Source organism: Nonomuraea sp. NPDC003214 (genome assembly GCF_053590035.1).
The window spans coordinates 393,408-448,510 of record NZ_JBSFSX010000001.1 but is presented as its reverse complement, the minus strand read 5'-3'; the positions used below and the strand labels follow the sequence as shown (position 1 = coordinate 448,510).

The following is a 55,103-nucleotide window of genomic DNA, read 5'->3' as shown; positions in this document are numbered from 1 at the left end:
TGCCCAGCGTCTCGCCCCTGGCCAGGTCGAAGCTCACCCCGGACACGGCTCTGACGGTACGGCCGCGCCCGGCGGGGAACTCGACCACCAGGCCGACGGCCTGGAGCAGCACCTCGTCACGCGGGCGCAGGTGCGCCGTCCCGCTACCGGCCATGGCTGTCCGCCCCTTCGCTCTCCGTCATGGTCCTGCCCACCGGGTGCCAGCAGGCATGCAGGTGGCCGCCCTCCGCCACCAGCGGGGGAGCCTGCTCGGCGCACCGGTCGCGGGCGTAGGCGCACCGGGGCCGGAACGCGCAGCCCTCCGGCACGGCGGCCAGGTCGGGCGGCCGGCCGGGGATGACGCGCAGCCGGTGGTGCGCGGGGTCGGTCAGCCGGGGCGCGGCCTGGAGCAGCGCCTCGGTGTACGGCATGCGGGTGCGCTCGAACACGTCGGCCGCGGGCCCGCGTTCGACGACCTTGCCCGCGTACATGACGATGACCTCGTCGGCCCACTGCCGCACCACGGACAGGTCGTGGCTGACGAGCACCACGGCCATGTCGCGCTCCTCGCGCAGCCGGTGGACGAGGCGCAGCACCTGGTCCTGGACGGTGACGTCGAGCGCGGTCGTGGGCTCGTCGGCGAACAGCACGTCGGGCCCGCACGACAGCGCCATGGCGATGGTGACGCGCTGCCGCATGCCGCCGGAGAGCTGGTGCGGGTAGCGGTCGAGCGTGCGGGCTGGGTCGGGGATGCCGACGGAGGCGAGCAGCCGGGCCGCCTCCTCGCGCGCCTGCCTGCGGCTCATGCCCAGGTGGACCCGGAGCGGCTCGGCGACCTGGGCGCCGATCGTGCGGACGGGGTTGAGCGCGGTCATCGGGTCCTGGAAGACGGCCCCCAGCCGGCGGCCGAGCACCTGGCGCATCCGCTCGGGGGTGAACGCGGTCAGCTCGTCGCCCTCCAGGTGGACGTGCCCGCCGCGCGCCACGCCCGCGCCGGGCAGCAGGCCGAGGACGGAGCGGATCAGCATCGACTTGCCGGAGCCGGACTCGCCGACGACGGCCAGCGTCCTGCCGCGTTCGAGCGTGAACGACACCCCGTCCACGGCCTTGACGGGGCCGCGCGGGGTGAGGAAGTGCGTGCGCAGGTCGTCCACCTGGAGCAGCGCGCCGGTGAGCGGCCGGGGCCCGGCGGACGGCAGGACCGCCGGAGCCTGCCGCGCCGGTTCCAGGCCGCTCTGCCGCACGTCGCCGGCGGCCCGCAGCCGGTCGCCGACCAGGTTGAACGACAGCACGGTCAGGAACATCACGACCGACGGGGCGAGCACGACGTGTGGCGCGGTCTCCATCAGCGCCCGCCCCTCGTTGATCAGCCCGCCCCACGTGGGCGTCGGCGCCTGCACCGACAGGCCGAGGAAGGCCAGGCTGCCCTCCGCGACGACGACCACGGCCATGCCGACGAAGGCGTACGAGGCCGCGGGGACGGCGACGTTGGGCATGATCTCCCGCCACAGGATGCGCCGGTCGCGCACGCCCAGCACCCGGGCGGCGAGCACGAACTCCCGCTCGGCGAACGACAGCGTCGCCCCGCGGATCAGCCGCGTCCACGCGGGCACCCCGAGGACGCCGAGGACGACGAGCACGTTGCGCAGGCTCGCCCCGGCGAAGGCGACCACGGCCAGCGCGAACACCAGCGCCGGGAAGGCCAGCGCCACGTCGTTGACCGCCATGATCACCGCGTCGGCGGCCCGCCTGCGGTACCCGGCCAGCACGCCGAGCGGGGCGCCGATGGCCAGGCCGAGGACGACCGCGCCGATGCCCACGCCGAGCGAGACGCGCGCCCCGTGCACGACCCTGCTGAGCATGTCGCGGCCGAGGCCGTCAGTGCCGAACGGGTGCGCGGCGCTGGGGCCGGACTGGGGCGGCCCGGCCAGCGTCTCGTCGTAGCGGGCGATGGGCAGCAGGTCGGCCAGCACGGCGGCGGCCAGCACGAGCGCGATCCACGCGACGGCGATCCAGAACCCGGCCCCGAGCCGCCTACGCACGCCGGATCCTCGGGTCCACGGCGGCGTACACGACGTCGACGGCGAAGTTGACCAGCACGTAGCCGACGGAGATCAGCACGACGCCGCCCTGAACGGTCAGGTAGTCGCGGGAGAAGATGGAGTCGACGATGAGCCGCCCGATGCCCGGCAGCCCGAACAGCGTCTCGATGATCACGGTGCCGCCGATGAGCGCGCCCATGTTGAGCCCGACGGCGGTGATCAGCGAGATCGCCGACGGGCGCAGCGCGTGCCGCCACAGGATGCGGCGCGGCGACAGCCCGCGGGCGCGGGCGAGCGTGATGTAGTCCTCCTGGAGGGTGGCGATCAGGTCGGCGCGCAGCAGCCGCGCGTACACGGCGAGCTGCCCGCAGCCGAGCGTGACGGCGGGCAGCAGCACCGAGGTGATGTTCCACCCCAGATCCACCGAGATCGGCGTCCAGCCGGTGGCGGGCACCACCTGCCAGGTGACCGCGAACAGCAGGATGAGCAGCACCCCGAGCACGAACACCGGCGTGGACAGCAGCGCGAAGCTCAGCGCGGTCAGCGCCTGGTCGAGCGCCCGCCCGGCCCGGCGCGCGGCGGCGACGCCCACCGGGACCGCCAGCCCGAGCGCCACGACCTGGGCGGCCACGAGCAGCTCCAGCGTGACCGGCAGCCGCTCGGCCAGCTCGCCCGCGACCGGCGTGCGGGTGATGGGCGAGGTGCCGAAGTCGCCGGTGAGCAGGTCGCCGAGCCAGCCCGCGTAGCGGACGAGCAGCGGCTCGTCCAGGCCCAGCTCCTGCCGGAGCCGCGCGCGGGCCTCCTCGTCCGCGCCGATGCCGAGGATCTGCGTGACCGGGTCGCCGGGCAGCAGCGCGAGCATCACGTAGGACAGGAACGTCACCACGAGCAGCACGATCACGAGCCGGGCCAGCCGGTGCAGGACGATCACCGGGTGCTGACCCAGAGCTGCGTGAACGGGTGGTACGGCACGGGCGAGCCGGTCAGCGGCAGCCCCTTCTCGCCGTCGGGCAGCGCCTGTTCGCCGATGCCGCGCACCTTGGTCCTGGCCACGACCGCGCCGGTGTCGAGGTGGTCGACGAACACGAACGGCACCAGCTCGCGCAGCCGCTCCTGGACGGTGGCGTACGCCTGCTTGCGGGCGCTCTCGTCCGGGTTCGTCCGGCCGAGGTCGAACGCCTTGCTGAGCTTGTCGTCCCGCAGCCGGGTGAAGTTCAGCGAGACCTGGCCGACGGGCTTGGAGTACGCCTGGTGCATCCAGATGTACTCGCCGTCGGGGTCGGGGGAGGAGAACTGCACCCACACGGTGGCGGCGTAGTTGCCGGTGACCGCCCGGTTGATGAGGTCGGCCTGGTCGGCCTGCTTGATCGTCACGTCCACGCCGGCCTTGCGCCACATGTCCTGGGCCAGCTCGATGCCCTGCATGGTGTTCGGGTCGGGGGTGGAGATGATCTCGAACGCGATCGGTCCCTTCTCCGCCTCGACCTCCTTGACCAGCGCGGTGGCCTTGGCCAGGTCGTAGCCGGGGTAGGCGCCGCCGCCGGCGTACCACGGGGAGTCGCGCGACCACGGCCCGTCGGCCGGCTGGGTGAGCCCGCCGCGCAGCGTCTTGATGATCGTCGCCCGGTCCAGCGCGTGCGCGAGCGCCCGGCGCACCCGCAGGTCGTCGAGCGGGGCGACGGCGGTGTTGAGCAGGAACATGTACTCCGGCACCGCCATGCCCCGGGCCCGATGGACGGTGTAGGCGTCCTTCTGGCCGCCGTACTTGGTGATGTCCTCGTCGCGGGTGGTGCCCATGGCGTCGATGCCGCCCGCTTCCAGGGTCTGCGCCCGGGTCTGGCTGTCGGGCAGGATGCGGAACTCGATCTCGTCCAGGTACGGCAGCCCGTCCCGCCAGTAGTCCGGGTTGCGGGTCACGACCATGCGGCTGTCGGGCACGTACTCCTTGAAGACGAACGCGCCGGTGCCGACGGGTTCGACGCTGGCCGTCCCGGGGTCGCGCAGCGACGCGGGCGGCACGATCATGCCGAGCTGGGCGGCCAGGTAGTAGGGGAAGGCCACCCACGGCTGGTTGAGCTTGACCGTGACCGTCATCGGGTCGGTGAGCTCGAAGGACTCGACGGGGACGAGCACCGCGTTGTTGAGCGGGGAGGCCTTCTGCGCCTCCAGGTTGGCCTTGACGACGTCGCCGGTCAGGGCCAGGCCGTCGTGGAAGGAGATGCCGGGCCGGACCTTGATCGCCCACTCGTCGTAGGTCTCGTTCGGGGTGAGCGATTCGGCGAGATAGGGCTTCCAGTCGCCGTTCGCGTCAACGGTGACGAGGGGTTCGATGACGGTGCCGACCATGCTGTAGCTCTGCGAGGCGAACTGGTCGGTGACGGGGTTGAGCCCGTTGGCGTCGGCGCTGAGCCCGTAGACCAGCCGGCCGCCTCTCTGGGGGCCTGTCGACGTCTCCGACGACGGGTTTTCCGGCACGGCGACGGGCCGTTGCCCGCTGCACGCGACGAGCAGCAGCGTCGCCAGCGACAGTGCCGCGGGCCCTCTCCAGCGTTTCATCGACGCCTCCTCCCGGTCAGCCCCCGAGAGCAATTTCACCGATAGTACTATCGGTGAAATTCGACACAAGCCCCTTGGCTAGAGTTGTCGCCGGAGGTGCCCGTGACCCACACACCGCTCACCAGGAGCGAGGCCAAGGACCTGACCAGGCGCCGGCTGATCCGGGCGGCGCTGGCGATCCTCGACAAGGAGGGCGAGGCCGGACTGACCACCCTCAAGGTCGCCAAGGCCGCGGGCATCGCCCAGTCCACCTTCTACGTCCACTTCAAGGACAAGCAGGACCTGCTGCGCTCGCTCGGCGACGAGGGCGGCGAACGGCTGCGCCGGTCCATGCGCGAGGTCCGGCGGCAGGCGCGCGAGACCCACGACGCCGAACGGCACCGCGAGGCCTTCCGCATCCCGATCGAGGCCATCTGCCGCCACCCCGAGCTGCTGCGCATCCTCCAGCGGGCCCGCCACGACCCGGCCTCGCCGCTGCGCGAGTTCGCCATCGAGACGGCGGCCGCCTACCGCGACCACCACGCCGCCGACCTGGCCGCGCTCGGCTACACCGCCGACGACGAGCGCGACCGGCGACGCCTGGAGATGATCGCCGAAGGCGTCAACGCGGCCACCAACGCGCTGGCGCTCGGCCACCTCGAAGGCCGCTACCCCGACGTCGAGGAGGTGCTCGACGTGCTCGTCGCGCTGTCCAACGGGGCGCTGCGGCTGCTCAGGTCGCGAGCCTAGGCCGCCCAGTGGGCGGCCGGGAGCAGCGCCAGCTTGTTCAGGGCGGTCGCGACCAGGTCGGCGAAGACCGAAGCGCCGTGCTCGGAGGTGTGGGTGTCGTCCTGCTTCTCCCGCGACAGGTAGAGCGACTTCGACTCCTCCGGGCCCAGCGACTCGACCAGCTCACGGCTGTCGCGGGTGAGGTCGATGAGCGCCACGCCCTGCGCCGCCGCCACCGTGCGCATCTCCGCCGGCAAATCCACGCCCAGCCCGTTGACGATCAGCCCGTCGAGGTCCAGCCGGGAGCCGGCGAAACGGCGCCGCACGACCGGCGTCACCAGCACCGGCGTCGCGCCCCTGGCCTCGATGCCGTGCACGATCCGCGTCAGGTTGGAGCGGAACTCGACGGCGCTGGTCTGCTTGTCGTTGTGGCCGAACTGCACCAGCGCCACGTCACCGGGGCAGAGCTGGTCGCGCATCTCCGCCCACATCGCCGGATTGGCCAGGAACGACGCCGAGCTCTCACCCGACCCCGAATGGTTGACGACCGACAGGCCGCGCCCGAAATGGCGAGGCAGCCGCTGACCCCACCCGGTGTAGGGGGCGGTCGCCTGGTCGGCGACCGTGGAGTCGCCTGCCAGGAACAGCGCCCGGCCGCGGGTGCGCGCCAGCTCGATCGCGCGCACCTCCGGGGCCGGGCCGGTGAACGTCAGCGTCAGCCCCGGGCAGCCGTCGCCGTCGTAGCCGTTCTGCTGGCTCTCCGGCGTGCGGACGTTGACGGTGAACGCGTGCCGGGCCGGGCCGTCGCCGGGCGAGGCGATCGCCATCAGCCGGCGGGCCTCGGCCAGCACGTGTGTGGTCGCGCCACCGATCACGACGGACACGTCATAGTGTCCCGGGTCGACGTCGAAGATGCGGATGATCGGTGTCACGGGGTCCCTTTTATCGCCCGCCTGTGCTGAGTGGCAGGGCGATGGCGCGCTTGAGGATCTTGCCGGTCGGGGTAACCGGCAGCTCGTCCACGAACGAGACGTGCCGGGGGTATTTGTAGGCCGCCACCCGTTCGCGGACGAACGCGCGCAGCGTCTCGGCATCGACAGGCATCCGCAAGGCCACCACGGCGGCGATCTCCTCTCCGAGCTCGGGGTGGGGGACCCCGATCACCGCGGCCTGCCTGACGGCCGGGTGCTCGTAGAGGACCTCCTCCACCTCGCGAGAGTACACGGTATAGCCCCCGCGGATGATCACATCGCGTCGTCTGTCCACCAGGAAGAAAAAACCATCCCCGTCGACCCTTCCGAGGTCCCCGGTATGAAACCAGCCACCCCGGATGGCCTCCGCCGTGGCCGCCGGGTTGTTCCAGTAGCCCTTCATCACGTTGGGGCCGCGGATGACGATCTCGCCTACCTCGCCGCACGGCACCTCGTGGCCGTCCTCGTCCACGACCCGCATCTCGATGCCGCGCACCGGCCAGCCGACCGAGCCGGGGCGGCGGCCGTCGCCGCTGCGGTTCGTGGCGGCCAGCGCCGAGGTCTCGCTGAGCCCGTACCCCTCGACGATGCGGCAGCCGTAGCGGGTCTCGAAGGCGCGCAGCACGTCCACCGGGAGCGGGGCGCCGCCGGAGACGCAGACCCGCAGCAGCGACAGGTCGGAGACGCCCGGATGGTCGAGCAGCGCGATGTACATGGTCGGCACGCCCTGCAGCACCGTCACCCCGTCGCGGCGGATCACCTCCAGCGCCCGGCCCGCCTCGAAGCGGCGCATCAGCGTCAGCCGCGCGCCCGCGTGCACGGTCGCGTTGAGCGAGCAGGTCTGGCCGAAGGAGTGGTAGAGCGGCAGCGCCCCCAGCACCACGTCGTCGACGCCGAGCGCGTGCATGCGGGCCACGGTGGCGGCGTTGCCGCCCAGGTTGCCGTGGGTGAGCTCGATGCCCTTGGCCCGGCCGGTGGTGCCCGCCGTGTAGTGGATCACCGCGGTCTCGCCGTCGTCGCGCGGGACGACGCCCTCCTGCGGCGGCAGGCCGCGCAGCAGCCGGCGGAACTCGTCGGGGACGACGAAGAACAGGTCGGTGCGGGTGCCGGCGGTGCCCGCCTCGGCGGTCTCGGCGAACGCGTGCCAGGCGATCAGCAGCCGGGCCTGGCAGTCGCCCACGTACGAGGCGATCTCACGCTTTCTCAGCAGCGGGTCGAGCGGGACCACCACGGCCCCGGCCCGCAGCACCCCGTAGTAGACGGCGGCGAACTCCGGCACGTTCGGCAGCATGATCGCCACGCGGTCGCCGGGCCCGACGCCGCGCTGCCGCAGCAGTGTCGCGATCCGCGCGGTCATCAGGTCGAGCGCGGCGTAGCTGAGCCGCGTCTCGTCCAGCGTGACGACCGTCCGTTCGCCGAGTCGCTCGGCGGACCTGTGGAGCCGGTCGGCGAGGTTCATGGCAACGACCGTACGCCGGGTGCCCCTCGGTCCTCATTGGTCGCGGTGGCCAGTCTTTTCCCGTCGGGATTGGTGGGGGGCAGCGCGTCCTGGAGGGCGATGGCGACCAGCAGCTCGACGAGGTCGTCGATGCGGCGCAGGCTGAGCCCGGTGCGCTCCTGGATGCGGCGCAGCCTGTACTGCGCGGTGTTGGGGTGGATCTGCAGCCGTTCGGCGGCGGTGCGCAGGTTGAGGTCGGCGGCGGCGAAGGCGCGGATCGTCGCGGTGAGCACGCCGCCGCGCGCCCGGTCCTCGTCCAGCAGCGCGGTGATGCGCGGATCGACCAGGTGGCGCGCGGTGTCGTCGGCGCGCAGCGCCAGATACTGGAACGCGGTGATCCGGGGGAGCGCGGCCACGCCGCCGCCCTCGGGCAGGAAGTCGAGCACCGCGCGGGCCTCCTGGTAGGCCTGCGGGATCTGGGAGGTGCCCGCGCCGACGGTGCTGATGCCCATCGCCAGCACGATGCCCTCGGCCAGCAGCGTCTCGCGCACGGCCTGGAGCCGGTCGCACAGCTCGCCGGCGTCGCCGCCGGGGCCGAGCACCGGGATGGCCACGATCTCCGACTGCCGCACCACCGACAGCGTCCGCCCGCCGGGGCCGCCGGACCTGGCGATGGCCGCGCAGGCCGCGTGCCGGGCGTCGGCGCCCCGGTCGGGCCCTCTCGGCACGGCCGTGCGCAACCCGAGCACCACGGCCACGACCACGAGCAGCGGCGTGCGCGACTCGGGCGCCAGGCCGTGCGCCTGGGCGGCGGCGAGCTGGGGGCCGCGCGTCGGCATCGCCCCGGCCAGCAGCGTCTCCAGCAGGTCGCGGCTCTCGCGCACCGCCTCGGCGGCGGCGTACTGCTGGAACTCCATGTAGGCGTTGGCGGCGTGCGTGCTGGCGAAGTCGCAGTAACGCATGACCATCGCGGCCAGCGACAGCGCGGCCTCGTGGCCGGCGAACGAGCGGCCGGCCCTGGCCAGCACCGACTCCCAGAAGACCTGCTGGCCGACGCGGAAGGCGTTGATGTAGTCGGCCAGCGGGAGCCCGGCCCTGGCCCGGCGCATGGCGGCCTGCCGGGTGTGGGCGACGTCGTCCGGCGTCACCGTCCGCTCCTCCAGGAGGACGGCGAGCTTGCTGCCGTAGTGGCGCATCACCTGGTCGCGCACGTCGGCCAGGAACTCGGGGGTCCGGGCCGCGTAGGCGGGGATCTCGGCCCGCATGGCGGCCACCGCCGTGTCGGCCAGGTCGTCGAGGTCGGCGAGCAGCTCGGCGAGGATGCGCGCGCGCTCGGCGCGGACAGGCCCGGCGCCGGTGAACGTCTCCATGCCGGAAGCACTGGACATGCCCGGGATGATCCATGCCGGTAGCGGCGCGGTCAACGGGTTGTGACCGGTCCGAGACAGAGCCTGTGCTCCGACGACAACCTTCGCGGCGCAGGTTGGGTCACCGTGCCCAATGCGGTCATAGACGGCCGGATCCTACGCTGACCCCAATTGCAGAACAATCTTCCGCTCGCTGCGCCCCAGGAGGCCGGATGCTGGAAGTACACGATCTCACGGTCCGCTTCGGAGGCATCACCGCGCTGGACGGCGTCGGCTTCTCCGTCGCCGCCGGCGAGATGGTGGGGCTGATCGGACCGAACGGCGCCGGCAAGACCACCCTGTTCAACTGCCTCACCCGGCGCTGCGACGCCGACGGGGGAACGGTCCGCCACGAGGGGAAGGACCTCCTGGCGGTGCCGCCGCACGCCATCGCGGCACTCGGCATCGCCAGGACCTTCCAGAACCTCGGCCTGTTCCCCCGCATCTCCGTACGCGACAACGTCATGGTCGGCGCGCACCACCGGGGCCGCGCCGGCTTCCTGACGGCGGCGCTGCGGCTGCCCGGCGTGCGCGGCGAGGAACGCGGGCTGCGCGCCGAGGCCGACGCCGTGCTGGAACGCCTCTCCCTGTCCCACGTCGCCGACCACCCGGCGGCCGGGCTGCCGTTCGGCACGCTCAAACGGGTCGAGCTGGCCAGGGCGCTCATCGGCCGGCCCCGGCTGCTGCTGCTCGACGAGCCGGTCAACGGGCTCAACTCGGCCGAGGTCGAGGAGTTCGCCGGCACGCTGGGCGCGCTGCGCGACGAGCACGACCTGACCGTGGTCGTCGTCGAGCACCACATGGGCTTCGTCATGGGCACCTGCGAGCGGATCGTCTGCCTCGACTTCGGCAGGAAGATCGCCGAGGGGCCGCCCGAGCAGGTGCAGCGCGACCCCGGCGTCATCGAGGCCTACCTGGGGACGGCGGTATGAGCGAGCTGACGGTCCACGACCTGCACGCCGGGTACGGCGGCGCGCAGGTGCTGCACGGCGTGAGCCTCACCGTGGGCGAGGGCGAGATCTGCGCGATCCTCGGCCCCAACGGCGCCGGCAAGACGACCCTGCTGCGCGCCCTGTCGGGCATGGTCAAGGGGCGCGGCAGCGTCCGGCTCGACGGCGCCGAACTGCTCGGCCGCCCGCCCGACGCGCTCGCCCGCCTGGGCGTCGCCCACGTCCCGGAGGGGCGCGGCACGTTCACCCAGCTCACCGTCGAGGAGAACCTCCGTCTCGGCGCGTACGTCCGGCGCTCCGGCGTGGAGGACGACCTGGAGCGCGTCCACACCTATTTCCCCGCACTGAAACCCCGGCTCAGGCAGGCGGCGGGCAGCCTCAGCGGCGGCGAGCAGCAGATGCTCGCGCTCGGCCGGGCGCTCATGCTGCGCCCCCGGCTGCTCCTGCTGGACGAGCCCTCCCTGGGCCTGGCCCCGCTGGTCACCAGGGAGCTGTTCCACATCGTGCGGGCCGTCAACGAACAGGAGCGGACCACCGTGGTCGTCGTCGAGCAGAACGCCCACCTCGCCCTCGGCGTCGCCCAGCAGGCGCACGTCCTGGAGACCGGCAGGATCGTGCTGTCGGGCACCGCGGCCGACATCCGGGCCGACGAGCAGGTCGCCCAGTCCTACCTCGGATACCGGGTCTAGTCATGGCCGGATTCCTGCAACAGGTCATCGTGGGGCTCGGCACCGGCGCCATCTACGCCAGCCTCGCCCTCGCGCTCGTGCTCATCTACCGGTTCACCGGGATCGTCAACTTCGCCCAGGGCGAGCTGGCCATGTTCTCGGCCTACATCGCCTGGCAGTTCACCGCCGCGGGCGTGCCGTTCTGGCTGTCGCTGGTGCTCGCGCTGGCCGTGTCGTTCGCGGGCGGCATGCTCGTCGAACGGGTGATCATCCGGCCGGTCGAGGGCGCGCCCGAGCTGACCGTGGTCATCGTCACCGTGGGGCTGTTCATCTTCGTCAACGCCGCCGCCGGCTGGATCTGGACGTTCCTCATCAAGGACTTCCCCAACCCGTTCCCGGGCGGCGCGCTGCACGTGGGCGGGATCAGCGTGGCCTTCTCCACGCTCGGCGTCCTGGCCGTCGTGGGGGTCGTCATGGGGCTGCTCTACCTGCTGTTCCAGCACACCAAGATCGGGCTGGGCATGCGGGCGGTGTCGGCCAACCCCGACTCGGCGCGGCTCGTCGGCATCCGCGTCGGCTGGACGCTCGCCCTCGGCTGGGGGCTGGCCGCCACCGTCGGCGCCGTGTCCGGCGTGCTCGTCGCGCCGCTGCTGTTCCTGGAGCCGAACATGATGGGCGGCGTCCTCATCTACGCCTTCGCCGCCGCCACGCTCGGCGGCTTCGACAGCCCGCTCGGCGCCGTCGTCGGCGGGCTCGTCGTGGGCGTGGCCGAGACCCTGGCCGGCGCGTACGTCACCGCCATCGGGCCCGACCTCAAGGTCGGCGTGCCGCTGGCGATCATCCTCGGCGTCCTGCTGCTGCGGCCCCAGGGCCTGTTCGGGCGAGCGGTGGTGGAGCGGGCATGAGCGAGTCGACGCAGGTGAGCGACCGTACGACCGCCCGCGAGCAGGCCCCGGTCCGCCCGGCGGCGACCCGGTGGCGGTGGGCCGCGGCGGCGGCCCTGCTGGCGGCGGCCGTCTACGCGCCCTTCCAGCTCGTGCCGTTCCACGTCTTCCAGCTCACCATGGTGCTGATCTACGCCGTGGCGCTGCTCGGGCTGAACCTGCTCGTCGGGCACGCCGGGCAGATCTCCCTGGGGCACGGCGCGTTCTTCGCCGTCGGCGCCTACACCGTGGCGATCCTGCTCGACCGGTGGGACGCGCCCTACCCGCTGACCCTGCCCGCCGCCGCCCTGGTCGCGTTCGTGCTCGGGCTGGCGTTCGGGGTGCCCGCGATGCGGCTGCGCGGGCTCTACCTGGCCCTGGTCACGCTGGCCATCGCGATCTTCCTGGTGCCGCTGCTCAAGCGGTTCGAGGAGGTCACCGGCGGCTCGATGGGGCTGTCGCTGGCCAAGCCCGCCCCGCCCGCGTGGAGCGGGCTCGCCGAGGACCAGTGGCTGTACTTCCTCGCCCTGGCCGTCACCGTCGCCGCGTTCCTGCTGGCCGCGAGCCTGCTGCGGTCACGGGTCGGGCGGGCCCTGCACGCCGTCCGCGACGACGAGGCCGCGGCCGAGGTCATGGGCGTGCGGCCGACGTACTACAAGACGCTGGCCTTCGCGTGGAGCGCGATGTTCGCCGGGACCGCCGGGTGCCTCTACACGTGGGTGATCGGGTTCGTCTCGCCCGACTCGTTCGTGGTCAACCTGTCGATCACCCTGCTGGCCGGGCTCGTCGTCGGCGGGCTCGGGTCGCTGTCCGGCCCGGTGCTCGGCGCGCTGTTCGTGATGTTCGTGCCGAGCATCTCCCAGGACGTCAACGAGGCCGCGCCCGGCGTCATCTTCGGCCTCCTCATCATCGCGGTCATGTACGTCGCGCCGACCGGGCTGGCCGGGCTGGCCGGACGCGCCGCGAACTCGATCAAGAAGACCCTCCGGAAGGGGTAACGGCATGCGTTTATCTGCGATCGGCCGCACGGCGGTGACGGCCACCCTGCTGATCGCCGCGGCGGCCTGCGGAGGGCGGGACAGCGGCGGCGGAGACGCCCAGGCCACGGGCGCCACGGGCGGCCAGTGCGCCGGCCAGCAGACCACCGGCATCACCGACACCACGCTCAAGCTCGGCGGCATCTACCCGCTGTCGGGTCCCGCGTCCGCCTACGGCGCCATCCCCAAGGGCATCAAGGCCTACTTCGACTACGTCAACGCCGAGAAGGGCGGCATCGGCGGGCGCAAGGTCGAGTTCGTCGTGCGCGACGACGGCTACCAGCCGCCCAAGGCCGTCGAGGAGGCGCGACGGCTGGTCGAGCAGGAGCAGGTGTTCGCCCTCTTCCAGACGCTCGGCACCCCGTCCACCACCGCGACCTGGGACTACACCAACCAGCAGAAGGTCCCGCAGGTCTTCGTCGCCACCGGCGCGTCCGTGTGGGGAACCGACACCGCGCACCCGTGGACCATCGGCTGGCAGCCCAACTACGTCTCCGAGGCCCGCGTCTACGCCCAGTTCCTCAAGCAGGAGCACCCGGACGCCAAGGTCGCCGTCCTCTACCAGAACGACGACTTCGGCAAGGACCTGCTCGGCGGCTTCAAGAACGCCATCGCCGGCACCGGCGTCACGATCGCGGCCGAGCAGAGCTACGAGGTCTCCGACCCGACCGTGGACCCGCAGATGCGCAACCTGGCCGAATCCAAGGCCGACGTGTTCCTCAACGTCACCACGCCCAAGTTCGGCTCCCAGGCGCTCGCCGCCGACGCCAAGAACACCGCCTGGAACCCGCTCCACATCGTCAACAACGTCGCCGCCTCCATCACCGTGCTCAAGCCCGTCGGCTTCGAGAACGTGCAGGGCGTCGTCTCCGCCACCTACTACAAGGACCCCGTCGACCCCACCTGGGCCGACGACGCCGAGATGAAGCTCTACAAGGCCAAGATGCAGCAGTACGCGCCCGACGCCGACCCGCAGGTGCCCTACCACGCCTTCGGCTGGGCCGTGGCCAGCAGCTTCCACAAGGCGATGGAGGCCGCCAAGTGCCCCACGCGCGAGGGGCTGCGCGACTCGGTCCGCAACCTGCAGGGGATCCAGGTGGACATGCTGCTGCCCGGCGTGAAGCTGGAGACCGGGCAGGGTGACGGCTTCCCGATCGAGTCGCTGCAGCTCATGCGGTTCAAGGGCGAGCGGTGGGAGCTGTTCGGCGAGGTGATCGACACCCGCAAGGAGTTCGGCCCGCTCACCGGCTGACGCTTCGAGCCAGGGCCGCCGTCTTCCCTCCGGGGGCGGCGGCCCCGGGCGGGTGACGGCGTCGAGCCGGTCGGCCTGGTCAGCGCAGTCAGGACCAGGCCACGGGGTGACGGCCGCGGGGGCGCTAGCCGTCGCGGGCCGCGCGCTCGCGCTCGTGCGCGGCGTTGATGCGCAGCGCCTCGGCGAGCTGGTCCTCCAGGATGATGATCCGGCAGGCGGCCTCGACCGGAGTGCCCTGGTCGACGAGCTCGCGGGCCCGGGCGGCCAGGCGAAGCTGGTAGCGGGAGTAGCGCCGGTGGCCGCCACCGGAGCGTTTCGGCTCGATCAGCTTGGCGGCGCCCAGAGCCCGGAGGAACGTCGGGGTGACGCCCAGCATCTCGGCTGCCGCGCCCATGCTGTAGGCGGGGTAGTCCTCGTCGTCGAACCGGTCCTCGGCCGTGGGTTCGGCCGGTTCGGTGATCCTGCCGCGGGCGAGCGTGTCACCCTCGGCGTTCGAACGGCGTTGATCCATACATTCCTTTCCGAAACGCGAACAGGGGGCCCCGGCGCAGGTCGCGCCGGGGCCCCGAAGAGTTCAACACCATCTACCGGCCATCAGGCCGGCTCATCTTTTCCGCATCCACCGCGCTGGGCGGCGGTGATGCGCGGATCGCGGATGCGTGACCGTAGACCACCTTCCTAACTGTGGAACTGCGGTACCCGAGCGGCGAGACTCAGCCGGCAACGGGCGATCCCGATGGCGTCAACACTCCCTTCATCTTTCTCTTCCGGACCTTTGTCCACCTTCACTTGCGGCAGCGCGTCCACGGTCGGGGCCCCTAACCACTGCGCTGGCCCGTCACGTCCGACCTTCTGCCATCCAATACTCCGGGCGGTTCGTCGTGGTGCTGGTGCTTACTGCTGCCGCCCGGCGAATCAGTTCCTTGCGATGTCAGAAAGACTAGCTCGCTCGCCGCCGAATGTCTACTACGGCCGTGACAGATTTTCGGTAGCGGCGGAATCGGAAAGTCGGCGGGGCGGTGGGTGTCCCTTCCGGCGCCGCCCGTTCGTCGTGAAGATGGGGAACCCATGCCGCGGAGGATGCGATGCAGTACGCCTTGATGATCTACAGCGAGCCCAGCTACCTGGAGGGGCTGCCGGACGACGAGCGCGAGGCCGCCCACGCCGACTACCGCGCGCTGGCCGAGGACGACCGGTTCGTCTCGGCGGCGCAGTTGCAGCCTGCGGAGACGGCGACCTGCGTGCGCCTGGCGGGCGGCCGGACGCTGATGACCGACGGGCCGTTCGCCGACACCAAGGAGGTGCTCGGCGGGTTCTGCCTGATCGAGGCGGCCGACCTGGACGAGGCGGCGGAGCTGGCGGCGCGCATCCCGGCGGTGCGGCTCGGCGGCACCGTGGAGATCAGGCCGCTGGCCCGGCCCTGACCGGATCGGATCGGAGGAAGCGGTGCTGGAGGAGGCGTTCCGCGACGAGTGGGGCCGGGTCGTGGCCTCGCTGGTCGGGTTCCTCGGCGACTTCGACCGGGCCGAGGACGCCGCCCAGGAGGCGTTCGCCGTGGCGGCGCGGACCTGGCCGAGGACCGGGCCCCCCGACAGGCCGGGCGCGTGGCTGGTGACGACGGCCCGCAACCGGGCGATCGACCGGCTCCGCAGGGAGCGCGCCCTGGCCGGGAAGATGCACCTGCTGGCGGAGCCGGAGGCCACCGTGGACGAGGTCGACGACACGTTGATCAAGGACGAGCGACTTGAGCTGATCTTCACCTGCTGCCATCCGGCGCTGCCCCTGGAGGGCCAGGTGGCGCTCACGCTGCGCGCGCTCGGCGGCCTGAACACCGCCGAGATCGCCCGCGCGTTCCTGGTGTCCGAGGAGACCATGAAACGGCGCCTGACCCGCGCCAAGACCAAGATCAAGGCGGCCGGCATCCCGTTCACGGTGCCGGGCGCGCACCTGCTGCCCGAACGGCTCGACGCCGTGCTGGCCGTCCTCTACCTGATCTACAACGAGGGCTACAGCGGCCGCGTCGACCTCGGCGCCGAAGCCATCCGCCTGGGACGGGTGCTGGCCGCGCTCCTGCCGGACGAGCCGGAGACGTACGGGCTGCTGGCGCTGATGCTCATCCACCACGCCCGGCGGCGGGCCAGGTTCGCCGGCGAGCGGGGCGAGGACCTGGTGCTGCTCGACGACCAGGACCGGTCACTGTGGGACCTGGACCGGATCACCGAGGGCCGGGCGGTGCTCGACCGGGCGATCGCGCTGGGCGGGCGCGGCGCGTACGTCGTCCAGGCCGCCATCGCCTCGCTCCAGGCGCACGAGCGGGTCGACTGGCCGCAGGTCGCCCGGCTGTACCGGCGGCTGGCGGCGCTGACCGGCTCGGCGGTGGTCGAGCTCAACCGGGCCGTGGCGCTCGCCCAGGCCGGCGACCCGGCCGGGGCGCTGCGTGCCGTCGACCGGCTCGACCTGGACGGCTACCTCTACTTCCACTCCACGCGCGGCGAGCTGCTGCGGCGGCTCGGCCGCGACGGCGAGGCCAGGGCCGCCTACCGTCGGGCGCTCGACCTGGCCGTGTCGGCCCCCGAGCGGCGGTTCCTCACCCGGCGGCTCGAACAGCTCTGACCCTGTCCCGGCGGCCGCCGCCCGTTCGTCCCCTGGGTAGGAACGCGCTCCCGCGGACCGTGCTTGCCGCGCTCGTCGTCCGGGGGCGGTTCGGCCCTACCGACAAGGAGAACCACATGTCCGCCATCGCCGAGGCCAACAAGGCCACCCTCCGGCGCTTCCACGACGCCGTCAGCTCCGGGGACGCCGAGTTCATCGCCAGGACGATCGACGAGATCGTCGACCCGGGCGTGCTGATCCGCACGCCGCTGCCGATCCGGACGGAGGGCGTCGAAGCGCTGAAGGAGGTGCTGCTGACCCTGCACAGCGCCTTCCCCGACCTGCGCGTCGAGGTCGAGGACGTGATCGCCGAAGGGGACAAGGTCGTCACCAGGAACACCTGCACCGGCACGCACCTGGGCGAGTACATGGGCCTGGCGCCCACCGGCCGGTCCGTCACGTACAAGGAGATCCTCATCGCCCGGTTCGCCGGTGGGCGGCTCGCCGAGACCTGGGCGGTCGTCGACGTGGCCGGGCAGCTGCGGCAGCTCGGCGTGCTCCCGGGCTGACCGTGCCCCCGCCGGTCCCGGGACCGGCGGGGGCGGGAGATCACTCGCGGGCGTCCGGCGCCGACAGCACCGCCGTGGTGGCGGCCGGGCGGCGCGGGATGTCCCGCAGGCTGAAGGCGTACCTGGCCGTGGAGTCCGCGATCGCGTCGGAGTTCACGTCCAGGGCCGTCGCGTTGACGTTCGACAGCGTGTCGCACGCCTGGTGGTAGCAGGGGTCGAACGCGACGCCCGCCGTGCCGCCGAACAGCGCGGCCTGCTCGGGCGTCTTGATCTGCTCGGCGCCGGTGAAGATGCCGCCCGACGGGATGCCGACCGCGATGAACGGCCCGTAGTCGGAGCGGCCGTCGAAGTCGGTGCCGATCGTGGGCAGGCGGCGGGCCTCGTAGAAGTCCTCGAACCCGGCCTCGATCTCGGCGGACCCGGCAGGCCCCGCGGGCGCGCCGGTGGCGTCGGAGTCGTCGCCGTCATAGAGGAACGTCGCGTGGTTGGGCGAGGCGATCATGTCGAAGTTCAGGTAGAGCCTGATCCGGTCCCGCTCGGCCTGGCTCAGGCTCTCGACGTACTGGTCCGAGCCCAGCAGGCCGATCTCCTCGGCGGCCCAGAACGCGAAGCGCACCTTGTTCCTGACCGGGAAGTGCCGCATCTGCAGCGCGGTCTCCAGGATGGCGGCGCTGCCGGAGGCGTTGTCGTTGATGCCCGGCCCCTCGTGGACGCTGTCGAGGTGGCCGCCGACCATGACGACGTTGCGCGGGTCGCCGCCCCGCGTCTCGGCGATCACGTTCTCGTCGGTGCCGAGCGTCAGCGTCGCGTCCACCTTGAGCCTGACCTGCGTGCCCGGCGTCGCGGCCAGCGCCTGGCCGACGGCGAAGTCGGCGTAGACCATCGGCACCCCGGCCCGCCACTCGCCGATGTCCAGCGGGTTCGCCTCGGTGCGGCCCGGCTGGCCCTCGTTGAACACGATGATCCCGGACGCCCCGGCGAACCCGGCGAGCCGGATCTTCGTCGCGAACGGGCAGGTGCCGCGCTGGATGAGCGCGATGTTGCCCGCCTGGAAGCCGGCGAAGTCCGACGCCTCGCAGCCGCTGGTCGACGACGGCGCCGGCGACGGCGGCAGCGTCAGGTCCACGCCCTGCACGACCGCCGTCACGTCCCCGGCGGGCGACGGCTGGAAGGTGTAGAAGTCCTCGTTCGGCGTGTACGAGCCGAGCAGCGGCGGGGAGTTCTCCGTCCAGCCCTCGACGAAGTTGACCGGCTGGAGCGAGACCTTGTAGCCGGCCTGGCGCAGCTTGCCGGCCACGTAGTCGCGGGAGGCGTCGTAACCGGGCGTGCCGGCCGCCCGGTTGCCGCCGTTGGCCGTGGCCAGCGCCTGGAAGGTTTTCAGATGTTTGTTGACGTTGACGCCCTTGACCTTCTTCACCAGCAGCCTGGCGAAGGCGTCGTCCACGTGCCCCCCGGCGTGGGCCGGTGGCGCGAGGGCGAGGGGCACGGCGATGGCCGTGGCCACGGCCAGGGCACGGATGACGCCTTGACGAAGACGCATGATCATTTCGCACTTCCCATGGGACAGCCTGAAGCACCCGTTTCCCCCGAGGCGTGCTGAAGGGAACGTATTACCGCGGTTCCCTGCTGAGAAGCCCCGGCCGGCCCAGGGAATGTGCGAGATTCCGGACAATCCTGCGGTTGACGGCGTGGCCGCCGCTGTCTATAAGGGCCCTCTCCACCAGGGGCCGCGGATCGCGTACGTCCGGCCCGGCGGGTCCAGCGACCGGGTGCCGCCGAGCTGGTTGACGAACAGCACCGAGCCGTCCGGGCTGAAGCACGCCCCCGCGAACTCGCTGTCGTCGGCGATGTTCACCGCGAACTCGAACGGCTCACCCCCGCGCGGGTCCAGCCCGATCAGCCGGTTGACGTTGGTCAGGCCGGGAGCCAGCGGGTGCGGGTCGTCGTCCTCCGACGCGTCGTCCTCGCACAGCACGATGCCGCCGCGCGGGGTGAACGTCAGGTTGTCCGGCGAGTCCAGCTCCTTGCGCCCGCGCGACTCGTACACCAGCACCAGCGTGCCGCCGGTGCGGCCGGGCACGTACTGCCAGACCTGGCCGTAGCCCTTCAGGTAGCCCTCCTCGTCGGGGCCGTCGCCGGTCTTGGCGTCGCCGCCGCTGGTGGAGTTGAAGAACACCGCCCCGTCACCCCACCAGCAGCCCTCCAGCCGGTTGAACTTGGCCGCGCCCTTGGCCAGCCCCTGCTGCGCGCAGGTCGCCGCGCCGTTCTCCAGGTCGGGGTCCGGGTCGTCGATCCGCACCCACTCGACCGGCAGCCGGGCGCCCATCCGCTGGCCCTCGCGGCAGTCGTAGCCGTCCACGCCGACGATCTTGAGCATTTCCAGCACGCCGCCGGCCGACAGGTCGCGCGGGTTGCGGGGGCGGAACCGGTAGAACCCGTCGGGCTTGCCCGGATCGTCCTCGGTCTCGTACACGTACCCGGTGTACGGGTCGACGGCGACGGCCTCGTGCGAGAAGCGGCCCATCGCGGTGAGCGGCATGGACGCGGCCGGGCTGCCCGGCTCCGGGCCGTGCAGCGGCACCTCGAAGACGTAGCCGTGCTTGCGCTGCCAGCCCTGCTGCGGACCGGCCCACGTCTCCTCGCACGACAGCCAGCCCCGGTTGTGCAGCATGCGGCCGCCCGCGCAGTTGGCGATCGTGCCGTTGAGGCTGACGAAGTGGCGTAACAGCTCGCCGGTGCGCAGGTCCACCTCCAGCGTGGTGGTGCCGGCGACGCCCAGCTCGTCGTAGCGCTGCGAGCCCGGTACGTGCACGCGGCCGTCCGGGTAGCCGGGCGGCGTGCGCACCTCGTGGTTGCGGATCAGCCGGACCGTGTGGGAGCGGGTGCCGGGGAAGGCGGCCATGCCGTCGTGCGCCATCGGCGTCGGCACGCCGTCGGACATCGGCGTGCCCGTCTTGCCGAAGACGACGTAGGAGAATCCGGCGGGCAGGGCGAGCAGTTCCTCCCCGGTGTTGGTGGTGGGGGTGCGCTGCAACTCGCCGTATCCCGCGTAGCCGGAACGGGGTGATCGCCGTCCCGCGTCTGCCCAGGCGGCGTGCGCGCCCAGGGTGTTGATGGCGATGCCGCTCGCGAGCACGCCTCCGGTGGTGGCCAGGAAGGACCTACGCCTCATGCATGAACTCCTTGTGAACAAGAGATTTCCACACACTAAACGGATCTTGTGTCCCGGAGACAGGCCCAAATGATCGCGTAGCCTGGACGGGTGCTCCAGCGGGTCCTGCGGATTGCGGTCGCGCTCACCGTCGTGGTTCTGGCCGTCCTCCCCGACGGCGGAGCCGGTCCCGGCCATGACCCCTGCGCGCCCCGCGACACCCGCGTCGCCGTCGCCTACCCGATCACCGGCTACTGGGTGATCCCGCGCGCCGACCGCTGCGCCACCCGGCGTACGGTCGAGGCCGTGCACGCCGTCGGCGGCGACACGCTCATCACGTTCGGCGCGCGCATCCTGCCCGCCCGGCCCGACGCCCGAGGCCGCATCCCCGCCGTCGCCGGCTGCGTCGAGGACGGCCGCACCTGCTACGAGGCCGCGCGGGCGACCGGCAGGCCCATCCGCCGCGTCTACACGTACGTGACGAGCGAACGGTTCGGCGACGCCGTGCTGCGCTGCCCCGGCCTCGACCGGCGCGTCGAGCACGACGGACGCACCTATTACCGGCTCCTGCTCGCCCCCGCCTGCGACGCCGCCGCCTTCGACCTGCTCCTGATCGCCACCGACGGAGACGGCGTCGGCGACCTGCTCACCGAGGCCGCCGCCTACGGCATGGCCGTCATCCCCGGCCTGCCCGTGCCGCCCAAGGACCCCGCCAAACCCTGGCTGCCCGACCTCACCCACCTGCCGGCGCTCAACGAGCTCACCGCGCGCGTCATGGCCGACTACCGGCGCCGCCACGCCGCCTCACCCGCGCTCGGCGGCGTCTACCAGTCGTTCGAACTCGCCATGCGCGACCGCGCCGACGACGACCCCATCATCGCCCTGTACGCCGCCCAGCACGCCGTCGTCGCCGCCGGACTGCCCGGCGAGACGATCATGGTCAGCCCGTTCTGGGACGCCCGGCGCGGCCGCGGCTTCCCGCCCGCCCAGGTCGGCAAGGGCCTGGCCGACATCGCCGCCACCCGCGCCGGCGCGCCCATGGCCATCGCCGTCCAGGACGGGCGTGGCGTCGGCAAGGTCCCCGTCCACGGCCCCGACCAGGCCGCCGCCCCCGTCGACGCGCGCCTCGAACCCGTCGTCGGCCGCGTCGCCAACCAGGCCGCCTACTACGGCTCCACCCGCGACTACGTGGCCGCCGCCGCCCGCCACCTGACCTCCGGCGTGGAGCTCTGGGTGAACGTCGAGGTCTTCGAACCCACCCAGGTCGCCGGCGAGTGCGGCCGGGCCAACCCGTTCCCGCTGCGCGGCCGCGCCACCAAGAGCCGCGTCGACGCCCAGGTCGCCGCCGTCGGCCGGCACGCCAGCAAGATCATCTCGTACGGGTGGGACCCGTTCCTGACCTGCCGCCACTCCCACGCCACGCCGTCGCTGGCCGACGACCTCACCGCCCACGGGCAGCGGCCCATCATCGCCCACGCCCGCCCCGCCGCGTACGGCGGCCGCACCGGCGTCCTCGTCGAGGGCTACCACCTGGCGGGCGGCACCCTCACCTTCACCTACCGCCAGTCCGGCGGCGCCACCGCCCGGGTCACCGTCCCCCAGACCTGGCACGACCCGCGCACCGGCGCCGACCCCCGCCTCCCGGACGGCCTCCAGTCCGGCTGGGCCCCCTTCACCCCCCACCGCCCCGACCCCGCCCACCCCTGGATCACCATCACCGCCACCACCCCCACCGGCCCCACCACCACCCCGTACGCCTGGCATCCGTGACTTCCGCTGGCTCCCGGAGAACCCCCACAGAGCAACCCCCCAGAGGAACGGACGGTCCGCCTGTGAGACGGTCCGCCTGTGAGACGGTCCGCCTGTGGGACGGTCCGCCTGTGGGACGGTCCGCCTGTGAGATGGCCCGCTTGTGGGGCGGCCCGCTTGTGGGGCGGCCCGCTCTTGAGATGGCCCGCCGTTGAGATGGCCCGCCGTTGAGATGGCCCGCCGTGGGACGGCTCGCTACGGCAAACGGTGGGGCTAGGGGCGGGCGGTCCTCAATGAGCCTGCTGGCACGGCGGGTGGCCAGGGGGTGACGCCCGTCGAAGTGGCTTGCCGGGGCGCGGGGAGGTCAGGCTCGGGTGAGGGTGGTGGTGAGGTGGGTGTGGAGGTCGTCGTCCAGGGGGGTGGCGGCTTGGCGCAGGGTGGTGGCGGTGGCCGGGGTGAGGTGGGTGGCGTGGCGGAGCAGCAGGCGGACGGCTCGTACCTGGACGGAGCGCGTGGGGTGGCCGAAGGTGGGCGTCAGGGCCGGGGTGAGGGCGTCGGCCAGGGCGGGGGTGGCGCGCAGGACGGCGGCGAGCCAGGAGAGCCCGGCGCGGACGAGGCCGGTCTCCCGGCGGAACAGCAGCGCCTCCAGGGCTTCCGCCAGGTCGGCCGGGTCGAGGGCGGGCAGCCGCCGCAGGTGGGTCAGCGCCAGCTCGGCGACGGGGGCCGGCGCGGTCGGGAGGAGGCGCAGGTAGGTGGTCGCGTGGGCGGCGATCTCGGCCTCGGTGGGCGCCAGGGATTCGTGGAGCCGGGTGAAGAAGCGCAGCTCGATCGCGTCGCCGCCGAGCAGGAAGCGGCGGCGGCAGCCGTCGAGCAGCAGGTCGCGGCTGATCACGCCCTCCCGGGCGAGGGTGTGCAGGGCGGTGAGCCAGGACAGCGGCCCGTGCTGCTGGTGGCGCAGTGCCAGGCCGACACCCTGGGCGGTGAACAGGCGCGGCAGCAGGCCGGGCAGCAGCGGGTCGCCGCGCAGGCTGCTCAGCGGGGCGTCGCGTGACACGTACGCCACCACCAGCGGGTCGTGGTCGGGCGGGGGAGCGCCGGTGGCGCGCAGCAGCGCCAGGACGAGGGGGAGGGTGCGGTCGGAGCCGCGCCCGCGCGGGCGGGGCGGCCGGATGCGGAGGGCGAGCCGCACGGCCACGTCGGCCTGCCACTCGGGCGGGCGGGCGGCGATCACGTCCAGGAGGGGGCCGTGGTCGGCGATCAGGGGGAAGCCGTCGGGGTCCCACAGGTCGAAGTCGCGCCGGGTGATCCAGGCGGCCGCGGCGGCGGGGCCGAGCACGCCGGCCCCCGCGATCCGCATCGGCTCGGCCCACTCCGGATGGTCGTCGATCTCGTGTTCATGGTCCCAGGGGCGCGGGAAGGGGGAGGCGAGGCGGCGTTCCTGCTCGCGGTGGGCGCGGCGGGCGGCGGCGACCTCGGCCGCGTGGGCGCGGGCGACCTGGACGTGGCCGGGCAGCTCGCGGGCGACGAGGCGGCGGCCGGCGGAGTCGAGGGCGGTCACCGCGGCGACGGTGCCGGGGACGTCACCGGCGTCGATGAGGCGGCGCAGCCCGTCCCAGGGGGATTCCTGGCGTGTCATGACGCCGGAGCCTGGCAGAGCGCACCGACATTCCTACGGCAGGATCGAGTCCACGTACCCGCCGTCCACGCGGACGGCCGCGCCCGTGGTGGCGGAGGCGTACGGGGAGCTGAGGTAGACGACCAGGTTGGCGATCTCCTCGGGCTCGATGAGGCGTTGCAGCAGCGACTGGGGCCGGTGTTCGCGCATGAACGCCCGCTGCGCCTCCTCCCACGGCAGGTCGCGGTCGACGAGCTGGTAGACGAAGTCCTCGACGCCGCCCGTGTGGGTGGGCCCGGCGATCACCGAGTTGACGGTGACGCCGCTGCCCGCCGCCTCCTTGGCGAAGCCGCGCGACACCGCGAGCAGCGCGGTCTTGGTCATGCCGTAGTGGATCATCTCGGCGGGGATGACGACGGCGGAGTCGCTGGCGATGTACTGGATGCGGCCCCAGGACCGTTCCCGCATGCCGGGCAGGTACGCGCGCGTCAGGCGGACCGCGGCGAGCACGTTCACCTCGAAGTAGCGGCGCCATTCGGCGTCGGTGATGTCGAGTGCCGGCTGGGCGCCGAAGATGCCCAGGTTGTTGACCAGGATGTCCACGGCGGGCAGGTCCTCCAGCACCCGGGCCGCGCCCTCGTCGGTGGCCAGGTCGCCGGGGGCGGCCAGCAGGACGGCGCCGGCGTGCGCGGCGCGGATGCGGTCGAGCGCGGACGCGACGGACGCCTCGCCGCGGCCGTTGACCGCGACCGTGGCCCCGGCGGCGGCCAGGCCGGTGGCGATGGCGGCGCCGATGCCCTGGGTGGAGCCGGTGACCAGCGCGGTCTTGCCGGTGAGGTCGATGCGCATGTGTTCCCCCTGATCGCGTTGCCCTGCCATTGTCGGTGACGGGCGGGCGGTTGCCGGTCAGGCGGGGCCGCGCCGCCAGAGGCGTTCGCCGTCGTCGAAGCGGCCGGTGGGGGTCAGGCCGGCGCGGCGGGCCACGGCGGCGGAGGCGGCGTGGTCGGGGTGGATGTGCGCCTCGACGGTGGTGACGCCGTGCTCGTCGAGCCAGGCGACCAGGGCGCGGGCGGCCTCGGTGGCGTAGCCGTGGCCCTGCTGTCGTTCGCCGACGACCCAGGCGATCTCGGCCCGCCGTCCCTCGTGGGTGATCGTCGCCTGGACGTAGCCGACGGCCTCGCCGGCGACCCTGATGATCCAGTTGTGCCACTGCTGGCCGGGCGGGCCGCCGGCGACCTGGCGGGCGTAGCGGGTGCGCAGCTCGTCCAGGGTGGGGGCGGCGCCGCCGGTGAAGGCGTAGAGGTCGCCGGCGAGCACGCCGACCATCTCGTCGGCGTCGGCGACCGTCAGGGGGACGAGCGTGACTCGGCCCGTAATTTCCGTCATATCCAGCCATTTTGCCGGTACGGGGGTGGCAGCGCGCGGCTCACTGATTGTGCGGCAACGGTGACTTAATGTGCTGGGGGGATTTGATCTCGATGCTCAGGGGGACCGATGTCACGCCGAAGGACCCTGCTCGCGCTCGCCGTCGCCGGCACGGCCTGGACAGTGCCGCTGGGGCCGGCCGCGCCGCCCGCGCACGCGGCGCCGGAGCCCGTGCCGCCGGCCGACGCGTCGCCGGTGATGGACCCGGCACGCGCGGTGGACTACTGGACGGCCAGGAAGCAGTCCAAGGCCGACGCCGCCGAGCTGCCGGAGGCCATGGTGCTGCCGGCCGGCAAACGACGCGGGCGCACCGGCGAACGCCCGGCGGCACGGCCCGGTGAACGACCAGGCGAACGACCGGGCGAACGCTCGGGGGAGCGCTCGGCAGAGCGAGGGGAGCGGCCAGGAGGGCGACCGGGGGAGCGGCCGGTGGAAGGGCCCGGGGAGCAGCCGGGGCCGAGGCCGGCCGTGCTGGGGAGCGAGGGCCGGCCGGTGAGCGTGCCGGTGGCCGAGCGGCTCACCCCGGGCGCCGACGCCAACGGCTACGGCCGCATGCGCAGGCCCTACACCAGGGCCGCCAACAGCCGCGCCACCGGCCGCCTGTTCTTCCTGGACGCCGACGGCACCCGCCGCTCGTGCAGCGGCGCCGTGGTCAACTCGGGGAGCAGGCTCCTGCTGGCCACCGCCGCGCACTGCGTGTACGGGGTGTCCAAGCGCGACAACCGCGGCCGGTGGTCGTCGAACCTGGCGTTCGTGCCCGCGTACGACGGCCATGCCAAGGCGTCGGCCGATCGCGCGCCCTACGGGGTGTGGGGCGCGCGGCGGGTGTGGAAGCCGCGCGCCTTCACCGGCGAGGGCCACTGGGACTGGGACTCGATCTACGACCTGGCGCTGGTCGAGGTCGGGCGGCGGGGTGACCGGACGCTGCAGGGCACGGTCGGCGCGTACACGCCGCTGCGCAACGAGGGCGGCCGGTTCACCGTCACCACGCTCGGCTACCCGAGCGACGAGCCGTACGACGGCACCCGGCAGCTGTGGTGCCTGGGCCGGACGCAGCCCTGGTCCGGTTACGCGCGTCCGGACCGGAGGGTGACGGGCCGCCTCTACACGGACAACTGTCACCTGTTCGGCGGCAACAGCGGCGGCCCGTGGCTCGACCGGGACACCGGCCTGCTGCTGGGCGTGCTGTCGTCGGGCGCGGCGGACGAGTCCACGGCCGGTTACGCGGTCGCCAACCCGTTCGGCCGGGCCAGCTACGGCGCGCTGGTGCGTGACGCGGACCCGCACGGCGTCTACGACGCGCTGTCGGTCAAGGGGTCGGTCTCGGGCGCCCGGGTGAGCGCGGTCGTGACGATGCGCGGGCTGGTGGCGGCGAGCGTGCCGGTGACCTTCGAGCTGCCGCACGGCGTGAGCCTGGCGCCGGGGTCGCGCTGCCGGGCGAGCGGGCGGCAGGTGACGTGCCCGGCGGGCGTGGTGCGGCCCGGCGATCCGGTCACGGTGTCGTTCCCGGTCCGCGGCGTCGCCGGGGCGCGGGCCTCGTACCGGGTGCGGGTGCCGATCTCCCACCTGGACCCGGAGCGGGGCGACAACACGCACGTGTTCGGGCCGAGCGCGCGCAGGTAAAGGCGCACGGCGGCGATGGCAAAGGATGGCGTGTCGGCCGGGCGGGCGCTCCGCCCGTGCTGGCAGGGTCGACGGCGCCGCGACGAGCTGGGAGGGCCAGATGCGACGTGCCGGGGATGGGGAGCAGTTCGACCGGCTGCTCTCCGCTGCGAGGGCCTACTGGGGCAGGCGCCCCGCCGGGCCGGGAACGTGCGTGGTCGCGGAGGCCATGCACCAGGACATCCGCGTGATCGTCCGCAACCTGCTGCTGGCGAACGCGCTGTGCGATCTGACCGCCGCCCGGCTGGTCGTGCTGGTGGGCACCGACCGTGACTGGAGCCGGGCGCTGTGGGACGACTACGACGTCGAGTGGGTGCGGCGGCTGGCCGAGGCGTTCGGCGCGGCCGAGGTCGTCGACGTGCACGAGCTGGCCGACCGGCGGCTCGCCGACGAGGGGGACGCGCCCGCCGAGGGCGTCGACGCGGCGGCGCTGGACGTCGTGGAGAAGGCGACGCTGATCCGGCTGAACCTGGTGCCCCGGCTGCCGCACGCGGAGGACGAGCAGCACCGCGCCCGCCGGGCCCGCGCCCGGGCCTTCTCCGCCGTGTACGACCGGCTGTTCGCCGAGCTCGCGCCCGCCGCGCTGGTCACCAGCCACGTGGACTACGACCAGTGGGGGCTCGCGGTCGAGACCGCGATGCGCCGCGACGTCCCGGTGGTGCACGCCCAGAGCACCGGGTCGCTGAAGGCGTACGCGCTCTTCCCGGGTGAGGCGCGCGGCCCGGGCGGCTTCCGCGAGGAGCTGACCCGCAGGATCGCCGCCTACTTCGACGAGCACGTGTGGGCCAACCGGGAGCTGATCAGGCCGGGCGCGGAGCTGGTGGCCTGGCGGGCGAAGGGCAACCTGGGCAGGCCGAGCTGGTGGCGGGCGGGCAACGTGAGCTCGTTCGAGGTCCGTACGGAGACCGAGCGCCGCCAGCTCCGGCGGCACGCCTGCGACCGGCTCGGCATCGAGCCGGACCGGCCGATCTTCACCGTGTTCAATCACGCCGTGTCCGACGCGGTGGGGGCGAACCGGGAGGTGTTCGGCGACCTGGCCGAGTGGTTCGAGGAGACCGCCGAGTTCGCGGCGGCGGAGGAGTCGGTGAGCTGGCTGTTCCTGGACCATCCGAGCCAGGAGCGTTACGACGTCACGGGGCACTTCGGGTCCGTCGCGGCCCGTTACGCGGGGCGGTCGCACCTGGCGTTCGCGCCCAGCCTCGACCTGTCGAAGAACATGCTGTGGAGCCTGACGGACGCCGGGGTCACCGTGCGCGGCAGCGTCTCCAGCGAGTTGCCCGCGTTCGGCATCCCCGTCATCCAGGCCGGCTGGTCGGAGTGGAGCGGCTGCGGCCTGTCGAACGTGGCCGAGACGCGGGCCGACTACTGGCGGCTGCTGGCCGACGCCGTCGCCCGGCACGCCAAGGGCGAGTCGACGCTCGGCCCGGAGCAGCGCGAGCGGGCCCGGCTGTGGCTGTGGCTCTACCGGTGCGGCGCCGACGTGTCCTCGCCGCTGCTGCCGCACTGGGAGCTGGGCGACGGCGAGGAGTATCTGCGGGCGCTGTCCGTCAGCATGCGGCACGTGGAGCGCGACGGCGATCCGCTGCACTGCGCGGTGCGCCGCATGTGGGAGCGGCGCGAGCCGCTGCTGAGCCGGTTCGACTTCCGGGACCAAGCGGGGCTGGCCGCGGCCCTGACCGCATCGAGGAGCGCATGATGAGCACGACAACGCTGGCCGGGGCCGCCACGACGCTCGACGAGGAGATCGTCCCGCTGTCGCCGCCGGTCGAGGTGTTCAGCGGGCGGGCGGCGGCGTTGCAGGTGACCGACCAGCTGCATCGCGGCGAGCAGATCGTGGGCCGGTTCGAGCGGTCCGGGCTGGCCGGGTTCAAGGTGGCGGCGCGGGGCAGGCGGCTGCGGGTCAAGGTGTCGCTGGCGGTGGACGCCACGTCGATGCCGGGCTGGCATCTGCCGGACGCGCAGGGCAGGGCGGCGACGCGGCCCCGGCTCATCCAGGTGCGCTCGCAGGGGCGGCTGCGCCAGTGCGTGCTGCTCAAGGGCGGCAACGGCATCCGCAGCGCGCAGGCGGCCTTCGACCTGCTGCCCGAGGAGGTGCCCGACGACGGGCTGGTGTGCGTGGAGGCGCTCGACATCGCCGAGGGCGGCGGCGTGGACGCCGGGGTGCGCGCGGCCGTGGCGGACGCGATCATGGAGTGCGGCACCGCCGGGCTGCGCATCGACGGCGTCGCGTTCGAGGAGGGCCGCGACGACGGCGAGCCCGGCGGCGGCGAGACGCTCGACGGCGCCCGCTGCGAGATCCTGTCGCTGATCAGCTCGGGCGGGCTGGCCAACCCGAACCGGCGCGGCCCCCGTACGGTGCGTACCGGGATGTTCGTCGTGAACCCGGTCCCGCCCGGCATGTTCGGCTCGGGCGGGCGGCTGACGATCCGGCTCGGCAGCCGGGCCGACACCACCCTGCGCCCCGCCACCGCCCGCGACCGCGCTTTGATGCGCCGGGCGGTGCGGCGGGCGGGCGGCGAGGCCAGGCGGCTGCGTCACGCCGCCCGCGAGGTGCTGTGCTCGGCGGCGCCTTCCGTGACCGGCGTCATGAGCGTCCAGGACGGCGCCCTGCCGATGCCGACCAGGACCACGACCGGCAACACGCTGGAGCTCGACCTGCCGGCCCCGGCCACCTCGCCCGTGCTCGTCTTCGTCGACCCGGGCGAGTGCGCGCTGCCGACCCTGGTCTCAGCGACCTGGACTCCCTGACAGGCTCTGGGCCAGCAGGTCGAGCAGCGGCTGCCGGCGCACGCAGCGCTCCAGCGCGAACGAGTCGGCCAGCGCCGCCAGCTCGTCGTCGCCGAGGCCCCTGAACAACTCGGCGTACTCGGGCAGCATCGCCTGGGCGATGAGGATGTGCCTGACGAGGTCGTCGGTCTGGTAGCGGGCGCCCCACGGGTAGGGCGCCCAGCCGGGGAACTCGGCGTCCACCAGGGCGTGCAGCGGCCCGACGGCGTCCGCCGACTCCTCCATGGTCGAGCCCCACCGGTCCGCGCCCAGCCGCGCCTTCTTGGCGATGAACGGCCCGAACCTCTCCAGGTACGGACCGGACGCGCTGACCAGCCCCTGCAACCCCACGTCCTTGTACGTCCACAGCGCCCAGCCGGCCTCGTGCCGGTCGTAGATCTCCAGCTGGTCGCGCAGGATCTGGTAGCGCTCGTGGTCACGCTCCGGATCGCCCGTGTAGACGGGCCCGAACTCGCCCACCCACAGCGGCGTCCCCGTCTCCCGCTGGAAGCGCGAGCGCCGCTCGAACGTCCGCTCCAGCTCGCGCCGGTCACACCACTCCCCTCGCGTGTAGCCCGGGTAGCCGCCGCCGTGCGCGAACCCGGCCAGCGCGTAGTCGTGGCAGACGAACACCGTGTTCTCGTACACCTCCCGGAAGATCGAGAAGTCCGTCGAGTACGTGTTGCCGTCCAGGAAGAGCACGTGCCCGGGGTCGGCCGCGCGCACGGCCTTGACCAGCCGGTCGTAGAACGGGCCGACGACCTTGCCGGTCGGGTCGCCCGGCTCGTTGACCGGGTTGTACCCGGCCACCCACGGATGGTCGCGGTAGTGGTCGGCGATGGCCTCCCACAGGTTGACCGCCCGGTCCTGGAAGTGCCGGTGCCGCCAGAACGCGGCGACGTGGGTGGCGTTGTCGGAGTGCCAGTGCTGGTTCTGTGAGCCCGGCAGCGCGTGCAGGTCGATCACGCTGTAGACGCCGCGCTCGCCGAGCAGGTCGATGACCCGGTCGAGGTGGCGGAACCCGTCCTCGATGATCTCGAACGGCCGCTCGTCCGACTCGAAGTGGTGGTAGTTGACCGGGATGCGCACGCAGTTCATGCCGAGCCCGGCCAGCAGGTCGGCGTCCTGTTCGGTGAAGAACGAGGTGAGCAGCCGGTCGAAGAAGAACGCGGCCCGGTCCTCGCCCAGCACCTGCGTGACCGAGGCGCGCATCGACGACTCGTCGGCCGGGTAGCCGGTGATGAAGTTCTCCATGTTCATCCAGCCGCCCAGCCCGACGCCGCGCAGCCGTACGGGCTGGTTCTCGGCCGTGAGGAGCCGCGTTCCGGAGACGTGCAGCATGGTCAGCCTTTCGTAGCTCCTGCGGTGAGACCGCCGATGAGGTGGCGCTCGGCGACGGCGTAGAAGCCGAGCGCGGGCACCATGGCGAGCACCAGGTAGGCGAGGATGCGTGAGGTGTCGGAGCTGTACTGGCCCTGGAACTGCTGGATGCCGAGGGGCAGCGTCCAGCTCGCCTCGTCGCTGAAGACGACCAGCGGCAGCATGAAGTTGTTCCAGCTCCCGACGATGGCCAGCACCGACACGGTGGCGAGCGCGGGCCGGGCCATCGGCAGCAGGATGCGCCAGAAGAAGGCGAACGGGCCGCAGCCGTCGAGCGTGGCCGCCTCCTCGATCTCGCCCGGGATGCTCCGGAAGAAGCCGCGCAGGATGATGATCGTCAGCGGCAGCCCGAACGCCGCCTGTACGAGGATCACGCCCCACGCGTTGTCGACCAGGCCGAGCGTGCGCAGCATGACGAAGATCGGCAGGATGGCGACCGCGAACGGGAACATCAGCCCGGCCGTGAAGACCGTGAACAGCAGCTCCCTGCCCCGGAAGGCGAAGCGGGCGAACACGTACGCGGCCATGGCCGACAGCGACACCGTGACGATCGTGGTGAGCACCGCGATGAACGTGCTGTTCCACATCTGGCGCCAGAACGAGCCCGCGGCCAGCACCTCGGTGTAGTTGCCGGTCTCCCACGGGCTGGGCAGGCCGAACGGGTTGGTCGAGAGCTGGCTGGTGTCCTTGAAGCCGCCGAGGACCGCGTACACGATCGGGATGAGGATGAACGCGCCGACGATCCAGGCGATCGCGTGCAGGGGCAGGGTGGGTCGCTTCAACGGGTGTCTCCCATGGCGGTGGTCGCGCCCTCCAGGTCGCGGCGCATCACGAACCGCTGATAACCCAGGGCGAAGACGAGGCTGAGCACGAACATCACCACGCTGATCGCGCTGGCGTAACCCACCTGGGAGCGGCCGAAGCCGATGTCGAACATGGTGACGGCGAGCGTCTCGGTCGAGTGCGCCGGGCCGCCCTCGGTGAGGATCCAGACCAGGTCGAACAGCTGGATGGTGTAGATGACCGACAGGAACACGCTGATCCGGATCGTCGGCCCGAGCAGCGGCAGCGTGACGTGCCGGAAGACCTCCCAGCCGGTCGCGCCGTCGATCCTGGCGGCCTCCAGCAGCTCGTTCGGGATGTTCTGCCGGCCCGCCAGGTAGATCATCATGTGGAAGCCGAAGTACTTCCAGGTCATCACGACGAACAGCGACATGAGCGCGGTGTCCTGGTCCGCCAGGAACTCCGACTCCAGTCCGACCAGTCCGAGAATCCCGTTGGCCAGCCCGGAGGTGGGCGACAGGATCAGCGAGAACAGCACGCCGGTGATGACCTCGGACAGCACGTACGGCGAGAAGAACACCAGCCGGTAGATCGCCCGGCCGCGGATGCGCTGGTTGAGCAGCATGGCGATGCCCAGCGCCATCGGGAGCTGGACCACCAGGCAGAGCAGCACCAGGACCAGCAGGTGCCACATGTCGGTGAAGAAGATCTCGGACTCGAGCAGCCGGGTGAAGTTGTCGAAGCCGATGAAGTCGGTGGGAAGCCCGCCGAACCCGTTCCACTTGAAGCCGCTGGCGTAGACGGCCACCACGATCGGGGCCACCACCAGCAGCAGGAAGAGGGCGAGGGCCGGCAGGACGAACAGGGTGATCGTCACCCAGCTCCGCCGTCTTCCCCGGTTCGGGCGGGCGTGGGCCGGAAGCCGCCTGGCCTCCGGCCTACGGGTGATCGTCGTCATTCGCTCTTGGCCACTTCGGTGATGTCCTGGGCCACCTGCTCCGGGGTCTTGGCGCCGGCCAGCAGCTCGGCGACGCTGTCGTTGACCTCGGCGCCGACGGCGGGCGGGTAGGCCTGGTCGAGGTAGAGCTGGAAGCCCGTCGCGGTCGCCAGGGAGTCGGCCACGATCTTGAGGTTGGCGTCCTTGACCGCGCTCTCCTCGCCCTTGAGCACGGGGAGCACCGCGTTCTCCGCGACGGCCTTGGTGTGGTTCTCCTCGCTGGTGAGGAACTTCAGCAGCTCGATCGCCTCCGGCGGCGCGTCGGCGCCCACGGCCATGCCGCCACCGCCGCCGAACGCCTCGGTGATGGCGCCCTGGCCGCCCTCGACCGCCGGGAACGGGAAGAAGCCCAGGTCCTCGCCGAGGCCCTTGCCGGCGTCGATCTGCACGTTCGGGGCCCACTGGCCCATCAGCTCCATCGCGGCCTTGCCGTTGGAGACGGTGGCCGCCTGGCCGTCGGGGGTGGAGTAGGCGGCGCCGAGGAAGCCCTTCTGGAACGGCTGCAGGTCGGCCAGCGCCTTGAGCTGCTGCCCGGCCTGGACGAACGCGGGCTTGGTGAAGTCGTGGTCCACCGCCGCCTGCTGGAGCGCGGGCAGCCCGCCGATGCGCATGGCCAGGTAGGCCCAGTAGTAGTGGCCCGGCCACTTCTCCTTGCCGGCCAGGGCGATCGGCGTGATGCCGGCGGCCTTGAGCTTGCTGACCGCGTCGAGGTAGCCGGACCAGGTGGTCGGCGGCTCGGCGATGCCGGCCTTCTCGAAGAGCTTCTTGTTGTACCAGAAGCCGACCATGCCGATGTCGGTCGGCAGCGCGTACGTCTTGCCGTCGAACTGGTAGGCGGCCAGGGCGGCGGTGGTGAACGTGTCGATGACCGGGGCCACGTCGGCGGAGATGTCCTTGACCAGGCCGGCGTCGACCTGCTGCTTGAGCACGCCGCCGCCCCAGGTGGCGAACAGGTCGGGCGCCTTGCCCGACTGGGTGAGCGTGGTGACCTTGGACTTGTACGCCTCGTTCTCCAGCACCGTCATCTTGATGGTGACATGGGGATTGGCGGCCTGGAACTCCTTGGCGCGCTTCTCGTACACGGTTTTGAGCGGGTCGGACGTGGACAGGTGCCACCATTCCAGCGTGACCTTCTGCGGCGCGCCGGATTCGGACCCGGGCTGCGGCGCCTCGCCGCCTCCGCAACCCGCGACGAGCACGGCTGCCGCGATCAAGGTGACCGTTCGTTTCATTTCAGGGGCGCCCTTCATTGCGAACGAAAATTTCGTGAATCCCCCGATAATTTCGATGTCCGGAGCATAGGTAAACGCTGCGTTACGCGTCAATAGGTGTCATGGGAGCGATCCCACTACCCTCGTCACCCCGGATTCCGAAAGTTTCGGCTAAACTTCTGATCTATGTCTGCGAAGAGGCGGGTGACGATCGCCCTGATAGCCGAGGAGGCCGGGGTGTCGATCCCCACGGTGTCCAAGGTCATCAACGGTCGTCCCGAGGTCGCGCCGGCGACCCGGCACCGCGTCGAACGGCTTCTCCACAAGCACGGCTACCAGCGGCGCATCAGCCAGGACGACACCCCGGCCGGGCTGGTCGACCTGGTCTTCGCCGAGGTGGAGTCGCCCTGGGCGATGGAGATCGTGCGCGGCGCCGAGTCCGCCGCCCACGAGGCCGGGGCCAGCGTCGTCATCTCGGTCCTGCACACCCACGCCGGGCCCGGCCGCGACTGGCTCGACCGGCTCGCCGGGCGGCGCACCGACGGCGTGGTGATCGTCGCCTCCCGCCTGTCGGCCGGCGTCCAGGACCAGCTCGCCGCCCGCTCGCTGCCGTTCGTCGTGGTCGACCCCGACGGCGAGCCCGCGCCCGGCGTCGTGTCCGTCGGCGCCACCAACTGGAACGGCGGCCTGGCCGCCACCCGCCACCTGCTGGAGCTCGGCCACCGCCGCATCGGCATGATCAGCGGGCCCGCCGACATGCTGTGCAGCCAGGCCAGGATCGACGGCTACCGCGCCGCCCTGGAGACCGCCGGGGTACCGCTCGCGCCCGAGCTCATCCGCCGTGGCACCTTCCTCGTCGACTCCGGCCACGACCAGGGCCACGCGCTGCTCGCGCTCGACGAGCCGCCCACGGCCATCTTCGCCGGCTCCGACCTGATGGCGTTCGGCGTCTTCGAGGCCGCCCGCCAGCGCGGCCTGCGCGTCCCGCAGGACCTCAGCGTCGTCGGCTTCGACGACCTCCCGCTGTCGGAGTCCGCCTGGCCGCCGCTGACCACCGTGCGCCAGCCGCTGCAGGAGATGGCCGCGCTGGCCACCCGCACCGTCCTGGCCATGCGGCGCGGCGAGTCGCCCGAGGCCCGGCGCGTCGAGCTCGCCACCGAGCTGATCGTCCGCGAGAGCACCGCCGCCGTCTAGCGTTTCGGCGCCGGGGCGCGGGGCAGCCGCAGGGCATGATGCGTGACCTCGTCAACGGCGCCGTGAGCGGCACGCTGGCCACCGTCGCGATGAGCGGTGTCATGGTGGCCGGCGAGAAGGCCGGGCTGATGCGCGGCCAGCCGCCCAAGCACATCGCCCGCGGCCTGCTGCCCGGCAGCAAGCACCGCCGCAAGCCCGGCGAGGGAGTTCTCGGCGCGCTGGCCCACCTCGGCTTCGGCGCGGGCGCGGGCGCCGCCTTCGCGCTGCTGACCCGCGGCCGGACCCGCCGCGCCCCGCTCGCCGTCGGCTACGCGCTGACGATCTGGGTCGTCAGCTACTCCGGCTGGGCGCCGCGCCTGAGCCAGCTCCCGCCCATCGGGCGCGACGCCCCCGGGCGTCCCGCCGTGATGGCCGCCGGGCACGTCGTGTACGGGACCACGCTCGCCTTCCTGCTGAACCGCCTGGCCGTCCGTGACCCCGACCCGGCCGGCGTCCCCCAGGCTGCGGCCCCGCCCGTGCCCGTCGCCGGGCTGCTGGGCCTCTGATCTCAGCGGGCGGTGGCCGGGCTCAGCAGTTCGCGGGCCAGCGCCTCGCCCCACCACTGCTCGATCCGGCCGGGTGACCAGGAGCGCTCGACGTGGAGCGTCGTGTAGACGTCGATGTTGCACAGGGCGGCGTAGATGTCGACGGCGGTGGCGACGTCCAGGCCGGGCCGGAGCGTGCCGTCCGGCCACGAGGCGAACACCTGCGTGCGCAGCTCGCCGACCTGCCGCCGGCCCTGGAGGTAGAAGTCCGCGATCTCGGGCTCGGTGCGGCCCGCCTCACGTATCAGCGTGATGAGGTCGCCCGCCCGCTCGAACAGCCGCCGGTCGTAGCCGGCCATCGCCGCCAGGTGCCGCCGGGGGTCGCCGGTGGCCTCCAGCTCCTCGATCGCCTGGGGCAGGTCCGCGGCCAGGTCCGCGGCGTCGGCCAGCGCCCGGACCAGCCCCGCCTTGTTCTGGTACGCCGCGTAGACGGTCGGGACGGAGACCCCCGCCTCCCGGGCGACGTCGCGCACGGTGGTCGCGGCCCATCCCTGGGACAGGAACAGCCTGCGTGCGGCCTCGGCGATCTCGGCCCGCGTCTGATGGGCCTGCGCCACGCGGCGCAGCGAGGTGTAGCGGCGCCGCCCGGTCTCGTTCTCCATGATTGCGTCCAGACTTTCCGTGACTTACATTCAATATAAGTACCGTAAAACCAATTGGTGGTCACCGTGACCGTCACCAGTCTGGCGGGTGCGGCAGGCATGGGATTCGTCCTGCTCGCCATCGTCGTCAACGTCCTCTACGTCCGCGCCGGGCTCCCGCTGCCCACCTCCGGCCTGTCCCTGGACGCCACCACCGACGCGCTGGCCGGGATCGGCAAGCGCATCAACGCGCCCTCCGTGGTCGTGCCGGCCACCTGGCTGTTCACCACGCTGTTCGCCGCCGGGCTGCTCGCCGTGCTCTGGCGCGACGGGCAGACCGGCAGCAACATCTGGGCCCTGACCGGGTTCGCCGGGGTCCTCATGCAGAACGCCACCTTCATGGTGGTCGAGTCGCTCCGGTTCGGGACGGCCGCGGCCGCCCGGCACCACCGCGGCTCGGTCGCCGGGCTGTGGGCGTTCGGCAACGTGCTGTTCGGGTTCAACCAGGTCTTCCTGGCCATCGCGGTGCTCGGCTTCACCGCCGCCGGGGCGGGTCTCGCGTTCATCCCCGCCTGGCACGCCTGGCTGGGCTGGATCAGCGCCGCCCTGCTCTTCGTCTCCTCCGCGGCCGCCCCGTACAACGCCGAGGGCGCCGGCCGCGCCGGGGTGATCGGCCTGCTCGGCTGGGTCGGCTGGGCTGCCTGGATCGTCGTCTACAGCATCGCCCTGCTGGGCGTCTGAGCAAGGAGCACGCACGTGATACTCGTGACCGGAGCCACCGGCCGCATCGGCGGCCGGGTCGTCCACGAACTCACCGAGGCGGGCGCGCCCGTGCGGGCGCTCACCAGACGCCCCGGCGAGGCCCGGCTGCCCGGCGGCGCCGTCGCCGTGCCCGGCGACCTGCGGGAGGCGGCGTCCGTCGAGCCGGCGTTCGACGGCGTGGAGGTGGCCTACCTGTGCCCCGTGCCCGGATGGGCCCTCGCCGGCCTGCTGGCGCTCGCGCGGAAGTCCGGCGTGCGCCGGATCGTCCTGCTGTCCTCGGCGTCGCTGCCCGGCGGGCCCGGCCTCATCGAGCGGCAGCACCGCGCCAACGAGGACGCCGTACGCGCCTCCGGCCTGCCCTGGACGTTCGTCCGGCCGACCGCCTTCATGGCCAACGACCTGCCGTGGGCGCCCGCGATCCGGGCCGGGGACACCGTGCCCGCCGCCTTCCCCGCCGCCTCGCTGGCCCAGGTCGACGAGCACGACGTCGCCGCCGTGGTCGCCGCCGCCGTGCTGGACGACGGCCACGCCGGACGCACGTACGAGCTGTCCGGGCCGCAGGCGCTGACCACCGTCGAACGGGTCGCGATCCTCGGCGAGGTGCTCGGACGGACCCTCCGCTTCGCGGAGCTGACCCCGCAGGAGCTCCGCGCGGAACTCCTCGCCGGTCACCCGCCCGCGGTCGCGGACGCCATGATCGACGTCCTGGCCGCCGCCACCGGCACGACCGCCCCCATCCTCCCCGGCGTGCGCCAGGCCACCGGTCGCCCGCCGCACACCTACGCCGAGTGGGCCACCAGGAACGCCGGCCGCTTCCGCTGAGCGCCGGGACGCAAGTGCGGCCGCCTGCCCCCGGCGGTGCAGCCGTTCGTCGGTCACGTATGTAGACGAACGTCGGATCCGCCCACCCGGGCGGCCACCGTACGCTGGCGAACGTGCAGGTAAGCAAACGGATCGAGGCCGCCGTGCCGGCGCTGGTCGGCGCGCTGGTGCTCGTCGCCTCGGCGGTGGCCGTCACCGGCGGCGCCGCGTCCGCCTCGCCCGCGCTGCGGGGCGTCGCCGCCCTCGTGGCGGGCGGCGCGGCGGTGGTCGCCGTCCGCCGGTCCTGGTGGCCGCTCGCGATCATCGGCGCCGTGCTCTACCCCTGGCTGGTCATGTGGCCGCCCGTCGTCGTCGCGTCCTACTACGCGGGCACCACCTGGCGCACCCGGCGCGAGCTCGGCGCCTACCTGGGTTTGGCCGTCGTCATGATGGCCGCCTCGGTGCTGGCCGGCCGGGCGAGCGGCGGCACCCGCGAGATGGTCACCGCCACCCCCGCCAACGCCGCCCTCATGGCCGCCGCCATGGTCGGGCTGCCGCTGCTGCTCGGCCTGTGGGTGCGCGCCAAGCGCGAGGTGCTCGCCGCCGCCCGCGAGCGCGCCGACCGGCTCGAACGCGAGCAGGTCATGCGCGCCGAGCAGGCCCGCGCCCAGGAGCGCGCCCGCATCGCCCGCGAGATGCACGACGTCGTCGCGCACCGCGTCTCGCTCATGGTTCTCCACGCCGGCGCGCTCGAAGTGGGCGCCGCCGACGAGCGCACCACCGGCGCCGCCGCCATGATCGGCGACATCGGGCGGGAGGCGCTGACCAACCTGCGCGAGATCCTCGGCGTCCTGCGCGGCCCCGCCCAGCCGCCCGCCCTCGCCCCGCAGCCCACGCTCGACGACCTCGACCGCCTGCTCGACCAGTCGAGGGCCCTCGGCATCACGATCGGCAGGCACGCCCACGGCGAGGCCCGGCAGCTCGCCGCCACCGTTGAGCGCACCGCCTACCGCGTCGTCCAGGAGGCCCTGACCAACGTGCACAAACACGCCGCCGACGCCCGTACCGACGTCCACATCCGCTACCTGCCTGCCGAGCTCCGGGTCGAGGTGCGCAACGAGCCGCCCCCCGGCCCCGGCCGGACCCTGCCGGGCGCCGGCTGGGGGCTCGTCGGCCTGCGCGAACGGGTCGAGCTGCTCGGCGGCACGCTCCACGCCGGCCGGCGCGACGACGGCGGCTTCGACGTGATCGCCGCCATCCCGGCGGAGGCGGCAGGCGGGGTGAGCGCGTGATCCGGGTGCTCGTGACCGACGACGAGGCCCTGGTCAGGTCCGGCCTCCGGATGATCCTGGAGGCGGCCGGCGACATCGTGGTCGTCGGCGAGGCCCGCGACGGGGACGAGGCCGTCACGGCCGTGACCCGCCTCAGACCGCACGTCGTCCTCATGGACGTACGCATGCCGGGCGCCGACGGGCTGACCGCCGCCGCGCGGCTCCTGGCCGCCCCCGAGCCGCCCAAGCTGATCATGCTGACCACGTTCGACCTCGACGAGTACGTGCACGAGGCGCTGCGGCTCGGCGCGGTCGGGTTCCTGCTGAAGGACACCCCGCCCCGCGACCTCATCGCCGCCGTGCGCGCCGTCGCCGCCGGGCAGGCCATGCTGTCGCCGTCGGTCACCAAGCGGATCATCCACGCCTTCGTCGACAAGGCCCCCACCCGCGCCGAGGCGGCCCGCAGGCAGCTCGCCTCGCTGACCGGCCGCGAGGAGGAGGTGGTCAGGGCGCTGGCCCGCGGCCTGTCCAACGCCGAGATCGGCCGCGAGCTGCACCTGTCGGAGGCCACGGTCAAGGCCCACGTGAGCCGGGTGCTGGCCAAGCTCGACCTGACCAACCGCGTCCAGGCCGCCATCCTCGTCCACGACGCCGACCTCTGACGCCGTAAGGTCGTGTCCTGTGACGGAGTTGGAGCGGCATGCCGCACGATTGCGCGCGTTCGCCGCGGCACGCGACTGGGAGCAGTTCCACACGCCCAAGAACCTCGCCATGGCCCTGGCCGGTGAGGTCGGCGAGCTGGTCGCCGAGCTCCAGTGGCTCACGCCCGACGAGTCCCGCGCCCCCGACCCGGAGACGCTCGCCCGCGTCACCGCCGAGCTGGGCGACGTGACCAACTACCTGGTCCGGCTCGCCGACGTGCTCGGCGTCGACCTCGTCGCCGCGGCCTCGGCCAAGCTCGACACGGTCGAGCACCGCTACCCGAGCGACGCCTACCGGGGCTCCGCCCGCAAGGCCCCGCCCGCCTCCCCGTGACAACCCCGGGGGGAAGCGGCACCGCATAAGGTGACGGGCATGCGTTTTGGGGTGCTTGGCCCGCTGGCCGTGTGGACCGACGAGGGGGAGCCGGTCACGATTCCCGGGCTGAAGGTGCGCGCCCTGCTGGCCGACCTGCTCGCGCACGAGGGCCGTACGGTGTCGGCCGACCGGCTCGTGGACGACCTGTGGGGCGACGAGCCGCCCGGCAACCCGTCGGCCGCCCTCCAGGTCCGCGTCTCCCAGCTCCGCAAGGCGCTGGAGGACGCCGAGCCCGGCGGCCGGGAGCTGATCGTCTCCAAGGCCCCCGGTTACCTGCTGCGCGCCGCCGACGTGGACGCCGTGCGGTTCGCGGAGCTGCTGGCCCGGGCCGAGGCCGCGGGCAGCCCGGGAGCCAGGGCGGCGCTGCTCGGCGACGCGCTCGCGCTGTGGCGCGGGGCTGCGTACGCGGACTTCGCCGACGAGGAGCACCTGCGCACGGCGGTCACCCGGCTGGAGGAGCAGCGGCTGACGGCGCTGGAGCTGCACGCGGAGGCCCGCCTGGAGCTGGGCGAGCACGGCCTGCTGGTGGGCGAGCTGGGCGACCTGGTGGCCCGCCACCCGCTGCGCGAGCGGCTGCGCGCGGCGCAGATGCGGGCGCTGTACCGGGCCGGCAGGCAGAGCGACGCGCTGGCCGCCTACGCCGAGCTGCGCGAGCGGCTGGCCGACGAGCTCGGCCTCGACCCCGGGCCCGACCTGGTGGCGCTGCACCAGGCGATCCTCGGCCAGGACCCCGCCCTGAACGCGCCGGCCGAACGCCCGGCGACGAACCTGCCCGCCGCGCTGAGCAAGCTGATCGGCCGCGAGGACGCGCTGGCGGAGGTGCACTCGCTGCTCGGCACCGAACGGCTGGTGACGCTCACCGGCAGCGGCGGCGTCGGCAAGACGCGGCTGGCGCTGGAGACGGCCTCCCGGATGGTGGGGGAGTTCTCCGGCGGGGCGTGGCTGGTGGAGCTGGCGCCGCTCGACCGGCGCACGCCGTCGCTGGCTGAGCCGGTGCTGGCGGCGCTCGACATCCGGCAGGACGCCGGCTCGGGCACCCCGGCCGAGCGGCTGGCGGACGCGCTGCGCGACCGCCACCTGCTGCTCGTGCTGGACAACTGCGAGCACGTCGTCGAGCAGGTCGCCGAGCTGGCCGAGCTGCTGCTGCGGGCCGCGCCCGAGCTGCGCATCCTGGCCACGAGCAGGGAGCCGCTGGCCGTCGACGGCGAGGTGCTGTGGGCGGTGCCGCCGCTCGGCGTCCCCGACAGCACCGACCTGACGGTCATGGCGGGCTCGGACGCGGTGCGGCTGTTCGTGACCAGGGCCGCCGCGTCGGCGCGCGGGTTCGCGCTCGACGCGGGCAACGCGCAGGCGGTCGCGCAGCTCTGCCGCCGCCTCGACGGCATCCCGCTGGCGCTGGAGCTGGCCGCGACCCGGGTGCGGCTGCTCGGCGTGCACGGCGTGGTGGCGCGGCTGGACGACCGGTTCCGGCTGCTGGCCTCCGGGCAGCGGGGCGCGCCGCCGCGCCAGCAGACGCTCATGGCCGTGATCGACTGGAGCTGGGACCTGCTGTCCGACCCGGAGCGGGCGGTGCTGCGCCGCCTGGCGGTGCACGCCGACGGCTGCACGCTGGAGGCCGCCGAGGCCGTGTGCGCCTCCGCCGATGCGGCGTCTTCGGACGTGCTCGACCTGCTGGGCCGGCTGGTGGACCGCTCGCTCGTCGTCGTGGCCGACGGCCCGTCGGGCGTCCGCTACCGCATGCTGGAGTCGGTGACCGAATACTGCCTGGCCAGGCTCGCCGACGCGGGCGAGCTCGACGCCGTACGCCGTGCGCACGCCGGCTACTACGCGGAGCTCGCTGAGGCGGCCGAGCCGCACCTGTACGGGCGCGAGCAGCGTGTTTGGCTGCAACGGCTCGACGCCGAGTCCGCCAACCTGCGCGCCGCCCTGGCCACCGCCGCCGACCAGGGCACGCCCGCGACCGCGCTGCGCCTGGTGAACGCGCTCGGCTGGTACTGGTACCTGCGGGGCAGGCCCGCCGAGGCTCGCCGCGCGTTCGACGTGGCGCTGGCCGGGGCCCCGGCGGGCGACCAGGCGGCGGCGCGGGCCGCCGCCTGGCGGGCCGGGTTCGCGCTGGTGCTGGGCGAGGAGACCGACAGGGAGGGGCCGCTGCGCGACATCGCCGACCCCGGGGTACGGGCGCGGGCCGAGCTGTTCCTCGGCATGAACGCGCCCGACCTGCCGACGTGCGACGAGCTGATCGGCCGGGCGCTGACCGTGTTCCGCCGCAACGGCGACACCTGGGGCGTGGCGGCGGCGCTGAGCAAGCAGGCGATGTCCGCGTTCACCCGCCGCGACCACGACGCGCTGGCGCGTGACGGCGAGGAGAGCGCCCGGCTGTTCCGGGAGCTGGGCGACCGGTGGGGCCTGTTGCAGGCCACCGAGTGGCTGGCCGGGCACGCCGAGATGGCGGGCGACGTCGAGCGGGCCGTCGAGCTGTTCACCGAGAACCTGCGCATGGCCGAGGAGCTGGAGCTGTGGTCGGAGGCGGCCCGCCACACCGCCTGGCTCGGCTGGATCGCCCTGCAGAGCGCCGAGTACGGCAGGGCGCTGGAGCTGTGTGGCAAGGCGCTGCGCCAGGCCGCCTCCCAGGGCCACCGGGACATCGGGCTGATGGCCGAGATGGGCCTGGCGCTCGCCGCACGCCGCACGGGTGAGCTGGACCTGGCCGGCCGGCACCTGCACCGGCTGCTCGACGGGGTGCCGCGCGGGCCGGGCGTCGAGCCCGCGCTGCACCTGCCAGTCACGCTCACGGAGCTGGGCTTCCTCACCGAGCTGCGCGGCGACCCGGCGGGCGCGGCGCGCCTGCACCTGGAGGCGCTGGAGGCCGCGCAGCGGATCGGCGACCCGCGCTCGTCGTCCGGAGCGGCGGAGGGCCTGGCCGCGGCGCTCGCGGCGGCGGGCTCGCACCGCGCCGCCGCCCGCCTGCTCGGGCTGGCCGCCGCCGTCCGCGACCACCACAACACCCCGGCCGGGCCGTCCGAGCAGGAGGAGATCGCCCGCGTCACCGCCGCCGCCCGCGCCGGTCTCGGCGAGCCGGGGTTCGCCGAGGCGTACGAGGACGGGGCCCGCCTCAAGCTGGAGGACGCCGCCGACCTGGCCACGACGCCGTCCGGCGGCTGACCGGGCGCCGTCCGGCGGCTGACCAGGCGCCGTCCGGTGGCTGGCCGGGCGCCGTCCGGCGGCTATGCGAGGGTCTCCCCGAGGCGGTCGAGGAAGCCCGCCCAGCCCGAGCCGCCGCCGGTGTTGACGCCGCGCTGGCGGAAGCGCATGCGCGTGCCGCCGGCCGCCTCGGTCAGCTCGACCGTCACCACCGACGCGGGCCCGTCGCCCGGATCGTCCGGATCGCCGGTGGTGAACACCAGCCGCCCCGGCGCCGCCACCTCCCGGTAGACGCCGTCCAGCAGCACCTCGAACCCGTCGCCGTCACGGAACCTCGCCCGCCACGCCCCGCCGGGACGCACGTCCAGCACCGCCTCCGTGCTCATGTCCGGCGGCCCGAACCACCGGGCGAACCGCCCCTCCTCGGTCCACGCCCGGAAGACCCGCTCCCGGGGCGCGTCGAAGACGCGGATGATCTCGTACTGGCTCAACGTGCCGCCTTTCCCAGGGGTTGACGCTCCCACGCTCCTACGGTGCCGGGCGGCGCTTACGATCGCCTTCAGCCGCCCTTACGGCCCCCCGAACCGCGGCACGGCGGTCGCACGCGCTCCACGGCCGGGCCGCTAGGCTGCGCGAGTGGACAGCGCAGAACTGAAGGACCGCGTACGCGAGCTGCGAGCCGAGGGCCGCTCGCCCAAGGAGATCGCCCGCGCCCTGGGCGTGTCGCCGTCGGTCGTCGCGCCGCTGGTGCGCGAGATCGCGGCCGAGGGCGCCGGCTCCGGCGGCGAGGCCGAGCTCATCGGCTGCTGGACCAACGCCGGCTGGAGCGACGGCCTCGGCGTCGACCCGGCGCGCGGCTGGACCGACGACGAGCCCGGCACGGGCGGCGGCATGGTGTCGGTGCTCGTCGCCCGCCGCCACGGCTGGGACAAGATGACGGTCGGCGGCTTCCTCGCCGACGTCTACTGCCTGGGCATCAAGTACGTGGCCGGTCCCGACGTGCTCAGCGAGCGCGACCTGCGCCGCTTCCGAGACTACTTCTTCAGCGACTACAAGAGCTGGCAGGAGGTGCCGCTGGAGCTGGCGCAGACGCTGGTGTTCGGCTCGGAGCAGTACGCGCGCACGCTCGGCTTCGAGCCGCACGAGGACTTCGCGTCCGTGTCGCCGCTGCTCGGCACGTGGGAGGGGCCGTCGGCGATCACGTTCGGGCGTGACGGCAGGCCGTTCTACCAGCCGGGTCCCGTCGACGACCCGGGCAAGGTCGTCCGCGTGCTGCGGCGCACCCTGTCCGACGACGAGTTCGACTACGTGACCGACAAGTCACCCGCGCTCTGACTCCCGCTCCGGCCCGCGGATGATCAGGTTGCGGCCCAGCCGCCAGGTGCCGCCGCCCCGGCAGGCTCCGCGCATGCCCTCCAGCGTGCCGGGCGGCGCCAGCGCCACGGCCCCGGCCGTCGAGGCGAAGCCGAACGTGCGCGCAGGGTCCCAGCCGGTGCTCTGCCGCAGCCGGGCGGCCATCCGCGCCCAGCCGAGGGGCGGCCCGGCCACCACCCAGGCGTCCGGCGGCCCGGCGGCGAACCGCCTGGCCTGACGCAGCCACGACGCCGCCTCCTCCGGCCAGTCGACCACCGCGAGCACGGTGCCCGGCCAGATCGCGAGGAAGGCGTCCACCGAGGCGCCCCGGCCGTGCCCCACGACGACCGTCTCCGCCCGGGCCTGCGCCAGCAGCCGCAGCACGGCGTCCAGCTCCGCCGCCGTCGGCGTGCTCACGCGGCGTCGTGGAAGACGAGGCCCAGCGTGTGCCGCAGCCCGGACCGTACGACGCTGACGCCGTGCCGCACCGGCGCGGCCGACCAGCCGCGCGAGGAGCGCACCGGCCGGTCGCGGGTGGTGAACACCAGCCCGCGACCCTGCGGCAGCAGCGTCGCCGTGCCGCGCGACTGGGCCCGGGGCCGCTGCTCGACCATCATGAACTCGCCGCCCGTGTAGTCCTCGCCCGGCCGGTCCAGGCCGATCACCACCTGGAGCGGGAACACCAGGTCCCCGTACAGGTCGCGGTGCAACGCGTTCCAGTCGCCTTCGCGGTAGCGCAGCAGGATGGGCGTCGGCCGGGTCTGCCCGGCCTCGTGGCACAGCTCCAGCCAGGCGCCCAGGTCGTCGGGCCAGGGCGCGGGGCGGCCCAGGCGCGCCGCCCAGTCGCGGGCGATCGGCAGCAGCCTCGGGTAGAGGGCTTCGCGCAGCTCGGCGACCGCGGGCGGGAACGGGTGCCGGAAATATCGGTACTGTCCGCGGCCGAACCGGTGACGTTCCATGTCCACCGTCGACCGGAACCGCCCGGCCTCGTCGTACAGTCCGGCGATCTCCGCGCACTGCGCGGGCGTGAGCAGCGGCTCCGTCAGCGTGAAGCCGTAGGCGTCGAGTTCGTCCAGGTTCATAACCAGATAAACACCGCCGCCGCCCGGGAAGTCGGCAGTTTTCGGACCTCTGAACACCTGCGTACGATCGGCGTACGGCCGAACGAGGAGTGTAGTCATGGCGGAATCCCGGGAGCACCAGTTCAACGGCACGCGCGGCGTCAACGTCGTCCGCGAGTGGCCACACCCCGACCCCCGCTACGTCGCGCTCCTCGTCCACGGCTACGGCGAGCACATCGGCCGCTACGAGCACGTCGCCGACACCCTCGTCCGCCACGGCGCCGCCGTCTACGGCCCCGACCACATGGGCCACGGCAGGTCCGCCGGCGAACGGGTGCTCATCGAGGACTTCGAGGACGTCGTCACCGACGTGCACACCGTGGAGCGGCAGGCCCGCGCCGACCACCCCGGCGTGCCCGTCGTGCTCATCGGCCACTCGATGGGCGGCCTCATCGCCGCCCGCTACGCCCAGCGCTACGGCGCCGGCCTGGCCGCGCTCGTCCTGTCGGGGCCGGTGATCGGCGTCTGGGAGGTCGTCGACACGCTGCTCCCGCTCGACGAACTCCCCGACACGCCGCTCGACCCGGCCACGCTCTCCCGCGACCCGGCCGTCGGCGCCGCCTACGCCGCCGACCCGCTCGTCTGGCACGGCCCGTTCAAACGCCCCACGCTCCGCGCCCTCGCGACCACCCTGGAGACGATCACCAAGACCGGCAGCCTGGGCCCGCTCCCCACCCTGTGGATCCACGGCGCCGACGACCAGCTCGTCCCCCTCGCCGGCAGCCGCACCGGCATCGACGCCGTCCGGGGCGACGACCTCACCGAGCGCATCTACCCGGAAGCCCGGCACGAGGTGTTCAACGAGACGAACCACGACGAAGTGCTCGCCGACGTCACCGCCTTCATCGACCGCGTCCTCACCTCACCGGACGTCTAACCACACGTACCCGGAGCCCCGGGTCCTGGACAGCTCCACCTTCCAGCACCCGGGCTCCGGGAACACCCACCCCGTGCCCCACTCATGACCGGGCCGCCGCCAGCTCGACCCGCCGTGCTCCTCCAGCCACACCAGCCTGGCCCGCCGCCCATCCAGCGACGCCGCCGCCCGCAACGGGCCCTCCCCGGTCATCCGCCACACGATCTTCACCTCCGCCCCCGCCTCGAACGGCACCTCGGCGAACAGCAACCCCCACAGCTCCGCGCCCCGCCCCGCGCCCTTCACCTCGGGAAACCCCGCCTCCGACGCGCTCATGACCGTCCCCCCGCAGGTCCTGCGCGCATCCCCGGGAGACGCCACGGGAGAGGTGGCGGGCGTGGCCACAGGAGAGGTCGCGGGCGTGGCCACGGGCGTGGACGCCCCCGCCTCTTCGGCCCTGCCCGCCCCCGCGGACTCCGCCGCACACCCAGCCACCAGTACGACGAACACCGCACCCACCACCATCAGCCGCATACCACCCCTACAGCCCGAACCCCTGGCAGGTTCCCGGACAACCGCCTCATCGACCGATGACTTTCACCCGCCCCCGGCGTCAACCCTTCCGAGTACGCGTTCCGTACAGGAGGAGGCGCAACCATGGCCCAACCGCAGACGCCCACGGTCCCGACGCCGTCCACCGCGGCCCTCCTGGACCGGGCCATCGCCTACACCACCGGCTCCCTGCACCTCGTCACCCCCGCCGCCCTCCACCGCCCCACCCCGTGCGCCGCCTGGACCCTGGCCGACCTCCTCGCCCACATGAACGACTCCTTCCAGACCCTGTACGAAGCCGCCACCCACGGCCACATCCCACCCCCGGCCCGCGACGCCCCCACCCCGGAAACCGTCGCACCCCGCCCCGCCGTCCCCCTCGCACGTGACGCCCCCACAGCCGTCCCGTACGGCATCCCGGCCCCGGTGCCTCCCCCCAGCGCCCCGGAGTGCCCCTTCCCTCAGAACGTGAACGTGCAGACGGAGGCCGGCGAGTTGCGCGGAGCGGCCTGCGCGACGCTCGGCGCGTGGTCCGGGGCGGTCAGAAGCGCCGTGGTCTCCGTCGGCGGGCTCCCGCTGGCGGCGGAGCTGGTCGCCGGGGTCGGCGCCGTCGAGATCACCGTGCACGGCTGGGACGTCGCCCAGGCCTGCGGACACCCCCGGCCGATCCCGGCCACGCTGGCCGGTGAACTGCTGGAACTGGCCGCCCTCTTCGTCACCCCCGCCGACCGCCCCACCCGCTTCGCCCCACCCCGCAGCGTCCCCTCGAACGCCCCGGCCGAAGCCCGCCTCCTCGCCTGCCTCGGCCGCGACCCGAATGCCTCATGACCACCCACTCCGGCCCGTTCGACTGGACTTACCGGACCTGAAGAATGATCAGCCCGTTGTAACAGGGCACATGGAGGAGGCGGCGTTCCTCGGTGACGCGGTGGGACCATGCCCCTTGAGTCGATGAGTCGGCGCATGTCGGTCGGGGGCGCACCTCAACTGATCACCTGGCTCGGCATGTCGAGCCAGTAGCACTGCCCCTGCGGGCCGACCGTCATGCCGAACCGGTCGCGGCGGGGCTCGCCCCACCGCACCCACTGGAAGTAGGCGGCCACGACCTCGTCCCACACCGGCCGGTCGCTCAGCTCGTACAGCTTGTACTCAGCCTTCCCTTCCTCCCAGATGACCAAGGCCTTCTCCCGCGCCTCGGTGGTGCTCGACACCCAGACCAGGAAGCGCCCGGGTTCGGTGCGTGTGTCCAGCCGCAGCCCCGTCAGCGCGGCGATGGCCAGCCTCGCGCCGGGCGGCGCCCGGACGACCATGCGAGGGTCGACGCGTGTGGTGCTCTCCCGCGGCTGAACCCCTGCCGGGTCCGGCAAATAGACGGGGCGCTGCGACCGCATGGCCATGTAGTCGGCGTACTCGCGAAAGCGGCCCTGCGCGGTGCCATCATCCAGCACGACCAGGCGCAGCACATGCCCGTCCCCGACCCCCGTGTGGATGGGGGTGACGATCACCGCCCCGGGCCGGCACTGATCGATCCAGACGTACGGCACCGTCCGCACCGCACAGGTGGCGTGCACGCGGTCGAACGGCCCGCGATCGGGGGCCCCTTCCGCGCCGTCACCGACGACCAGGTGCGGTCGCAGGCCCGCCTCGGCGAGGTTCTTCGCCGCTGCCTCCGCGAGAACCGGGTCGACCTCCAACGAGGTGATGTTCTGCTCTCCGGCCAGGTGGCAGAGCAGCGCGGCCGTCCAGCCCGTGCCGGTGCCGATCTCCAGGACACGATCGCCGGGCTGAGGATCGAGGAGTTCGAGCAGGTCGGCGACCGTCGCCGGCGCGGATGACGACGAGCTGTAGTTGCCGTCCAAGGTGGCGAGGTCGGTCGCGCCGTCATCGAGCTGGGTGACGATCGCCGTCTCGGTGTAGACGCTGGTCATCCACAGCTCGGGGTCCTTGTCCCGGTCGATCAGGAACGGCGGCCGGTCGCCGTCGGCGATGAGCGCTATGGGTGGGACGTACCTGTGGCGGGGCACTGACCGCAGCGCGCGTTCGATCCGGCTGTCGACCGGTGCCCGCACCTCTTCGATGCGGGCGATCATGGCGTCCAGCAGGAGGCCGAGTTCGGTCACTTCTTGCCGCCGTCGGCTGGCTTCTCCCGGGATCCGCCTCCCTGTCCCGCCCCGTCTTTCGATTGGTCCTTACCGGGCTTGAACTCCTCGTAGCCGTGCTTCTTGTCGCCCTCGTGCTTACCACCCATAGCGACCTCCATGTGTTGCCTAACGTGACTGTAAAGTCGCTCAGCGATACGGGACAAGCGAATTCACCGGGCCGCACGCACCCGGACCACGCGCACCGAGCGACCGGGCTCATCGAGGGCCGCTCGTGATCGTCCCGTAGAGGCCCGTGTGGAGGCCGTGACAGGTCCCCTGTCATTGCTGGTCAGCCCGTACGGGGGAGCGCGAACCAGGTCGCCTTGCCTGCCATTCCGGGGCACGTGGCGAACGCCTGCTGGATGCACCCGTACACCCGACTGCGGCGGCCCGGCCCGCGGTGTGACGGGCCGCGGGTCCCGCTTGCCGACCCGTCAAGGGAGGAGGGTGCCCTGGGGGTCGTCGGTGGGGTCGGCGCCGAGGGTTTCCAAGACCTGTTGCCCGTATTTGGCCAGTTTGTTCTCGCCGACTCCCGTGACCGTGCCGAGCTGGGACAGGGAGGTCGGGCAGAGGGTGGCGATCTCGCGCAGGGTGGCGTCGTGGAAGATGACGTACGCCGGGACGCCCTGCTCCTTGGCCGTGGCGGCGCGCCAGGCGCGCAGGAGCTCGAAGCGGGCGGCGGCGTCGGGGTCGAGGTCGGCGGCGGCGGGGCGGGGGGAGCCGCCGGACGAGGAGGAGCGGGCCGGGCGCGGCGGGCGTTTGGCGTCGCGGCGCAGCGGGACCTCGCGCTGCCCGCGCAGGACGTCGGCGCTGGCGTCGGTGAGGACGAGGGTGCCGTGGGCGGGTTCGACGGCGAGCAGGCCGTGGGCGAGGAGCTGGCGGACGACGCCGTGCCATTCGGCGTTGCCCAGCTCGGAGCCGACGCCGAAGACGGTGAGCGAGTCGTGGCCGTGTTGCAGCACCTTGGCGGTGGTCTTGCCGAGGAGGATGTCGACGATCTGGCCGACGCCGAACTTCTGGCCGCGCTCGCGCTTGAGGCGCAGGACGGTGGAGAGCACCTTCTGGGCGGCGACCGTGCCGTCCCAGGACTCGGGCGGGGCCTGGCAGGTGTCGCAGTTGCCGCACGGGGGGCTGCCGGGCTGGCCGAAGTAGTCGAGCAGCATCGCGCGGCGGCAGCTCACGGTCTCGCAGAGGGCGAGCATGGCGTCGAGGTGGAGCGCCTGGCGGCGGCGGTGCTGCTCGTCGCCCTCCAGGGCGAGGCGCCGGTGCTGGACGACGTCCTGCAGCCCGTAGGCCATCCAGGCGGTCGCGGGCAGGCCGTCGCGGCCGGCCCGGCCGGTCTCCTGGTAGTAGCCCTCGACGGACTTGGGCAGGTCGAGGTGGGCGACGAAGCGCACGTCGGGCTTGTCGATGCCCATGCCGAACGCGATGGTCGCGACCACGACGAGGCCGTCCTCGCGCAGGAAGCGGGCCTGGTGGGCGGCGCGGGTGCGGGCGTCGAGCCCGGCGTGGTAGGGGACGGCGGCGATGCCGTGCTCCACCAGGAACGCGGCGATCTTCTCCACGGAGGAGCGGGACAGGCAGTAGACGATGCCGGCGTCGCCGGGGTGCTCCTCGCGCAGGAAGTCGAGGAGCTGCCGCTTGGGCTCGCTCTTGGCGGTGATCCGGTAGTGGATGTTGGGGCGGTCGAAGCCGGCCACGAAGTGGCGGGCCTGCTGCAGGCCGAGCCGTTCGGCGATCTCGGCGTGGGTGGCGGGCGTGGCGGTCGCGGTGAGCGCGATGCGCGGCACGTCCGGCCAGAGCGCGGGCAGCTCCGACAGCGCGAGGTAGTCGGGCCGGAAGTCGTGGCCCCACTGGGAGACGCAGTGCGCCTCGTCGATGGCGAACAGCGAGATCCGCCCCTTGGACAGCAGCCGCACCGTGGACTCGACCCGCAGCCGCTCGGGCGCGAGATAGAGGAGGTCGAGCTCGCCGGCCAGGAACTCGGCCTCGACGAGCTGTCTCTCGTCGTGGTCCTGGGTCGAGTTGAGGAACCCCGCCCGCACGCCGAGCGCTCTCAGCGCGTCGACCTGGTCCTGCATGAGCGCGATCAGCGGCGAGACGACCACGCCGGTGCCGGGCCGCACCAGCGCGGGGATCTGGTAGCACAGCGACTTGCCGCCGCCGGTCGGCATGAGCACGAGCGCGTCGCCGCCGCCCACCACCTGATCGATGATCTCCTGCTGGCCCGCCCGGAACGAGTCGTAGCCGAACACGCGGTGCAGAACCTCGATGGGGGTATCCATGCGGCTACCTTACGTGTTCGGGGTCGGTCGCAGGCCCAGTTCGCCCACGGCGATCGTAGGCCATCAGGGCGAGCGCCCCGAGCACGCAGCAGGCCGCGACGGCCGCCATCACGGCCGGGTAGCCGGCGACCTGGGCCACTCCGGCGGCGAGCAGCGGGGCGAGGGCCTTGGCCACGGTGATGGGCAGCGCCAGGGCCCCGCTGATGCTCCCGTACGCGTCCGTGCCGTAGCGGTCGGCCAGCAGGGCGGGCCGGGCGATGGTGCCGACGCCGAACCCCAGCCCGAACAGGACGACCGCGGCCACCGCCCCCGCCGGGTCGCGCCCGATCGCGGGCAGCAGCAGCGCGGCCGCCCCCTGGAGGGCGAACATCGCCGCGGTGATCAGCGACACGCGCCAGCGCGCCTGGAGCCCGGTGGTCACGATCCGCCCGGTCACCGACAGCACCCCGAGCAGCCCGGCCGCCGTCGCGGCGAACAGCGGCGAGTGCCCCAGCGTGATCAGGTACGTGACCAGCAGCACGCCCATGACGGCCACCGCCCCGGTCTGCGTCAGGAACGCCGCCGCCAGCAGCCAGAACGCCCGGTCGCGCAGCGCCGCCCCCACCGGCCGGCCGGGCGCCCGGGCCCGTGGACGGCTCCGTACGGCGAGCGCGTGCAGCGGGACGGCGGCCAGCCCGTACCCGACCGCCAGCACGACCAGGGCCTGCCGCCAGCCGTAGCGGTCGACGAGGAACCCGGTCAGCGGCAGGAAGACGCTGGAGGCGAACCCGGCGACCACCGTGACGGCCAGCAGCGCCCGCGCCCGCCGCGCGGCGTCGAACCAGGCCACGAGCACCGCGAACGCGGCCTCGTACAGGACCATCGCGGAGGCGACGCCGAGTGCCGCGCACGCGAGGTAGAGCTGCGCGACCGTGCGGACCTGCGACCAGGCCAGCACGGCGGCGGCGCCCAGCGCCGAGCCGGCCGTCATGATGCCGCGCCCGCCGTAGCGGTCCAGGCCGCGCCCGACGACGGGCGCGACGAGCGCCGACACGAGCACCGAGACCGTGATCGCCCCGGTGAGCTCCGCCACTCCGGCGCCCAGTTCGCGGGACATCGGCGTGATAAAAACCGAAAAAGCGTAATAAAGGACGCCGTACCCGGCGGTTTGCGTGATCGCCAGCGCCCCCACCATCCGCGCCGCCCGCATGGTCACGCCCGGAGCCCTTCCCGCTTCCCCGGCCCGGCATACGGCCTCCAGCCCCGGCATACAGTGATAATCCTCACGCGCCGGGCATGAGCCCCCGTTATGAATCACAGCTATGTCGTCACCGGAGCCGGACGTGGGATCGGCAGGGCCGTCGTGGAGCGGCTCGGCCCCGCCACCGTGGTGGCCGTGGAGCGCGATCCCGCCGCCCTCGGCTGGGCGGGCCCCGGCGTCATCCCGGTGATCGGTGACGCGGCCGACGAGGCCGTCCTCGTGCGTGCCGCCGGTCTCGCCGAGGAGGCCGGCACGCTGGCCGGATGGGTGAACAACGCGGCGGTCTTCCGCGACGCCGCGCTCCACACGTCCCCGGCCGGCGAGATCCGCGCGCTGATCGCCGCCAACCTGGACCTGGCGGTCACGGGCTGCGCCGTCGCCGTGCGCCGCTTCCTGGCCGCCGGGACCGGGGGCGCGATCGTCAACGTCACCTCCCACCAGGCCCGCCGCCCGGTCCCCGGCAGCCTCCCGTACGCGACGGCCAAGGCCGCCGTCGAGGGCCTGACCAGGGCGGTCGCGGTCGAGTACGGCAGGCACGGCATCCGGGCGAACGCGGTGGCGCCCGGTTCGGTGGCGACCGAGCGGTACGAGCGGCTGCTGGCCGAGCGGCCGGGAACGGAGGAGGAGATGGCGGTGTTGCACCCGCTGGGCCGGGTCGCCACCCCGGCCGAGGTGGCCGACGCGGTGGCGTACCTGCTGTCGGCCTCCTTCGTCACCGGCGTGACGCTGCCCGTGGACGGCGGCCGGACGGTGCTAGGGCTCGACCCGGAGGCGCGGGAATGAAAACCATTGCCGCATGGTTGCACGGGCCATGAAGAAGAACCTGCACCCCGAATACCGCCCCGTCGTCTTCCGTGACCCCAGCGCCGGGTTCGCCTTCCTCACCCGCTCCACGGTGACCGGCCGCGAGCGCGTCGAGTGGGAGGACGGCCGCACCTACCCGGTCGTCGACGTCGACGTGTCGTCCGCGAGCCACCCCTTCTACACCGGACGCGGCCGCATCGTCGACAGCGCGGGCCGGGTCGAGCGCTTCCGTCAGCGCTACGGGAAGGCGTGACCCGTCGTCAAGCATGCCCCGGTCAACGACGGGTAAATGCTTCTCACCGGCGTGAGAACGATGGTGAGCGCACGATGGGTCTGTCTGGAAGGGAGCGCCGCATCCTCGCGGACATCGAGCTGGCTCTGGAGAGGGACGATCCGGAGCTGGCCAGGCGGGTGGCGGCCATCAACAGGATCGAGTCCGGCGGCGACGCGGCGATGACGCGCGCCGCCGATCCGCCCGCGCTGCGGGTCACCCGGGCGCGCGGCAGGCCGGTGGTGCGCCGCTGGATGGTCGTCCTGGCCGTGACGCTGATGGTGTTCCTACTGGCGGTGGCGGTCGCGACCGCCTGACCGCGCCCGCCGGTGCCTGAGCACCAGCAGGTCGAGGGCGGCGATGAGCGCCACGGCGGCCGCGATCGCCGCCTCCCATGCCCACACCGCCTCTCCGGTGCTCATGGCCCGCACGACGAAGAACACGGCCGCCGCCGCGCCCAGCACCAGCGCGACCACCGACAGCACCCGGCGCGCGCCCAGCGGGCTGCGCGCGGTCACCGGCTCGGTGCCTTCACGGTTCCGCAGCCACATGACGGCTCTCCTCTCAGGCCAGGCAGCGCAGCGCCGAGACGAGCCGCTGGTCGAGCGGGTGCGTCTCGGGCAGCCGCCCCACGGTGGCCGCGACGAACTCCGGATAGGACAGGCTGGCGCTCGCCCCGCCGGCGTGCGCCCAGATCTGCTCGGCCGTCGGCTCGACCTGGACGTCCGCGCCCCGCTCGGCCAGCGCGAAGCGGCCGACGGCGGCCCGCCAGAGCGTCCGGCCCTCCGCCTCCTCGTCGGAGACGGGCGCGCCGACGTCGTCGGCGTGGGTGGCGTACTCGGAGTCGTAGTGGAAGGTCTGCTTGCCCACCGGGTACGGCCCGGCCATGGTCTCCAGCGTCGCGTACGGGCCGAGCTCGCGCATGCGGGCCCGGGTGTCGCCGTTCTTGGTGCGCCACTCCTCCAGCACCTCGGCGACCGGCACGCCGCGCCGCTCCCGCACGCACCACTCGTTGAACTCGTCATAGCCGGAGATGCCCTGCGACTCCATCAGCTCACGCAGCTCGGGCAGGGTCCCGTCGAGGCACGCCTGGTTGTAGAGCTCCTCGCCGGCCAGGTGGCCGAGCACGTCGCGGACCGTCCACCCGGCCGCCCGTGAGGGACGCCGCCAGCCTTCCTCGTCCAGCCCCGAGAAGAACCGGTCCAGCCGGGCCGCCTCGGTGTCGAAGATGTCGAACGG

General features: G+C 73.2%; 55 protein-coding genes (2 of these 55 cut by a window edge). 27 read left to right on the top strand and 28 right to left on the bottom strand.

Going from position 1 to position 55,103, the window contains the following annotated elements; translation table 11 throughout:
- The 4 genes in view from ACWDXC_RS02125 to ACWDXC_RS02110 are tightly spaced (each overlapping or abutting the next) and all read right to left on the bottom strand, a layout consistent with a single transcriptional unit that may run on beyond the window.
- Positions 1–154 carry the start of an ABC transporter ATP-binding protein gene (locus ACWDXC_RS02125; RefSeq protein ID WP_449977069.1) on the bottom strand. It extends 824 nt beyond the left edge of the window, so 154 of the gene's 978 nt are visible here — the first part of the coding sequence; the start codon lies at positions 152–154; the stop codon falls past the left edge of the window.
- Positions 144–2,021, bottom strand: coding sequence for a dipeptide/oligopeptide/nickel ABC transporter permease/ATP-binding protein (locus ACWDXC_RS02120; RefSeq protein ID WP_449977066.1), 1,878 nt, complete (start codon positions 2,019–2,021; stop codon positions 144–146). The genes ACWDXC_RS02125 and ACWDXC_RS02120 overlap by 11 nt, the downstream gene beginning before the upstream one ends.
- On the bottom strand, positions 2,014–2,952 hold the full coding sequence (locus ACWDXC_RS02115; RefSeq protein ID WP_364182396.1) for an ABC transporter permease: 939 nt from the start codon (positions 2,950–2,952) through the stop codon (positions 2,014–2,016). Before ACWDXC_RS02115 ends, ACWDXC_RS02120 begins: the two co-directional genes overlap by 8 nt.
- Positions 2,949–4,577: an ABC transporter substrate-binding protein gene (locus ACWDXC_RS02110; RefSeq protein WP_449977062.1), complete on the bottom strand. Its 1,629-nt coding sequence runs from the start codon at positions 4,575–4,577 to the stop codon at positions 2,949–2,951. The genes ACWDXC_RS02115 and ACWDXC_RS02110 overlap by 4 nt, the downstream gene beginning before the upstream one ends.
- Positions 4,578–4,679: 102 nt before the next feature.
- Here ACWDXC_RS02110 and ACWDXC_RS02105 point away from each other — a divergent pair, with 102 nt between their 5' ends.
- A complete protein-coding gene (locus tag ACWDXC_RS02105; RefSeq protein WP_449977059.1) occupies positions 4,680–5,306 on the top strand; it encodes a TetR family transcriptional regulator in 627 nt (208 codons plus the stop codon).
- Here the strand turns inward: ACWDXC_RS02105 and ACWDXC_RS02100 are convergent.
- From ACWDXC_RS02100 to ACWDXC_RS02090, 3 genes are read right to left on the bottom strand one after another with little or no spacing between them, the layout of a single operon-like run.
- A complete protein-coding gene (locus ACWDXC_RS02100) occupies positions 5,303–6,217 on the bottom strand; it encodes a rhamnogalacturonan acetylesterase (RefSeq protein ID WP_449977057.1) in 915 nt (304 codons plus the stop codon). The genes ACWDXC_RS02105 and ACWDXC_RS02100 overlap by 4 nt on opposite strands.
- Positions 6,218–6,227: 10 nt before the next feature.
- Positions 6,228–7,715 (bottom strand): long-chain-fatty-acid--CoA ligase, encoded by a 1,488-nt coding sequence (locus tag ACWDXC_RS02095; protein WP_449977054.1) that lies wholly within the window; start codon positions 7,713–7,715, stop codon positions 6,228–6,230.
- On the bottom strand, positions 7,712–9,082 hold the full coding sequence (locus tag ACWDXC_RS02090) for a PucR family transcriptional regulator (RefSeq protein WP_449977051.1): 1,371 nt from the start codon (positions 9,080–9,082) through the stop codon (positions 7,712–7,714). Before ACWDXC_RS02090 ends, ACWDXC_RS02095 begins: the two co-directional genes overlap by 4 nt.
- A gap of 191 nt (positions 9,083–9,273) precedes the next feature.
- On the opposite strand from ACWDXC_RS02090, the gene ACWDXC_RS02085 reads away from it, so the two are divergent.
- The 5 genes from ACWDXC_RS02085 to ACWDXC_RS02065 are packed head-to-tail and all read left to right on the top strand — an operon-like array spanning position 9,274 to position 13,930.
- A complete protein-coding gene (locus tag ACWDXC_RS02085; RefSeq protein WP_449977048.1) occupies positions 9,274–10,032 on the top strand; it encodes an ABC transporter ATP-binding protein in 759 nt (252 codons plus the stop codon).
- A complete protein-coding gene (locus ACWDXC_RS02080) occupies positions 10,029–10,739 on the top strand; it encodes an ABC transporter ATP-binding protein (protein ID WP_449977045.1) in 711 nt (236 codons plus the stop codon). The genes ACWDXC_RS02085 and ACWDXC_RS02080 overlap by 4 nt, the downstream gene beginning before the upstream one ends.
- Positions 10,740–10,741: 2 nt before the next feature.
- Positions 10,742–11,623 (top strand): branched-chain amino acid ABC transporter permease, encoded by an 882-nt coding sequence (locus ACWDXC_RS02075; RefSeq protein ID WP_449977042.1) that lies wholly within the window; start codon positions 10,742–10,744, stop codon positions 11,621–11,623.
- A complete protein-coding gene (locus ACWDXC_RS02070) occupies positions 11,620–12,639 on the top strand; it encodes a branched-chain amino acid ABC transporter permease (RefSeq protein ID WP_449977039.1) in 1,020 nt (339 codons plus the stop codon). The genes ACWDXC_RS02075 and ACWDXC_RS02070 overlap by 4 nt, the downstream gene beginning before the upstream one ends.
- A 4-nt stretch (positions 12,640–12,643) precedes the next feature.
- Positions 12,644–13,930, top strand: a complete 1,287-nt coding sequence (locus ACWDXC_RS02065; protein ID WP_375075065.1) for an ABC transporter substrate-binding protein — start codon at positions 12,644–12,646, stop codon at positions 13,928–13,930.
- A 124-nt stretch (positions 13,931–14,054) separates the two neighbouring features.
- On the opposite strand, the gene ACWDXC_RS02060 is transcribed toward ACWDXC_RS02065, so the two are convergent.
- Positions 14,055–14,324, bottom strand: a complete 270-nt coding sequence (locus tag ACWDXC_RS02060) for a helix-turn-helix domain-containing protein (RefSeq protein ID WP_449978148.1) — start codon at positions 14,322–14,324, stop codon at positions 14,055–14,057.
- 691 nt (positions 14,325–15,015) lie between these two features.
- On the opposite strand from ACWDXC_RS02060, the gene ACWDXC_RS02055 reads away from it, so the two are divergent.
- From ACWDXC_RS02055 to ACWDXC_RS02045, 3 genes are all read left to right on the top strand, one after another.
- On the top strand, positions 15,016–15,354 hold the full coding sequence (locus tag ACWDXC_RS02055) for a YciI family protein (RefSeq protein ID WP_449977036.1): 339 nt from the start codon (positions 15,016–15,018) through the stop codon (positions 15,352–15,354).
- 22 nt (positions 15,355–15,376) lie between these two features.
- A complete protein-coding gene (locus ACWDXC_RS02050; protein WP_449977033.1) occupies positions 15,377–16,543 on the top strand; it encodes an RNA polymerase sigma factor in 1,167 nt (388 codons plus the stop codon).
- Positions 16,544–16,659: 116 nt separating this feature from the next.
- Positions 16,660–17,091, top strand: a complete 432-nt coding sequence (locus tag ACWDXC_RS02045) for an ester cyclase (protein ID WP_449977030.1) — start codon at positions 16,660–16,662, stop codon at positions 17,089–17,091.
- Between the two features lie 40 nt (positions 17,092–17,131).
- On the opposite strand, the gene ACWDXC_RS02040 is transcribed toward ACWDXC_RS02045, so the two are convergent.
- Both ACWDXC_RS02040 and ACWDXC_RS02035 read right to left on the bottom strand, forming a co-directional pair.
- The gene (locus ACWDXC_RS02040) at positions 17,132–18,631 is read right to left on the bottom strand and encodes a M28 family metallopeptidase (RefSeq protein ID WP_449977028.1); all 1,500 of its coding nucleotides are present in this window, start codon (positions 18,629–18,631) and stop codon (positions 17,132–17,134) included.
- Between the two features lie 162 nt (positions 18,632–18,793).
- Positions 18,794–20,263, bottom strand: coding sequence for a PhoX family protein (locus tag ACWDXC_RS02035; RefSeq protein WP_219508410.1), 1,470 nt, complete (start codon positions 20,261–20,263; stop codon positions 18,794–18,796).
- A 90-nt stretch (positions 20,264–20,353) separates the two neighbouring features.
- On the opposite strand from ACWDXC_RS02035, the gene ACWDXC_RS02030 reads away from it, so the two are divergent.
- Positions 20,354–22,012 carry a DUF4434 domain-containing protein gene (locus tag ACWDXC_RS02030; RefSeq protein ID WP_449977023.1) on the top strand — a complete coding sequence of 553 codons (1,659 nt, stop codon included), beginning with the start codon at positions 20,354–20,356 and terminating at the stop codon, positions 22,010–22,012.
- A 343-nt stretch (positions 22,013–22,355) separates the two neighbouring features.
- Here the strand turns inward: ACWDXC_RS02030 and ACWDXC_RS02025 are convergent, their stop codons facing one another.
- Genes ACWDXC_RS02025 through ACWDXC_RS02015 form a run of 3 tightly spaced genes read right to left on the bottom strand, consistent with a single transcriptional unit; the run spans position 22,356 to position 24,992 of the window.
- Positions 22,356–23,627 carry a hypothetical protein gene (locus ACWDXC_RS02025; protein ID WP_449977020.1) on the bottom strand — a complete coding sequence of 424 codons (1,272 nt, stop codon included), beginning with the start codon at positions 23,625–23,627 and terminating at the stop codon, positions 22,356–22,358.
- Positions 23,628–23,660: 33 nt separating this feature from the next.
- Positions 23,661–24,455 (bottom strand): SDR family NAD(P)-dependent oxidoreductase, encoded by a 795-nt coding sequence (locus ACWDXC_RS02020; RefSeq protein WP_449977018.1) that lies wholly within the window; start codon positions 24,453–24,455, stop codon positions 23,661–23,663.
- Between the two features lie 57 nt (positions 24,456–24,512).
- Complete coding sequence (locus ACWDXC_RS02015; protein ID WP_449977015.1) at positions 24,513–24,992, bottom strand: GNAT family N-acetyltransferase; 480 nt, start codon at positions 24,990–24,992, stop codon at positions 24,513–24,515.
- A 108-nt stretch (positions 24,993–25,100) separates the two neighbouring features.
- Between ACWDXC_RS02015 and ACWDXC_RS02010 the strand changes: the two genes are divergently transcribed.
- The 3 genes from ACWDXC_RS02010 (at position 25,101) to ACWDXC_RS02000 (ending at position 29,441) form a co-directional block, all read left to right on the top strand.
- Positions 25,101–26,654 (top strand): trypsin-like serine peptidase, encoded by a 1,554-nt coding sequence (locus ACWDXC_RS02010; protein ID WP_449977013.1) that lies wholly within the window; start codon positions 25,101–25,103, stop codon positions 26,652–26,654.
- A 100-nt stretch (positions 26,655–26,754) separates the two neighbouring features.
- Positions 26,755–28,389, top strand: coding sequence for a hypothetical protein (locus ACWDXC_RS02005; RefSeq protein ID WP_449977011.1), 1,635 nt, complete (start codon positions 26,755–26,757; stop codon positions 28,387–28,389).
- A complete protein-coding gene (locus ACWDXC_RS02000) occupies positions 28,389–29,441 on the top strand; it encodes a hypothetical protein (RefSeq protein ID WP_449977008.1) in 1,053 nt (350 codons plus the stop codon). Before ACWDXC_RS02005 ends, ACWDXC_RS02000 begins: the two co-directional genes overlap by 1 nt.
- Here ACWDXC_RS02000 and ACWDXC_RS01995 read toward each other — a convergent pair.
- From ACWDXC_RS01995 to ACWDXC_RS01980, 4 genes are all read right to left on the bottom strand, one after another.
- Positions 29,421–30,800 (bottom strand): glycoside hydrolase family 5 protein, encoded by a 1,380-nt coding sequence (locus ACWDXC_RS01995; protein ID WP_449977005.1) that lies wholly within the window; start codon positions 30,798–30,800, stop codon positions 29,421–29,423. The two genes, ACWDXC_RS02000 and ACWDXC_RS01995, sit on opposite strands and share 21 nt — an antisense overlap.
- Before the next feature lie 2 nt (positions 30,801–30,802).
- On the bottom strand, positions 30,803–31,621 hold the full coding sequence (locus ACWDXC_RS01990; RefSeq protein ID WP_219505373.1) for a carbohydrate ABC transporter permease: 819 nt from the start codon (positions 31,619–31,621) through the stop codon (positions 30,803–30,805).
- On the bottom strand, positions 31,618–32,499 hold the full coding sequence (locus ACWDXC_RS01985; protein WP_364179508.1) for a carbohydrate ABC transporter permease: 882 nt from the start codon (positions 32,497–32,499) through the stop codon (positions 31,618–31,620). The genes ACWDXC_RS01990 and ACWDXC_RS01985 overlap by 4 nt, the downstream gene beginning before the upstream one ends.
- Positions 32,500–32,576: 77 nt before the next feature.
- Positions 32,577–33,851, bottom strand: coding sequence for an extracellular solute-binding protein (locus ACWDXC_RS01980; RefSeq protein ID WP_219505376.1), 1,275 nt, complete (start codon positions 33,849–33,851; stop codon positions 32,577–32,579).
- A 165-nt stretch (positions 33,852–34,016) separates the two neighbouring features.
- On the opposite strand from ACWDXC_RS01980, the gene ACWDXC_RS01975 reads away from it, so the two are divergent.
- The gene (locus ACWDXC_RS01975; protein ID WP_219505378.1) at positions 34,017–35,024 is read left to right on the top strand and encodes a LacI family DNA-binding transcriptional regulator; all 1,008 of its coding nucleotides are present in this window, start codon (positions 34,017–34,019) and stop codon (positions 35,022–35,024) included.
- A 35-nt stretch (positions 35,025–35,059) separates the two neighbouring features.
- Positions 35,060–35,569, top strand: coding sequence for a DUF6789 family protein (locus ACWDXC_RS01970; protein WP_449977000.1), 510 nt, complete (start codon positions 35,060–35,062; stop codon positions 35,567–35,569).
- 2 nt (positions 35,570–35,571) lie between these two features.
- Here ACWDXC_RS01970 and ACWDXC_RS01965 read toward each other — a convergent pair whose 3' ends face one another.
- A complete protein-coding gene (locus ACWDXC_RS01965) occupies positions 35,572–36,210 on the bottom strand; it encodes a TetR/AcrR family transcriptional regulator (RefSeq protein ID WP_219505380.1) in 639 nt (212 codons plus the stop codon).
- A gap of 66 nt (positions 36,211–36,276) precedes the next feature.
- Between ACWDXC_RS01965 and ACWDXC_RS01960 the strand changes: the two genes are divergently transcribed.
- The 6 genes from ACWDXC_RS01960 to ACWDXC_RS01935 all read left to right on the top strand — a co-directional run bounded on the left by ACWDXC_RS01960 (position 36,277) and on the right by ACWDXC_RS01935 (position 43,262).
- Positions 36,277–36,930 carry a hypothetical protein gene (locus ACWDXC_RS01960; RefSeq protein WP_449976997.1) on the top strand — a complete coding sequence of 218 codons (654 nt, stop codon included), beginning with the start codon at positions 36,277–36,279 and terminating at the stop codon, positions 36,928–36,930.
- Positions 36,931–36,945: 15 nt separating this feature from the next.
- The gene (locus tag ACWDXC_RS01955) at positions 36,946–37,773 is read left to right on the top strand and encodes an NAD(P)H-binding protein (RefSeq protein WP_449976994.1); all 828 of its coding nucleotides are present in this window, start codon (positions 36,946–36,948) and stop codon (positions 37,771–37,773) included.
- 113 nt (positions 37,774–37,886) lie between these two features.
- Positions 37,887–39,044, top strand: coding sequence for a sensor histidine kinase (locus tag ACWDXC_RS01950; RefSeq protein ID WP_449976992.1), 1,158 nt, complete (start codon positions 37,887–37,889; stop codon positions 39,042–39,044).
- The gene (locus tag ACWDXC_RS01945; protein WP_219505389.1) at positions 39,041–39,685 is read left to right on the top strand and encodes a response regulator; all 645 of its coding nucleotides are present in this window, start codon (positions 39,041–39,043) and stop codon (positions 39,683–39,685) included. The genes ACWDXC_RS01950 and ACWDXC_RS01945 overlap by 4 nt, the downstream gene beginning before the upstream one ends.
- Before the next feature lie 19 nt (positions 39,686–39,704).
- Positions 39,705–40,058 (top strand): nucleotide pyrophosphohydrolase, encoded by a 354-nt coding sequence (locus ACWDXC_RS01940; RefSeq protein WP_364179496.1) that lies wholly within the window; start codon positions 39,705–39,707, stop codon positions 40,056–40,058.
- 39 nt (positions 40,059–40,097) lie between these two features.
- Positions 40,098–43,262, top strand: coding sequence for an AfsR/SARP family transcriptional regulator (locus ACWDXC_RS01935; protein WP_449976988.1), 3,165 nt, complete (start codon positions 40,098–40,100; stop codon positions 43,260–43,262).
- A 62-nt stretch (positions 43,263–43,324) separates the two neighbouring features.
- Here ACWDXC_RS01935 and ACWDXC_RS01930 read toward each other — a convergent pair whose 3' ends face one another.
- Positions 43,325–43,732, bottom strand: a complete 408-nt coding sequence (locus tag ACWDXC_RS01930; RefSeq protein ID WP_449976985.1) for an SRPBCC family protein — start codon at positions 43,730–43,732, stop codon at positions 43,325–43,327.
- A gap of 145 nt (positions 43,733–43,877) precedes the next feature.
- Between ACWDXC_RS01930 and ACWDXC_RS01925 the strand changes: the two genes are divergently transcribed.
- On the top strand, positions 43,878–44,576 hold the full coding sequence (locus ACWDXC_RS01925; protein ID WP_308125762.1) for a helix-turn-helix domain-containing protein: 699 nt from the start codon (positions 43,878–43,880) through the stop codon (positions 44,574–44,576).
- Here ACWDXC_RS01925 and ACWDXC_RS01920 read toward each other — a convergent pair.
- Both ACWDXC_RS01920 and ACWDXC_RS01915 read right to left on the bottom strand, forming a co-directional pair.
- Positions 44,562–45,011: a hypothetical protein gene (locus ACWDXC_RS01920; RefSeq protein WP_449976983.1), complete on the bottom strand. Its 450-nt coding sequence runs from the start codon at positions 45,009–45,011 to the stop codon at positions 44,562–44,564. The two genes, ACWDXC_RS01925 and ACWDXC_RS01920, sit on opposite strands and share 15 nt — an antisense overlap.
- The gene (locus ACWDXC_RS01915) at positions 45,008–45,676 is read right to left on the bottom strand and encodes a 2OG-Fe(II) oxygenase (protein WP_449976980.1); all 669 of its coding nucleotides are present in this window, start codon (positions 45,674–45,676) and stop codon (positions 45,008–45,010) included. Before ACWDXC_RS01915 ends, ACWDXC_RS01920 begins: the two co-directional genes overlap by 4 nt.
- Positions 45,677–45,773: 97 nt before the next feature.
- Here ACWDXC_RS01915 and ACWDXC_RS01910 point away from each other — a divergent pair, with 97 nt between their 5' ends.
- Complete coding sequence (locus ACWDXC_RS01910; protein WP_449976977.1) at positions 45,774–46,592, top strand: alpha/beta hydrolase; 819 nt, start codon at positions 45,774–45,776, stop codon at positions 46,590–46,592.
- Here ACWDXC_RS01910 and ACWDXC_RS01905 read toward each other — a convergent pair.
- Positions 46,578–46,907, bottom strand: a complete 330-nt coding sequence (locus ACWDXC_RS01905; protein WP_449976975.1) for a hypothetical protein — start codon at positions 46,905–46,907, stop codon at positions 46,578–46,580. The two genes, ACWDXC_RS01910 and ACWDXC_RS01905, sit on opposite strands and share 15 nt — an antisense overlap.
- A gap of 321 nt (positions 46,908–47,228) precedes the next feature.
- On the opposite strand from ACWDXC_RS01905, the gene ACWDXC_RS01900 reads away from it, so the two are divergent.
- Entirely contained in the window at positions 47,229–47,951 is a 723-nt protein-coding gene (locus ACWDXC_RS01900; RefSeq protein ID WP_449976973.1) for a maleylpyruvate isomerase N-terminal domain-containing protein, read from the top strand.
- 155 nt (positions 47,952–48,106) lie between these two features.
- Here ACWDXC_RS01900 and ACWDXC_RS01895 read toward each other — a convergent pair whose 3' ends face one another.
- The 4 genes from ACWDXC_RS01895 to ACWDXC_RS01880 all read right to left on the bottom strand — a co-directional run bounded on the left by ACWDXC_RS01895 (position 48,107) and on the right by ACWDXC_RS01880 (position 52,723).
- Complete coding sequence (locus ACWDXC_RS01895) at positions 48,107–49,243, bottom strand: methyltransferase domain-containing protein (protein WP_375075001.1); 1,137 nt, start codon at positions 49,241–49,243, stop codon at positions 48,107–48,109.
- Complete coding sequence (locus ACWDXC_RS01890; protein WP_281427003.1) at positions 49,240–49,371, bottom strand: hypothetical protein; 132 nt, start codon at positions 49,369–49,371, stop codon at positions 49,240–49,242. Before ACWDXC_RS01890 ends, ACWDXC_RS01895 begins: the two co-directional genes overlap by 4 nt.
- Positions 49,372–49,698: 327 nt before the next feature.
- Positions 49,699–51,549, bottom strand: coding sequence for a DNA helicase RecQ (gene recQ, locus ACWDXC_RS01885; RefSeq protein ID WP_449976968.1), 1,851 nt, complete (start codon positions 51,547–51,549; stop codon positions 49,699–49,701).
- A 4-nt stretch (positions 51,550–51,553) separates the two neighbouring features.
- On the bottom strand, positions 51,554–52,723 hold the full coding sequence (locus tag ACWDXC_RS01880; RefSeq protein WP_449978146.1) for an MFS transporter: 1,170 nt from the start codon (positions 52,721–52,723) through the stop codon (positions 51,554–51,556).
- A 114-nt stretch (positions 52,724–52,837) separates the two neighbouring features.
- Between ACWDXC_RS01880 and ACWDXC_RS01875 the strand changes: the two genes are divergently transcribed.
- The 3 genes from ACWDXC_RS01875 to ACWDXC_RS01865 all read left to right on the top strand — a co-directional run bounded on the left by ACWDXC_RS01875 (position 52,838) and on the right by ACWDXC_RS01865 (position 54,181).
- Positions 52,838–53,572, top strand: a complete 735-nt coding sequence (locus tag ACWDXC_RS01875) for an SDR family NAD(P)-dependent oxidoreductase (protein ID WP_449976966.1) — start codon at positions 52,838–52,840, stop codon at positions 53,570–53,572.
- Positions 53,573–53,600: 28 nt separating this feature from the next.
- The gene (locus ACWDXC_RS01870) at positions 53,601–53,846 is read left to right on the top strand and encodes a type B 50S ribosomal protein L31 (protein ID WP_449978144.1); all 246 of its coding nucleotides are present in this window, start codon (positions 53,601–53,603) and stop codon (positions 53,844–53,846) included.
- Between the two features lie 74 nt (positions 53,847–53,920).
- The gene (locus ACWDXC_RS01865) at positions 53,921–54,181 is read left to right on the top strand and encodes a DUF3040 domain-containing protein (protein ID WP_219505412.1); all 261 of its coding nucleotides are present in this window, start codon (positions 53,921–53,923) and stop codon (positions 54,179–54,181) included.
- Here the strand turns inward: ACWDXC_RS01865 and ACWDXC_RS01860 are convergent.
- Together ACWDXC_RS01860 and ACWDXC_RS01855 are read right to left on the bottom strand one after the other, a co-directional pair.
- Positions 54,152–54,415: a DUF6343 family protein gene (locus ACWDXC_RS01860; protein ID WP_219505414.1), complete on the bottom strand. Its 264-nt coding sequence runs from the start codon at positions 54,413–54,415 to the stop codon at positions 54,152–54,154. The two genes, ACWDXC_RS01865 and ACWDXC_RS01860, sit on opposite strands and share 30 nt — an antisense overlap.
- A 13-nt stretch (positions 54,416–54,428) precedes the next feature.
- On the bottom strand, positions 54,429–55,103 hold the 3' portion of the coding sequence (locus ACWDXC_RS01855) for a maleylpyruvate isomerase family mycothiol-dependent enzyme (protein WP_364179472.1). It continues 30 nt past the right edge of the window; only the last 675 of its 705 coding nucleotides appear in the window; its start codon lies beyond the right edge, outside the window; it ends in the stop codon at positions 54,429–54,431.

Coding starts and splice junctions, on each gene's coding strand:
- ACWDXC_RS01910 (WP_449976977.1), top strand. CDS start 45,774: ATGGCGGAATCCCGGGAGCACCAGTTCAACGGCACGCGCGGCGTCAAC.
- ACWDXC_RS01890 (WP_281427003.1), bottom strand. CDS start 49,371: ATGGGTGGTAAGCACGAGGGCGACAAGAAGCACGGCTACGAGGAGTTC.
- ACWDXC_RS02065 (WP_375075065.1), top strand. CDS start 12,644: ATGCGTTTATCTGCGATCGGCCGCACGGCGGTGACGGCCACCCTGCTG.
- ACWDXC_RS02010 (WP_449977013.1), top strand. CDS start 25,101: ATGTCACGCCGAAGGACCCTGCTCGCGCTCGCCGTCGCCGGCACGGCC.
- ACWDXC_RS01860 (WP_219505414.1), bottom strand. CDS start 54,415: ATGTGGCTGCGGAACCGTGAAGGCACCGAGCCGGTGACCGCGCGCAGC.
- ACWDXC_RS01995 (WP_449977005.1), bottom strand. CDS start 30,800: ATGCTGCACGTCTCCGGAACGCGGCTCCTCACGGCCGAGAACCAGCCC.
- ACWDXC_RS02055 (WP_449977036.1), top strand. CDS start 15,016: ATGCAGTACGCCTTGATGATCTACAGCGAGCCCAGCTACCTGGAGGGG.
- ACWDXC_RS02040 (WP_449977028.1), bottom strand. CDS start 18,631: ATGCGTCTTCGTCAAGGCGTCATCCGTGCCCTGGCCGTGGCCACGGCC.
- ACWDXC_RS01875 (WP_449976966.1), top strand. CDS start 52,838: ATGAATCACAGCTATGTCGTCACCGGAGCCGGACGTGGGATCGGCAGG.
- ACWDXC_RS01980 (WP_219505376.1), bottom strand. CDS start 33,851: ATGAAACGAACGGTCACCTTGATCGCGGCAGCCGTGCTCGTCGCGGGT.
- ACWDXC_RS02085 (WP_449977048.1), top strand. CDS start 9,274: ATGCTGGAAGTACACGATCTCACGGTCCGCTTCGGAGGCATCACCGCG.
- ACWDXC_RS01975 (WP_219505378.1), top strand. CDS start 34,017: ATGTCTGCGAAGAGGCGGGTGACGATCGCCCTGATAGCCGAGGAGGCC.
- ACWDXC_RS02020 (WP_449977018.1), bottom strand. CDS start 24,455: ATGCGCATCGACCTCACCGGCAAGACCGCGCTGGTCACCGGCTCCACC.
- ACWDXC_RS02045 (WP_449977030.1), top strand. CDS start 16,660: ATGTCCGCCATCGCCGAGGCCAACAAGGCCACCCTCCGGCGCTTCCAC.
- ACWDXC_RS01965 (WP_219505380.1), bottom strand. CDS start 36,210: ATGGAGAACGAGACCGGGCGGCGCCGCTACACCTCGCTGCGCCGCGTG.
- ACWDXC_RS02005 (WP_449977011.1), top strand. CDS start 26,755: ATGCGACGTGCCGGGGATGGGGAGCAGTTCGACCGGCTGCTCTCCGCT.
- ACWDXC_RS02070 (WP_449977039.1), top strand. CDS start 11,620: ATGAGCGAGTCGACGCAGGTGAGCGACCGTACGACCGCCCGCGAGCAG.
- ACWDXC_RS02095 (WP_449977054.1), bottom strand. CDS start 7,715: ATGAACCTCGCCGACCGGCTCCACAGGTCCGCCGAGCGACTCGGCGAA.
- ACWDXC_RS01915 (WP_449976980.1), bottom strand. CDS start 45,676: ATGAACCTGGACGAACTCGACGCCTACGGCTTCACGCTGACGGAGCCG.
- ACWDXC_RS02025 (WP_449977020.1), bottom strand. CDS start 23,627: ATGACACGCCAGGAATCCCCCTGGGACGGGCTGCGCCGCCTCATCGAC.
- ACWDXC_RS02075 (WP_449977042.1), top strand. CDS start 10,742: ATGGCCGGATTCCTGCAACAGGTCATCGTGGGGCTCGGCACCGGCGCC.
- ACWDXC_RS02080 (WP_449977045.1), top strand. CDS start 10,029: ATGAGCGAGCTGACGGTCCACGACCTGCACGCCGGGTACGGCGGCGCG.
- ACWDXC_RS02090 (WP_449977051.1), bottom strand. CDS start 9,082: ATGTCCAGTGCTTCCGGCATGGAGACGTTCACCGGCGCCGGGCCTGTC.
- ACWDXC_RS02110 (WP_449977062.1), bottom strand. CDS start 4,577: ATGAAACGCTGGAGAGGGCCCGCGGCACTGTCGCTGGCGACGCTGCTG.
- ACWDXC_RS01905 (WP_449976975.1), bottom strand. CDS start 46,907: ATGAGCGCGTCGGAGGCGGGGTTTCCCGAGGTGAAGGGCGCGGGGCGG.
- ACWDXC_RS02060 (WP_449978148.1), bottom strand. CDS start 14,324: ATGGGCGCGGCAGCCGAGATGCTGGGCGTCACCCCGACGTTCCTCCGG.
- ACWDXC_RS01865 (WP_219505412.1), top strand. CDS start 53,921: ATGGGTCTGTCTGGAAGGGAGCGCCGCATCCTCGCGGACATCGAGCTG.
- ACWDXC_RS02015 (WP_449977015.1), bottom strand. CDS start 24,992: ATGACGGAAATTACGGGCCGAGTCACGCTCGTCCCCCTGACGGTCGCC.
- ACWDXC_RS01970 (WP_449977000.1), top strand. CDS start 35,060: ATGATGCGTGACCTCGTCAACGGCGCCGTGAGCGGCACGCTGGCCACC.
- ACWDXC_RS02035 (WP_219508410.1), bottom strand. CDS start 20,263: ATGAGGCGTAGGTCCTTCCTGGCCACCACCGGAGGCGTGCTCGCGAGC.
- ACWDXC_RS01870 (WP_449978144.1), top strand. CDS start 53,601: ATGAAGAAGAACCTGCACCCCGAATACCGCCCCGTCGTCTTCCGTGAC.
- ACWDXC_RS01900 (WP_449976973.1), top strand. CDS start 47,229: ATGGCCCAACCGCAGACGCCCACGGTCCCGACGCCGTCCACCGCGGCC.
- ACWDXC_RS01935 (WP_449976988.1), top strand. CDS start 40,098: ATGCGTTTTGGGGTGCTTGGCCCGCTGGCCGTGTGGACCGACGAGGGG.
- recQ (WP_449976968.1), bottom strand. CDS start 51,549: ATGGATACCCCCATCGAGGTTCTGCACCGCGTGTTCGGCTACGACTCG.
- ACWDXC_RS01880 (WP_449978146.1), bottom strand. CDS start 52,723: ATGGTGGGGGCGCTGGCGATCACGCAAACCGCCGGGTACGGCGTCCTT.
- ACWDXC_RS02000 (WP_449977008.1), top strand. CDS start 28,389: ATGAGCACGACAACGCTGGCCGGGGCCGCCACGACGCTCGACGAGGAG.